Consider the following 42,505-nt stretch of genomic DNA (forward strand, 5'->3'; position numbering starts at 1 on the left):
CTCCGGAATCCTCTTCGGCATGATCATCATCTTCCTTCCAGACTCGAAAGGAAGCGGCATCAAACCGGGGACGGTTCATCCTGGCGACGTCGAGCCCACAGGGCAGAAGGCGCGCACCGCCATCCGCGAAAGCGCGGCGGCCCTCTACGATCGAGGGATGCCTGAACTCATCACCTACGATGACGCACTCGACGCAGGGGTCATCGACACGCGCGGACTCGACGACGTGAGGCGGCGCGAGGCGTACCTCGAGCGCGCCGAGCAGCTGATCGCGTGGGCGGAGCGACCCGAGGAATACGAGCTCGACGACGACGTCGCGGTCAGCCATCTGCTGTGCGTCGCCGCTGAGATGGCGGGGTTCGCCGGCGAGCTCGATCGGGGGATCGAGATCGCTCGACGCGCTGTCGAAAGCGCTGACTCCGATACTCCGTTCGCGGGGCATCCGACACTCATCGAGCTGCTCCTGAAGGCAGGAGAGGTGACCGAGGCTCACGCGCTCCTGGATCAGGTCCGCGCGGGAGTGCGGCACGAAGACGTCGACGTGCTCATGATGGAGCGGCTCGGAGAGTCACTCGAAGCGCACGGCGATCCCGGTCGAGCAGAGCGCTGGTACTCGATCGGTCTGCGCCTTCTCGAATCGCGGGATGCCGTCGATGGGCGTTCCTACGCGATGCTCGCGTCGCTGCGGCGCCGCGCAAGGGGAGCGCAGGGCAAGGGACAGGACGCATACGACGAGCTCGTGCCGGAGTTGCGCGCCGAGCAGGGATGGGGGCCGGACTTCACGGGCGCGTGATTTTCTCGATGGCATATATGCGGTGGCTCGAAAGCCAGGGCGTCCGTACCTACGCTTTTCCTGCGACCGTCAGCAAGCTGGAAGGATGCCAGAGCCGCACTCCGACGCGTCGTTGAAGGTGGGGCGCCGCATCGCCCAGCTGCGACACGCGGCGACCCTGAGCGCGAAGAAGCTGGCGGAGTGCGCAGACCTCGACCTCACCCATCTGCAGCGGATCGAGAAGGGCGCGGGCAACCCGACGCTCTACACCCTGCTCCAGATCGCCGTCGCGCTCGAGGTGGAGGTCGGAGAGCTCCTCGTCGACCTCGACGCGGAAGACCTTCCTCAGGGCCGGCGGCCCTACGGATACTCGCGCCGTGACGAGTTCCGGCGTCAGCCCCGAACGTGGGGCTGACCGACCGCGCGCGTCAGAGACAGAACCGCCACAGGTATTCGTCGTCCTCACCCGGACGGAACCAGGCGAGCGTCACGAGCGTCGACGCGAGGGCGCGCTCGCACAGGCAGAGCTCGCAGATCTCCTCCGGCAGCACGAGTCCCCAGTGCTCGCTGGATGGCGGCGTCACATCGTCGTGCACGAACGCCCGCACGAAGTCGGCCGGCTCGCGCGATGCATTGAGCACGCGCGGATGGGCGGGGTCCGCTCGGTCTACGCGCCAGGGCACGCGATACGGGGGATCGAACCGTCGTGAGGGGAGCGGCGTGAGCATGCCGTGACGCTACGAGCGGCCTCGGACGAGCACGCGCGAGGGACGGCGGGCTGTCCACAACCGAAGGCGGGCACGCCGTCGTATCGCTGGCTGTGCACGCGGCGTCGGCTACGGACGCTCGTCTCTCACGTCGCGCTCGTCGCTCGTGTCGACGTCCGCGGCCGGAGTGCCCGCGCCATCCGCATCGTCTCGCCGCCCGCGCGGCAGGGCACGTCCGACCGTATCGCGCCCGAGTCGCGCGACGCCGCGGCCGACGGCTCCGACGCCCGAGCCCATCGAGCCCGCCGCCGCGCGCAGCGAAGCGCCTGCCGTCTGGATCCCTCGCAGGGCCACGCTCTCGATCCGCTCCGCTCCAGGCTTGGGGGCGAGCCAGTCCGGAAGCCGCTCCGGGGCCGGGCCGAACGCCTTGCGCGACGCGGCGACGACGCGTCGACCGAGGAGGTGGTTGCCGACACCGCCCACGGCCGCGCCGACGCCGAACGGCAGCGCCTTGCCGACGACACTCGCGCCCCCGCGCACCGCGAACTGGTGGATGAACGCGGTCTTGAGACGGTCGACGATCGGCGCGAGAGCCGCGCGGGGGAGCGTCTTCGTGATGAGGTCGCCCCAGTGCGCCGACAGCGACGTGCCCTTGCCGACGACCTGCGCGGCGAGGTGCCGCACGAGATCGACGCCCTCCTCGCCCATCATCAGGGTGAGCACGAGCGCGCGGGCGCGATTCGGATCCTCGACGGCGAATCCGTGCAGCTCGGCGAGCGACTGGGCATAGAGGGCCGTCGCCTCGACGAATCCCACCGTCTCGACGCCCGACAGGGCGAGCGTGACGCCGGTGCCGACACCCGGGACGACGGCGGCGGCCCCGACGGCCGCCCCGCCCGACGTGACACCCAGGAGATAGCGGCGCTCGAGCATCCGCACGACCTGAGCGGGCGACGCCTCCGGATGCCGCAGCCGGATGGAGCGCAGGTGCGCGAGCACGAGGGGACGCTGCACGCCGAGCACCCGATCGAGCGCGCGGATCGCGAACGGATGCTCCTCCGAGCCGACGGGCGGAAGCCCGCCGCTCCAGGGCGCGTCGTCCGGAAGTGAGTGGATGCGGTGAACCTTGTCGGCCATCACGCCGATGCTACCCGGCCGCCCCCTGGCGACGGTCAGAGGAGTGCCGCGTTGGCCCGCTCGAGGTCCTCGGCGAAGTCCACCTCGACGGCGTACAGGTCGGACACGTCCATCGGGAGGAGGCGCAGCCCGTCCTCGGCGATCGCGAGCTCGAGGCCGCGCTCGAAGTAGTCCTGGTCGTCGACGCGCGACAGCTGGCGCATGAAGGCGCGCTTGTCCCGCTGCGAGATGTAGTTGATGCCCACGGCCTCGCCGATGCCGCCGACGACGGTCTTCGAGAGCTCGTCGATCCAGCCCTCGGGCGTGACCGTGTACTTGACCTCCTCGTCGCTCACCTTGGCGGTGTTGACGGTCACGAAGGACTGGTCGGCCTGGATGTTGCCGATCGCGCGGTCGAGGATGCGCGGGTCGAAGACGACGTCGCCGTTCATCCAGAGCACGCCGCCGCGGCCGGTCGCCGAGAGGGCGCGGAGGAGGCTCTTCGAGGTGTTGGTCTGGTCGTACCGCTCGTTGTAGACGTAGTTCGCGTCGGGGAAGCGCTCGACGATGTCCTCCGCGCGATAGCCGACCACGGTCGTGATGCGGGCGTCGTCGCCGAAGGCCGCGCGGATGTTCTCGTGCTGCTGCTGCATGATCGAGCGTCCGTCGCTGAGAACCGTGAGGGACTTGGGCAGGACGCGGCCGAGGCGCGATCCCATGCCTGCGGCGAGGATGACGGTCTGGATGGTCATGCGTGACTCCCCTTGATCGGTTCAGTCCGGGTTCATCGAAGATTCACGACGAACTGGCTCTTTCAGGGTAGCGAAGAGGCTGTGGATGAGCGAGAATGCGGTCCCCATCGGCGGCACTTTGCCAGGACTCCTCCGGGAGGTCGTGACCGGATCGTGATGACCGGGGGCTCCCGATGCGACTTGATACCGTGGGGCGGTGACCGAGGCAGAGATCCGCGAAACCGAGCCGGGGAGCCCTGCGCTGACGCTCCAGGGCGTGTCCAAGTCGTACGGCGGAACGCATGCCGTCGCCGGCATCGACCTCGAGGTCGCCGCAGGCATGTACTACGGCCTCCTGGGGCCGAACGGCGCGGGGAAGACGACGACGCTGTCGATGATCTCGGGCCTGCTGCGCCCCGACCGCGGCGAAATCCGGGTGTGCGGCGTCGATCTGCGCACGCACCCGCGCGACGCGAAGAAGCGGATGGGCGTGCTCCCCGACCGTCTGCGGACGTTCGATCGGCTCACGGGCCGGCAGCTGCTGTACTACACGGGCATGCTCCGGGGAATGAAGCCCGGGGTGGTCGCGGACCGCACGGCCGACCTCGCGGGCGCGCTCGACCTCGGCGACGCGCTCGGCCGCGTGGTCTCCGACTACTCGGCCGGCATGACGAAGAAGGTGATGCTCGCGGCCGCGATGATCCACTCGCCGCAGCTCCTCGTGCTCGACGAGCCCTTCGAGGCCGTCGACCCGGCGTCTGCGGCGAAGGTGCTCGAGATCCTCGACGCGTACGTCGCGAGCGGGGGCACCGTGCTCCTCTCGAGTCACGGCATGGATCTCATCGAGAAGGTGTGCACGCGCGTGGCGGTGCTCGTCGCCGGACAGGTGCTCGAGGAGGGCACGGTCGACGAGGTCAAGGGCGACCTCACCCTCGAGCAGCGCTTCGTCGAGCTCGCCGGCGGACTCGGCGAGGTGGAGGGGCTCGAGTGGCTGCACACGTTCTCCGACTGAGGGCCGCGCTTCTCGTCGGCGCATTCCGCGAGCCGGGCCGCACGATCCCTCGGGCGATCGGCTTCCTCGCGCTCGTCATCGGCACCGCCGTCACGGCCTCGCGCGCGCTCGCGCTGCCGTCGCTTCCCGACGGCGTCGCGGCGACCGCGCTCGTGCTCTCGGCGGCAGGGCTCGTGCTCTCCTTCGCGATCGCTCCCGCGCTGACGGCGACCGTCGACCCGCTGGATCCGCGCCGGTTCCGCACGCTGGGCGCTGCGCCCGACCCGCTGGCGGCCGTCCTGCTCCTCGCGTCGCTCGTGAGCGTGCCGACGTGGCTGCTGCTCGTCTACGAGGTCGTCGCGACGATCGTCTGGACACAGCTCGGCGCATCCGCCGGCAGCGCGATCGCGGGCGCAGTCCTCCATCTCCTTGGGTGCGTGCTCGTGGCGCGCGTCGTGATGGCGCTGCGTGCCGCTCTCGGCGGACAGGGACGGCCGGCCGACGCCGCGGGCGTGTTCGTCGTGGCGCTCGTCGTCGCGAGCGTGCCGGCGACGATCGCCTCCGCCGCGGTCTGGTCGCCCGGCGCCGCACGGGCCCTCGGCCGCGTCGCGGGGCTCATCGCGGCGCTCGTGCCGGGGACGGCGCTGCCCGCAGGCGAGGCCTCGGGCAGCGGGTCGGTCGGCCTGGCCGTCGCGATCGGGATCGTCGTCGTCGCCGCGCTCGCGGTCGCGTGGGTCGCGCTCGTCCGCCGCCTCCTCACGACGATCGAGCATCCCGTGGTGGCCCGCGGAGGTGCGGGACTCGGATGGTTCGCGCTGCTTCCTCGGACGGCGACCGGAGCGATCGCGGCGCGCAGCCTCGTGTACGGCCTGCGCGACAGCCGCTACCTCGCGAATCTCCTCGTCATCCCGGTCGCTGGCATCCTGCCGGTCATCCCGCTGCTCGTCGCGGGCGTCCCGATCGAGGTCGCCGCGCTGGTCCCGGTGCCGCTCATGGCTCTCTTCTACGGCTGGCTGCCGCACAACGACCTCGCGTACGACGCCTCCGCCGTATGGCTCCACATCGCGAGCGGCGTGCGCGGCGTCGCCGACCGGGCCGGCCGGCTCGCGCCGGTCGTGCTCATCTCGGTGCCCGTCCTCGCGGTCGCGACCGCCCTCTCCATCCTCGTGAGCGGACGCGGCGACGCCGTGCTGCCGGTCGTCGGGGTCACCGCAGCGCTCCTCCTGTCGGGCTTCGGGCTCTCGAGCATCGCGTCGGTCGTCGCGCCGTACGCCGTGGCGCGGCCCGGCGACGGACCGTTCCAGCAGCCGCAGCGCACCGACTCGACGGGCGCCTGGTCGCAGGCCCTCGTGCTGCTGGGCGCGCTCGCCGCGAGCGCGCCGACCGTCTGGCTCGCGTGGCTCGCGATCGCGGACCGCCAGGTCGAGTCGGTCGCCGTGCTCTGGACGGGACTCGGCTCCGGGGCCGCCGTCCTCCTCATCGGCATCGGGATCGGCGCCGCCGTGTTCGACGTGCGCGGCACCCGCATCATGGAGTTCGCGGGCGCGACCTGACGCCGGAGCCCGCCACGGGCATCCGCCGCGCGATTAGACTGCAGGTCATGAGCACCCCGCTTGACAGTCCCGACCAGGGCGGCACGGCACTCCTCGACCGCGAGCTCGAGGAGCTCCTCCGCGAGGAGACCATCGAGCCCGGAGACCACGAGCGCTTCTCGCACTACGTCAAGAAGGACAAGATCCTCGAGTCGGCGATCACCGGCAAGCCGGTGCGCGCGCTGTGCGGGAAGAAGTGGACTCCCGGGCGCGACCCCGAGAAGTTCCCCGTGTGCCCCACGTGCAAGGAGATCTACGAGTCCATGCAGAAGTGAGACGAGCCGCCGGCGCAGAGGCCGGCGGCTCTTCTCGTCTCAGCGGTCGCCGGCGTCGGCGAACACCGTGGGGATGGCGGGATCGGACTTGCTGAGCGCGAGGGCGCGCACGGGCAGCTCCTCCCGGACGGCGAGGTGATGCGCGCGCGCCGCCTGGACGCCCTCGGGACCCTCGTATGCCGCGTGGAACGCGCCGCGATCGACGAGCGTGACCTGGAGCATGCGCCCGCCCTCGACGTCGGCCGCCGTCGGCAGCTCCTCGAACCCGTCGGCGATCTCGACGTACTCGTCGCGCGCCACGCCGTCCTCGAGGCGGCGGAACGCCCGCTTCCGACCGCCCTGGGAGCCCTTGCCCTCCGCCTTCTTCGCGACCGCGACCCATCCGCCCGACGCGTCCTGACGCGCGACGAGCTTGTAGACCATCCCCGCGGTCGGATAGCCCGACCCCGTGACGACCGAGGTGCCGACGCCGTACGCGTCGACGGGCGATGCGGCGAGAGCGGCGATGGCGTACTCGTCGAGATCGCTCGTGACGGTGATCCGCGTCTCGGTGGCGCCGAGTGCGTCCAGCTGGGCGCGCACCTCGGCTGCGACGATCGGGAGGTCGCCCGAGTCGATCCGCACGCCGCCGAGCCCGGTGCCGGCGACCGCGACCGCGCGCTCCACGCCGCGGCGGATGTCGTAGGTGTCGACGAGCAGGGTCGTGCCGCTGCCGAGGGCCGCGATCTGCGAGCGGAAGGCGTCCTCCTCGGTGTCGTGGAGGAGCGTCCACGAGTGCGCGGCGGTGCCCATGGTCGGGATGCCCCACTGGCGGCCGGCCTCGAGATTGCTCGTCGCGCCGAAGCCGGCGATGTAGGCCGCGCGCGCGGCAGCGACCGCCGACTGCTCGGCCGCCCGGCGCGAGCCCATCTCGGCGAGGGGCCGGTCGCCGGCGGCGATGCTCATCCGCGCAGCGGCCGTCGCGACGGCCGCGTCGTGATTCATCACACTCAGAGCAAGCGTCTCGAGGATGACGGCGTCGGCGAACGAGCCCTCGATCGTGAGGATGGGGGAGCCGGGGAAGTAGAGCTCGCCCTCGCGGTAGCCCGTGATGGTCCCGCCGAAGCGGTAGCTCTCGAGGTACCGCACGGTCTCCGCGCTCACGACGTGCTCGTCCCGCAGGAAGCGCAGCTCGTCCTCGCCGAAGCGGAACTCGCGCAGGAGGGAGAGGAGGCGACCCGTGCCCGCCACGACGCCGAAGCGGCGCCCGCCCGAGAGGCGCCGGGCGAAGAGCTCGAAGACGCAGTGCCGGTCGGCGGTGCCGTCGCGCAGCGCGGCGTCGAGCATGGTCAGTTCGTAGCGGTCCGTCAACAGGGCCGTGGAGGCGCTCATGGCGGTCAGCCTACCGGCGTGCGCGAGCTGCTCCGGCCCGGCGGGTACGCTGGGACATCGTGAACAACGCGCCGATCGGGATCTTCGACTCGGGCGTCGGCGGCCTCACGGTGGCCCGTGCGATCGGCGACCAGCTGCCGCGCGAGTCGATGCTGTACATCGGCGACACGCTGCACTCGCCGTACGGGCCGAAGCCGATCGCCGACGTCCGCCGCTATGCGCTCGAGGTGCTCGACACCCTCGTCGACCAGGGCGTGAAGATGCTCGTGATCGCCTGCAACACGGCGTCCGCCGCGATGCTGCGCGATGCGCGCGAGCGGTACGACGTGCCCGTCGTCGAGGTCATCGGGCCGGCCGTGCGCACGGCCATCGCGGCGACCCGCAACGGCCGGATCGGCGTGATCGGCACGGAGGGGACGATCGGCTCCGGCGCGTATCAGGACATGCTCGGCGTGAACCCCGGGGTCGAGGTGTTTACCGCCGCCTGCCCGCGCTTCGTGGAGTTCGTGGAGGCCGGCGTGACCGATTCGCCCGAGCTGCTCGCGGCCGCCGAGGAGTACCTCGCGCCGCTGCGGCGTGCGGGCGTCGACACCCTCGTGCTCGGCTGCACGCACTACCCGTTCCTCAAGGGCGCGATCAGCTACCTCATGGGCGACGGCGTCTCGCTCGTGTCGAGCGACTCCGAGACCGCGAAGGACGTCTACCGCCAGCTCGTGTCGGGCGACCTCCTCGCCGACCCGTCGGCGACGCCCGTCCACACCTACGAGGCGACCGGAGCCGACACCGAGACGTTCACGGCGCTCGCCAACCGCCTGCTCGGCCGCGAGGTGCGCGATGTGCGCCTCGTGCGCACGGGCGCGATCGACCTCCCCCGATGAGAGAAGAGGACACCATGACCCAGCGCGCCGACGGCCGCACCCCCGACCAGCTGCGTCCCATCACGATCGAGCGGGGCTGGAGCAGCCAGGCCGAGGGATCGGCTCTCATCAGCTTCGGGGACACCAAGGTCCTGTGCACGGCCTCCTTCACGAACGGCGTGCCCCGGTGGCTCACCGGCCAGGGGCGCGGCTGGGTCACCGCCGAGTACGCGATGCTCCCGCGCGCCACGAACGAGCGGAACCAGCGCGAGAGCGTGAAGGGCAAGATCGGCGGGCGCACGCACGAGATCTCGCGCCTCATCGGCCGCGCGCTGCGCGCCGTGGTCGACACGAAGGCGCTCGGCGAGAACACGATCGTCATCGACTGCGACGTGCTCCAGGCCGACGGCGGCACCCGGACGGCCGCGATCACGGGCGCGTACGTCGCACTCGCGGACGCGATCGAGTGGGGGCGTGACAAGCGGTTCGTCGGGCAGAAGTCGCGCGTCCTGCTCGACTCGGTCGCGGCGGTCTCGGTCGGCATCATCGACGGCGTCCCCATGCTCGACCTCCCGTACGTCGAGGACTCGCGCGCCGAGACCGACATGAACGTCGTCGTCACCGGGCGCGGTCTGTTCGTCGAAGTGCAGGGCACGGCCGAGGGCGCGCCGTTCGACAAGCGCGAGCTCGACGCGCTTCTCGAGCTGGGCGTGAACGGGTGCGCTGAGCTGCGCCGCCACCAGCTCGCTGCCCTGGGGCAGGAGGCGTGAGCCGGCGCATCGTCCTCGCGACGCACAACGCCCACAAGGTCGCGGAGTTCCAGGGCATCGTCGCCAGCACGCGACCCGACTTCGAGGTCGTCTCCTATGACGGACCCGAGCCGGTCGAGGACGGCACGACCTTCGCCGAGAACGCGCTCATCAAGGCCCGCGCGGCGGCCGCCCACACGGGGCTCCCCGCGCTCGCCGACGACTCCGGCGTGTGCGTCGACGTGCTGGGCGGCTCGCCCGGCGTGTTCTCGGCGTACTGGGCCGCGCACGCGAAGGACGACGCGGCGAACCTCGCGCTCCTGCTGGATCAGATCTCCGACATCTCCGACCCGCACCGTGGCGCGCACTACACGTCGGTGATCGCCCTCGTCACCCCCGACGGCGGCGAGCACGTCGTCGAGGGCATCTGGCCCGGGCGCATCGCCCGCGAACCGCGCGGTGCGGGCGGCTTCGGGTACGACCCCGTGTTCGTGCCGGATGGCCAGGGCGCCGACGAGCGCACGGTCGCGGAGTGGACGGCCGACGAGAAGAACGCGGCGTCGCACCGGGCCCGTGCGTTCGCGCAGCTGGGGCCGCTTCTCGCGTCGCTCTGACGTAACGAGAATCATCCCCGTTCCCGACAGCGCGCAGAGCCCCCGAGCGGGCGTCCGACGCGCCTAGCCTGGAGTCATGCACGACCACGCACCGGGCATCCGCGGCGCCGACAGCCGTCGGCTGCTGACGATCTCGCTGACCCTCACGGGCGCGGTGTTCGTCGTGCAGGTCGTCGGAGCGATCATGACGGGATCGCTCGCGCTGCTCGCCGACGCCGTGCACATGCTCACCGACGCCGTGGCCCTCGTCGTCGCGCTCATCGCGAGCGCCGTGGCCGCGCGGCCCGCGGACGACCGGCGGACGTACGGATATCAGCGCGCCGAGGTGCTCGGGGCGCTCGTGAACGCCGTCATCCTCATCGTGCTCTGCGTCACGGTCGCGATCGAGGGCGTGCGGCGTCTCCTCTCGCCCGACGCCCACGAGGTGACCGGCGGATGGATGCTCGTCGTCGCCCTCGCGGGTCTCGTCGCGAACGGGGTGTCGCTGTGGCTGCTGAGCGCCGCGCAGCGGCACAGCATGAACGTGCGCGGCGCGTACCTCGAGGTGCTGGGCGACCTCGTCGGATCGGCGCTCGTGATCGTGGCTGCCGTCGTCATCCTTCTCACCGGATGGATGCCCGCCGACGCGCTCGCGTCGCTCGCGATCGCGGTGCTCATCGTGCCGCGCGCGATCTCGCTCCTGCGGGAGGTCGTCGGCGTGCTCGCGGAGTCGGCGCCGGCGGGGACGAGCGTCGCCGCCATCCGCGCGCACATCCTCGCGGCCCCCGGTGTCGCCGATGTGCACGACGTCCATGTGTGGCAGCTCACGCGCGGCGCGCCGGTCTTCACGGCGCACGTCGTCGTCGAGCAGTCGGTCATCGACGAGGGGCGCAGCGGCGCGGTCCTGAACGGGCTGCAGGAGTGCCTGGCCGAGCACTTCGACGTCGCGCACTCCACGTTCCAGCTGGAGCAGTCGGGCCACGTCGACCGCGACGACGCGCACTCCTGACCGTCAGCTCCAGCCCGCGACGAGCTCGGCGAACAGCTCGGCGACGTCGTCGTGGCGGGTGAGCCCCGCGCTCTGACCCGCCCACAGCGACAGCAGGTCTCCGCGGTCCTGCACGGCGGCCTCGGCCCGGAAGCGCCCGGTGAGCCAGTTCTGCGCCGGGAAGGGGGCGATCGCTCCCGCGTGCTCGATCTCGCGCACGGCGCGGTTCGGGATGCCGCGGGCGAGGCGCCCGCTCATCGCGCGCGTGAGCACGGTGTCGGCTCCCGATGCGATCGCCGCGCGGTGCGACGTGGGCGCGGCCGAGACCGATGTGCGGAGGAAGGCCGTGCCGACCTGGACGCCGTCGGCGCCGAGGGCGCGCGCGGCGGCCACGCCGCGACGATCGACGATGCCGCCCGCCGCGACGACGGGCACGTCGACCGCGTCGACGACCTGGGGGATGAGGGCGAGCCCGCCCACGAGGGACTCCTCGGGCGGCCGCAGCCACGACACCCGGTGGCCGCCCGCCTCGGCGCCGGTCGCGACGACCGCGTCGACACCGCCGTCGGCGAGGGCGCGCGCCTCGTCGACGGTCGTCGCGGTGCCGAAGATCCGGATGCCCGCGGCGCGCAGGCGCTCGACGTGCGCGGGCGACGGGACCCCGAAGACGACGCTCAGCACGTCGGGGCGGGCATCCACGACCGCGTCGAGCTGGTCCTCGAAGGGAGGGAGGAACGTCGACGGCTTCTCGGGGATCTCGATCCCGAGCTCGTCGAAGAATCCGCTCACGGCGGCGACCGCCGCCGTGAGATCGACGTCGTCGGGCGCGACCTCGTCGCCGCGCGGCAGCCACAGGTTCACCGCGACGGGGCGCGCCGTCGCCGCGCGCAGAGCAGCGATCGTGTCGCGGATCCGGTCGGGTGCGTAGCCGTACAGCCCGTACGAGCCGAGCCCGCCCGCGTCGCTCACCGCAGCGGTGAGCGCCACGGATGAGACGCCGCCGAACGGCGCGAGGACGACGGGGTGGTCGATGTCGAGCAGGTCTTCGAGGCGTCGGGTCACGGATGCTCCTCCAGATGGTCGATACGCTCGAACACGGGATCGACGCTACTCCCACCCGCACCACCCGAGGAGCTCCATGACGACCGTCCGTCATCTCGACATCCGCCCGTCCGTCCTCTACGTGGGGACGCCCGTGATGCTGATCGGCACGGTCAACCCCGACGGCACGCCGAATCTGGCGCCCGCGTCGTCGTACTGGGCGCTCGGGTGGATGCTCGTGCTGGGGCTCGAGAACGACGGCCAGACGCAGCAGAACGTGCGCGAGCGCCCCGAGCTGACCGTGAACTTCCCGTCGCCCGCGCTCTGGAACGCCGTCGAGGCGATCGCGGACACGACGGGGCGCGTCGACGTGCCGCCCGCGAAGGCGGCGCGCTACCGTCACGTCGCCGACAAGTTCGCCGCCGCCGGGCTGACCCCGCAGGCCTCGCAGCATGTCGCGCCGCCGCGCGTCGAGGAGTGCGCCCTGCAGCTCGAGGCGCGCGTCGCGCGGATCACCGACGGCCTCGGCGACTACGCGATCGTGGAGGCGGAGGTGCAGGCCGTGCACGCCGACCCGCGGATCGTCGCGCCCGGCACGGATCACATCGATCCACGGCTCTGGGAGCCGACCATCTACAGCTTCCGCCACTACTTCGGCATCGGCGGCGAGCACGGGCACCGGCCCACGAGCGATACCGCCGGGGCCGGTGCCTGACGCTCAGATGACGCCGAGGGCAAGCATCGCGTCGGCGACGTGCGTGAAGCCCGCGATGTTCGCGCCCGCGACGTAGTCGCCGGGGGCTCCGTACTCGTCAGCGGTCTCGAGGCACCGCGCGTGGATCGAGCTCATGATCTCGGACAGGCGCTGCTCGGTGTGCTCGAACGACCACGAGTCGCGTGAGGCGTTCTGCTGCATCTCGAGGGCGCTCGTCGCGACACCGCCCGCGTTCACGGCCTTGCCGGGGGCGAAGACGACGCCGCCCTCGCGCAGCACGCGGGTCGCCTCGGGGGTCGTGGGCATGTTCGCGCCCTCGGCCACGATGAGGCAGCCGTTCCGCACGAGCGCCGCGGCGGCATCGGCGTCGAGCTCGTTCTGGGTCGCGCAGGGCAGCGCGATGTCGCACGGCACATCCCAGATCGATCCGCCTGCCACGAAGTGGGCGCTGTCGCGGCGCGCGGCGTAGTCGGAGACCCGCCCGCGGTGGCCGTTCTTGATCTCCTTGAGCAGGTCGAGGTCGATGCCGGCCTCGTCGACGACGTAGCCGCTCGAGTCCGATGTGGCGACGACCTTCGCGCCGAGCGCCTGCGCCTTCTCGGTCGCGTAGATCGCGACGTTGCCCGAGCCCGAGACGACGACGCGGCGGCCCTCGAGGTCCATGCCGCGCGCCGCGAGCGCCTCCTTGACGAAGAAGACCGTGCCGTAGCCGGTCGACTCCGTGCGGACCTGCGACCCGCCCCAGGTGATGCCCTTGCCGGTCAGGACGCCCGACTCGTAGCGGTTCGTGATGCGCTTGTACTGGCCGAAGAGGTAGCCGATCTCGCGGCCGCCCACGCCGATGTCGCCCGCGGGGACGTCGGTGTGCTCGCCGATGTGACGGTAGAGCTCGGTCATGAACGACTGGCAGAAGCGCATGACCTCGGCGTCTGAGCGGCCCTTGGGGTCGAAGTCCGAGCCGCCCTTGCCGCCGCCGATCGGCATGCCGGTGAGCGCGTTCTTGAAGATCTGCTCGAAGCCGAGGAACTTGACGATCCCGAGGTAGACCGAGGGATGGAAGCGGATTCCGCCCTTGTACGGGCCCAGCGCCGAGTTGAACTCGACGCGGAAGCCGCGGTTCAGCTGCACGCGGCCGGCGTCGTCGACCCACGGCACGCGGAAGATGATCTGGCGTTCCGGCTCGCACAGCCGGCGGATGATCTCGGCGTCCGCGTACTCGGGCCGCTTGCCGAGCACGGGTCCAAGGCTCTCGAGAACCTCTCGGACCGCCTGGTGGAACTCGGCTTCGCCGGGATTGCGCCGGATCACCTCGTCGAATACGGGCGTCAGGGCGTCATGGAGTGCTGCCATCGTGTTGCTCCTCTCGCTGGCACACAAGCGCCCACGATAGCGGTTCCTCGGCACCCGTCGCGTCACGCCTCCGTGCGGACGTCGTCAGGGGCCTTGTCGGGGCGGAGCCCGCGCCAGCGCGCCTGCCGGAGGCTGCCGCTGCGCGTCCACTCCGCGAACTCGACCTCGCCCACGAGCCGCGGCTCCACCCAGGTGGCGTCGCCCGTGTCCTCACGGGGGACGTCCCGCAGCGGACACTCCCGGGTCTCGAGCGGGGCGAGCAGGTCGCGCAGGCGCCGCAGCTCCCGATCGGAGAAGCCCGTGCCGACCCTGCCGACGTACCTCAGTCCATCCGCATCGGGCACGCCGAGGAGGAGCGAGGCGAACGAGCCGGCCCTGCCGCCCCTACCGCGCCGGAACCCGCCGATGACGACCTCCTGCGTGTGCGTGAGCTTGACCTTGAGCCAGTCCTCGCTGCGCGTGCCTGGCCGGTAGGGCGACGCGCGCCGCTTCGCGACGATGCCCTCGAGGGCGTGCTCGCGCGCGACGTCAAGGGCGATGTCGACGTCGTCGAAGACCGGCGGCACGATCACCGACGGACCGGCCGTCGCCGCCGTCTCCTCGAGCAGGTGCCGGCGCTCCTCCAGCGGCAGCGGCGTGAGGTCGCGGCCGTCGAGCCGCAGGATGTCGAAGAGGTACAGGAGCACGGGCGCCCGCGCGCTCTCGCGGGCGACGTCGTCGGCGCGCTCGAGGTGCATGCGGTTCTGAAGGAGCGAGAAGCTCGGCCGACCCTGCTCGTCGAGCGCGACGATCTCGCCGTCGACGAGCGCGTCCCACGCGTCGAGGTGCGTGCGGGCCGCTCCCGACAGCTCGGGGTAGCGCTGCGTGATCTCGGCGCCCGAGCGCGCGAAGAGCCGCAGGGCGCCCGAGCGCCACTCGCCGAGCGCGCGCACGCCGTCCCACTTGAACTCGACCCACGGCGGCGACGAGAGCGTCCGGGCGAGCCCCGGCGTGCCGTGCACCGCGAGCATGGGCGCCGGCCGCGCGGGCGGCGCCTCGTCGCGCGCGGGCTCCGCGGCCGCCCCCGGCTGCCGCTTCGTGCGGTGGAGGAGCCACGACGACTTCTCGCCGGATCCCTGGGTGCGGATGAGCGCGATCCGCACCTCGTGGAGCGGGCCGTCCTCGCGTCCGCGGAGCGTCACGATGACCTCGTCGTCGCGCCACTTCTCCGTCTCGTACGTGCCTTCGTCCCAGATAGTCATCGTGCCGGCGCCGTACTCTCCCTTCGGGATCGTGCCGTGGAAGTCGATGTACGCGAGCGGATGGTCCTCGGTCTGCACCGCGAGGCGGTTGCGGTCGGGGGTGTCGGGAATGCCCTTCGGCACGGCCCAGCAGGCGAGGACGCCGGCGCGCTCGAGCCGGAGGTCCCAGTGGAGCCGGCTCGCGTGGTGCTCGTGCACGACGAAGCGCGGGAGATCCCCGTCGTCGGGCTCGGGATGGGGCGTCTCGGGGACCGGCTCCGGCGTGCGCCCCGCCGTGCGCTTGGCGATGTAGGAGTTGAGAGGGCCGGTCGCGGCCGCGGGCGGGTCGATCCCGGCGAGCGGGTCGCCGATCGCGTCGGCGCGCGCGAGCACCTCGTCGAGCTCGAGGTGCCGCAGGTCGGGGTCGTCGAGCTCGTCCCACGTGCGCGGCGCGGCGACCCAGGGCCGCGCGCGTCCGCGCAGCGAGTAGGGCGCGACGGTCGTCTTCTTGCCGTTGTTCTGGCTCCAGTCGACGAACACGCGGCCCGCGCGCAGGTCCTTGCGCATCGCGCTGACCGCGAGGTCGGGATGGTCCGCCTCGAGTGCGCGCGCGAGCTCGCGGGCCAGCGCCGACGCGTCATCGGAGGGGAGCGGGCGGGGGAGCGCGGCGTAGAGGTGGATGCCCTTGCTGCCGCTCGTGACCGGCTGGGGCTCGAGTCCCATCCCCTGCAGGATCCCGCGCGCGAGCCGCGCGACCTCGGCGCACTCCGCGAGCCCCGCACCGGGCCCGGGGTCGAGGTCGAGCACGAGCCGGTCCGCCGGCCCTGGCGATCCATCCGGCGCGAACCGCCACTGCGGCACGTGGAGCTCGAGGCTCGCGACCTGCGCGAGGTAGACGAGTGTCGCGACCTCGTCGACGAGCGGGTAGTCCTTCGGCCCCGAGCTGTGCTGGATGGCCCTGCGCGGCACCCAGGACGGCGCCCCCGGCTCGAGCGCCTTCGCGAAGAACGCCTCCTCGGGCGCCTCCGTCGTCCCGACGCCCTCGACCCAGCGCTTGCGCGTCACGGGTCGCCCGGCGACGTGCGGCAGGAGAAGCGGCGCGATGCGCGTGTAGTACGCGATCACGTCGGCCTTCGTCGTGCCCGTCTCGGGATACATGACGCGCTCGAGGTGCGACACCCGCAGGCGGCGCCCGGCGACCTCGACGGTCTGCTGCTGGGGCACGGGCATGGTTCAGGCTATGCGCGCGGGGCCGATCCGCGTCAACCCCTGGCGGCCGGGGCGTGGGAGCGCTTCACTGGTGCCATGAGATCGATCTGGAAGGGCGCGCTGACGTTCGGCCTCGTCAACGTGCCGGTCAAGGTCTACGCGGCCACGGAGGACCACGACGTGTCGCTCCACCAGGTCCACGCGGCGGATGGCGGCCGCATCCGGTACCAGCGCAAGTGCGAGGTGTGCGGCGAGGTCGTCGCGTACCGCGACATCGACAAGGCGTTCGACGACGGCGAGCGCACGGTCGTGCTCACCGACGACGATCTGAAGTCGCTTCCCTCCGAGCGCAGCCGCGAGATCGAGGTGGTCGAGTTCGTGCCCACCGAGCAGGTCGACCCGATCACCTTCGACCGCGCGTACTACCTTGAGCCCGACTCGGCGTCGCCCAAGTCGTACGGCCTCCTGCGCGAGACCCTCGAGAGGACGGACCGGACGGCGATCGTGCGCTTCTCGCTGCGGCAGAAGACGCGGCTCGCGGCGCTGCGCGTGCGCGACGGGGTGCTCATGCTGCAGACGCTGCTGTGGGCCGACGAGGTGCGGCAGGCGTCGTTCCCCGCCCTCGAGGACCCCATCAAGGTCAGCGAGAAGGAGCTCGAGCTCGCCGAGAGCCTCGTGGAGAGCTACTCGTCCGACTTCGACCCGGAGGAGTACGTCGACGAGTACCAGAAGGAGCTCCGCACCCTCATCGAGGCGAAGCTCGAGAAGGGCGACGCGGTCGACACCGAGGCGACCTTCGGCGCCGAGGAGGAGAAGGGCGGCGAGGTCATCGACCTCATGGAGGCGCTGCGGGCGAGCGTCGAGCGATCGCGCGCCGCGCGCGGCGGCAAGAAGGAGGCCGAGGAGGCGGAGCCCGAGAAGGAGGCCAAGCCGCGCAAGCGGTCGAAGAAGGCCTCCTGACCGGATCAGAAGTCGGGCTTGCCGTCTCCGTCGATGTCGGGCGCGCGCTCGAACACCTCGGCGTCGAGCACGAGGTCTTCGGCCGGCGCCGCTTCCGCGGCCTTGCGCGCGCGGCGGCGCTCCTGCAGGTAGTGCCAGAGCACGATGAGCGCGGTGCCGCCCACGGCAGCGAGCAGGATCACGTCGATGTACTCCGTGACGATGTCGCGGACCCACGGGATGTACGCGATCACGTAGCCGAACATCGTGAGGCCGAAGCCCCACAGGAGCGCGCCGATGAGGTTGTAGAGCGAGTATCGCTTCCACGGCATATGACCGATGCCCGCCGCGACCGGCGCGAAGGTGCGGACGATCGGGACGAAGCGCGCGAGCACCACCGTGATGCCGCCGAAGCGCTCGAAGAAGGCGTTGGTCCGCTCGACGTTGTGGCGGCTGAAGACGCCGGAGTCCTTGCGCTCGAACACCGCGGGCCCGCCCTTGTGCCCGATGAGGTACCCGACCTCGCCGCCGACGAACGCGGCGAGCGCGATGAGGCCGCTCACGACCCAGATGTTGACGCCGAAGACGTCGACCGTGTGGGTGAGGAGCCCCGAGATGAGCAGGAGCGTGTCGCCGGGGAGAAGGAAGCCGACGAGCAGGCCGGTCTCGGAGAACACGATGAGGCAGACGACGAGCAGCGCCCACGGCCCTGCCGCGTCGATGATCGCCTGCGGGTCGAGCCACGGGATGAGAGCGATGTGGTGCACGATGCTCCGGATGTCGGTGGGAGGGGTGCGACGCGGGACCGCGTCTCGTGCGGAAGGTGGGACTTGAACCCACACGCCCGGAGGCACAGGAACCTAAATCCTGCGTGTCTGCCAGTTTCACCACTCCCGCGAGTCCGATCAGTCTACGGCGCGGGAGGGAGCGCGACCATGAACGCCGATCACGCCTTCATGCCGGCAGATCCCATCACCCGCTCGACGGCGATCTCGAGGACAACCCGGCGCGGGTTCTCGCGTGGCTGACGGTAGCGCTCCGTGTAGAGGCGCACGGCCTCCGCGATCGCCTCGGGCTCATCCCGCACGCGCGCGGGGCCCTCGAAGCTGATCCAGCGGGCGCCGTCGACGCTGCTCACGGTCGCGCGCCCTGCACGCGCGGCGTTGACGAACTTCTGCGTGCCGCGTGTGCCGATGATCCGCACGACGCCGTCCCGGTAGGTCATGCCCACCGGGACGGCGTGGATGCGGCCATCGCGGCCGATCGTGGACAGGGTGGCGAGGTGGCGCTCGGAGACGAACGCGAGACCGGCTTCGGAGATCACCTCACCAGCGTGCCAGAGCGATCAGGCGCGGAAGCCCGCGCGGTCGACCTTGCGGTGGTAGCGCATGCCCGCGAGCCCGCCGAGCACCGCTCCGCCGAGGCTCACCAGGAGCGCGCCCACCGCGGTGATGATGCCCACCGTCGTGAGCTCGCCCTCGTTGAAGGGGAGCCGGGGGAACGTGTTGACGTCGGCGAGGATGTTCCACTGCGCACCCGCGACCGCCGTGACGATCGCGACGACGATCGCGATGACGACGGCCCACAGCCAGACCGCGAGGCCCTGCTTCGCGCCGCTGAACCGCGCCATCCGCCCCGCGACGTACCCGCCCGCGTAGTACGACACGAGCAGGATCACGAGCACAGCGACGGCGCCCGCGATGCCGATCGTGTCGGCGTTCTGGGCCGCCTCATCGGCGGTCACCTGCTCGCCGAGGCCGAGAGCCGCCCCTGCTCCCGCGACGAGGGCGGTCAGCAGCGCCGTCATGCCCATCGCGCACAGCCATCCGAAGAAGGCCGAGCCGAACTTGAAGCCGCCGAACTCCTCCTTCTCGCGCGCCACGACCTCCTCGCGGTCGGCGCGGACGGCCGTGGTGTCGGCGCGGGACGCTGTCGTGTCGTCGCGGACGTCGCGCACGTCGTACGCGCGCGTGGGCTCGTCGCTGCCGTGGCCGGCATCGCCGTCGCCGGCGAGATAGTCCGCGTGCTCCGGGGCGCGCCGGTCGCGGCGCGATTCCGATGAGTTCTCGGGAGTGCTCATGATGCGGTCCTTTCGAGCTCGTCCGTGGTCTCCCCAGTAAGGCATCGGCGCGGCCGCGCACACAGGGCATTGCGCGAACGGCGTCGGCACGATAGCGGACCGCGGCTGCGCTGTGGATAACTTTCGAGGCCGTCTCGGCGATTCGGCCAGGATGGCCGCGTGGGTCCCCTCATGAGCGCGGTCGCGGAGCGAGTCAGGGATCGGCTGCGTGCCGACCAGACCGATCCCTCGCGTGCACCCGAGGCGGTGCTGCGCATCGCGCAGGCGGAGGTGCGCCGGCACAACGACTTCGCCCTCGCCCGCGGTCTCGCGATCGTCGACGACGAGCAGGCGGCCGTGCGCGAGGTGCTCGCCGCCGTGACCGGATACGGCCCCCTGCAGGAGCATCTCGACGACCCGACGGTCGAGGAGCTCTGGATCAACGCCCCCGATCGGATCTTCGTGGCCAGGGACGGCGTGACCGAGCTCCTCCCGCTCGCGCTCACCGACGCGGCCGTCCGCGACCTCGTCGAGCGGATGCTCCACGCGACAGGGCGGCGCATCGACCTCTCGCAGCCGTTCGTCGACGCCGCCCTCCCGGACGGCTCGCGCCTGCACGTCGTCCTCGGCGGGATCGCGCGGAGGAACTGGGCCGTGAACATCCGCAAGTTCCTCCCGCACGTGCGGAGCCTTGACCGCCTCGTGGAGATCGGATCGCTCGCGGCCGAGGCGGCCGACCTCCTGCGCGACGCCATGAGGCAGGGGCGCAGCGTGCTCGTCTCCGGAGCGACGCACGCGGGCAAGACGACCCTCCTGGGTGCCCTCGTCGCCGCGTGTCCGCCTGCGCACCGCATCGTCACGGTCGAGGAGACCTTCGAGCTGGGCGTGGACGCGCCCGACCTCGTCGCGCTGCAGGGTCGGCAGCCGAGCCTCGAGGGCACGGGCGAGATCACCCTCCGGCGCCTCGTCAAGGAGGCCCTGCGAATGCGGCCCGACCGGATCGTCATCGGGGAGGTGCGCGACGCAGAGGCGCTGGACCTCCTGCTCGCGCTGAACACGGGCATCCCTGGCGCCGCGACGATCCACGCGAACTCGGCGGTCGACGCCCTCGCCAAGCTCGCTGCGCTCCCGCTGCTCGCGGGCCGCAACATCGGTCGCGAGTTCGTCGTCCCGGCGATCGCGACGAGCGTGGACCTCGTCGTGCACTGTCAGCGGGCCGAGGACGGGCGGCGCCGCGTCCAGGAGATCATCGCTCCCACGGGGCGCGTCATCGACGACGCTCCCGAGACGCGCACCCTCTACCGGACGGGGGAGCGATGGCGCTGATCCTCGTCCTCGGAGCCGCGCTCGCCGCGGGACTCCTGCTGGCCCTGTCACCATGGCTCTGGCCGCCGCGGGAGCGCGCAGCGCGCGAGCGCCCGTCGGCCCTCGCGGCCCTGCTCGAGTCCGCGGGCTTCTCCCATGTCGCCCCGCGCGTGGTCGTCGCGGCGTGCGCAGGCGCGGCGCTCGTCGCGGCGTCCGTCGCGTGGCTCGTGACGACCGTGGGGGTGCTCGCGCTCCTCGCGGGTCTTGCGGGAGCCGCGTGGCCGCTCCTGTGGCTGCGCTCGCGCGCCGCGCGACTCGTCCGCGCCCGCCGTGCGCTCTGGCCCGACGTCTGCGACCTGCTCATCGCCTCGGTCCGCGCGGGGATGTCGCTGCCCGACGCGGTCTCATCGCTCGCGCGATCCGCGCCTGCTGCCCTCCGCGCGGCGTTCGCGGGCTTCGAACGCGATATGGCGGCGTCGGGGCACTTCGACTCGAGCGCCGATCGGCTGAAGTCCGCACTCGCGGATCCGATGGCCGACCGCATCGTGGAGACCCTGCGCATGGCGCGGCAGGTCGGCGGCACCGAGCTCACCCCCGTGCTGCGGGCGCTCGCCGCGTCGGTGCGCGCGGACGCCGCCCTGCGCTCCGAGGTGGAGTCCCGGCAGTCGTGGACGCGCGGGGCCGCGGTCCTCGGCGTCCTCGCGCCGTGGGTGATCGTCGCCCTGCTCGCCATGCGGCCCGAGGGGGCGGAGGCGTACTCGAGCCCCGAGGGCGTGGCCCTCCTGCTCGCGGGAGCGGCCGTGTCGATCGTGGCGTTCCGGGTCATGCTCCGGATCGGCCGGCTGCCCGAGCCCCGGCGGTGGTTCGCATGAGCTGGGCGACCGACGCGGCGCTCTCGCTCCTCCTGGGCGGGTGCCTCGGTCTCGGCATCTGGTCACTCCTGATGCTCGCTCCGCGCTGGAGCGCGCCGAGCCTCGCACGGCGCATCGCGCCGTACCTGCGCGACATCACCGATCCGGCGGGGACGACGGCGTGGTCGGCCGTCGCCGACCCGGGTGCGGCGATCGCGGGTGGGGCCAGAGCCCTGTGGGCGGCGGCGCAGCGTCGGCTGACGGCCCTGCTCGGGGGTGCGGACGGGATCGCGCGCCGACTCGCGCAAGCGGGCCGCCCGGTCGACGTCGCCGCGTTCCGCGGCCGCCAGCTGGCCGCGACCCTGATCGGGCTCGTCGCTGGCGGACTCGTCGTCGCCGTGCTCGCCGTCGGCGGCACGCTCTCCGGCCCGACGCTGGTGCTGCCGGTCGCGGGCGCCGCCGTCGGGGCTGTCGGCGCGGACCTCGCCCTCACCGGGCGCGCGAAGGCGCGGATGGCGCGGATCGGCGAGGAGCTCCCCACCGTGCTCGAGTTCCTCGCGCTCTGCCTCGCAGCGGGGGAGGGCATCTACGACAGCGTCGGCCGCGTCGCGCGCCTGGGGTCGGGCGAGCTCACGGCCGAGCTGCGCGCGGTCGTCCTCGACGTGCGCACGGGCTCGGCCCTGCCCGATGCGCTTCTCGCGATGGCGCGGCGCCTCCAGGTGCCCGCGCTCAGCCGCTCCGTCGAGCACATCGTCGCGGCGCTCGACCGCGGCTCCCCGCTCGCCCAGGCGCTCCAGGCGCAGGCGGCGGACGCGCGCGAGGAGGCCAAGCGCGCGCTCATCGAGCAGGCCGGCCGCAAGGAGATCCTCATGCTCCTCCCGCTCGTGTTCGGCCTGCTGCCCCTCAGCGTCCTCTTCGCCGTCTTCCCGGGCATCGTCATGCTCCGCCTCGGGATCGGCTGACCCCTCGAGAAAGGAAACGACATGAGCAGAATCGACGAGCTCGCCATCCGCCTCCGCACCGCGTGGGGCGACACCCTGCAGGACCTCGCCGAGGACGAACGCGGCGACGTGCCGGGGTGGGTGCTGATCACGCTGATGTCCGCCGGCCTGGTCGTGCTCATCTGGGCCCTCGCCGGGCCTGCGCTCGAGGGGCTGTTCCAGCGGGCGATCAGCAGCGTCGACGGGATCTGACCGTGCTCGGCCCGAGCCTCCGCGACGAGCGCGGCTCGAGCTCGGTCGAGTTCGTCCTCGTGGGCGCCCTGCTCACGGCCCTCACCCTCGCCGTCCTGCAGCTGGGGCTCGCGGTGTACGTCCGCAACGTCCTGCACGATGCGGCCGTCGAGGGCGCGTACCACGCCGCGCTCGCCGACGTGGGGCCCGAAGGCGGGGCCGAGCGGACCCGGCTCGTGATCGCACGCGCGATCGGATCGGCCTACGCGCAGGACGTGAGCGCCGCGGTGTCGGGCGGCGACATCCGGGTCACGGTCCGCTCCGCGACGCCCGTCGTCGGGCTGATCGGCGTGCCAGGGACGCTGGAGGTGACGGCGCGTGCGCCGGTCGAGTCGATGGGCTGACGCGGCGCTGGACGACGAGCGGGGGTCGGCCGCGCTCGAGTTCCTCGTGGGCGGGATCGTGCTGCTCGTCCCGCTGGCCTACCTGGTCGTCGCGCTCGGCGTCGTCCAGGAGCACGCCCTGGGCGTCGAGGCGACGGCACGGCATGCGGCGCACACGCTCGCGCGGACCGGCGGGATCGACGACACGTTCGCGGCGCTGCCCGAGGTGCTCTCGTCGGTGCCGCCCGAGTACGGCATCGCGCCCGACGCCCTCGAGGTCTCCGTGACGTGCGTGCCCGCCCATGTCGGGTGCCCCGAGGCCGGCTCCACGGTCGTCGTGACGATCGGCGCGAGGGTCCCGCTGCCGCTCGTGCCGCCCGTCCTCGGGCTCGATCGCCTCACGAGCATCCCCGTCGAGTCGACATCCGTGCAGAAGGTCTCGCGCTTCTGGGGCGGCACGTGAGCGCCCGGGGCCTCCTGCGCGACGAGAGCGGGAGCATCCTCCCGCTCACGATCGGGTACGCCGTCCTCGCGCTCGCGCTCATCATCGTGTGCGCGAACGCGACGTCGCTGTATCTCGCGCAGAAGTCCCTCGACGCGGTCGCGGATGCGGCGGCGCTCGCGGGCGCGGACGGCTTCACGCTGTCGCTCGAGGGCGATGCTCCTCTCGCGCGACTCGACGACGGCGCCGTGCGCGCGCAGGCCGAGGCGATCGTGGCGGCCGCGCCCGGCGATCAGACCCTCGTGGCGGCGGGGACGCCCGACGGCCTCTCGGCGCGGGTGACCGTCGCGACGATGTGGCACGCGCCGCTGCTCAGCGCGCTCGTCCCGGCCGGAGTCGCGCTCGAGGCGACCGCGACGAGTCGCACGGCGCTGCGCTGAATCAGTCGCGCCGTGGGGCGTAGCGGGGCACGTAGCGCACGAACGCCGCGGCGCCGACGAGGCCCACCACGCCGACGAGACCGGTCGCGACCGAGAGCGACGCGGCGGCCGTCACGGCTGACACGATGAGCGGCGTGAGCGCCGCGCCGCCGTCGGTCAGCGTGCGCCACGCGCCGAGGAACGGCGCAGGGTCGCGCTCGGGGGCCACGTCGGCTCCGAGCGTGAGCAGGATGCCCGACGACAGGCCGTTGCCCACGCCGATCACGAGGGCGAGGACCCCGAACCACAGCACCGCGCTGTCGAGGTCGTGGGTGAACGCGAGCGCGCCGAAGCCCGCGCCCATGAGCAGGAGCGCGGGCACCGCCGCCCAGAGGCGGCCGAACCGGTCCATGACCTGCCCGCTCACGTAGAAGAGGGAGAACTCGACCGCTCCCGCGACGCCGACGACGAGGGCGAGGGTCTGCGAGTCCAGGCCGATCGAGACGCCCCACAGCGGCAGCACGGCCTGACGAGCCGAGCGCACGGCCGCGAGCGACGCGGCAGCGGCTCCCAGCCGGGCGAGCACCCCGCGATGGCGGTGCATGGTCCGCAGCACGCCGATCCGCTCGGTCGCCGGGATGGAGCCGGTCACCGGCTCGCCCGTGTCCTCCTCGTCGAGATCGGCGCGCGCGTCGGCACGCTCGCGCGCGGCGAGACGATCGGCGATGAGCGCCTTCTCCTCGGGATCGGGCCCGAAGGCGACGAGCGCCGCGACGCCGAGCAGGCAGACCGCGAAGAACCACACCGAGGCGATCTCGTCGCCGAACAGGGCGAGCAGGCCCGCCGAGACGAACGGCCCCGTGAATCCGCCGAGGCGGAACGAGCCGCCGACGAGGGCGAGCGCGCGGGCGCGGTGCGCGTACGGCACGCGCGTCGTCATGAATGTGTGGCGGGCCACCGCGAACGACGACGCGCAGAACCCGATGAGCAGCACCGAGAGCCCCAGCAGGGCGATGTGCGGCGCGAGGAGCATCCCCGCGATGCCCACGAGCGACGCGAGCGACGCGATGAGCATCGTGCGCCTCTCCCCGGCCTTCGACACGAGCCAGCCGGCGGGGATGTTGCCGGCGAGCTGACCCACGACGATCGCGGCCGACACGAGCGCGGCGACCGCGAGATCGGCGCCCAGGTCGGCGGCCAGCGCCGGGAGGAGCGGGAGGATGGCTCCCTGGCCGAGCGAGTAGAGGGCCGTCGGCCCGTAGATCATGGGCGCATACCGCCGGATCGGATCGAACGGGGCGTCGGCAGTCGAGGGCATCGGCTTCCACGTTACGCCGAGCAGGATAGGCTGGAGCGTCATGCTTGAGTTCGATCCTTCCGCCGAGATCCAGGCGCTGCGCTCCACGTTCGCGAACATCCGAGAGGTGGTCGACGTCGACAGCGTGCGCGCGGACATCGCGCGTCTCGAGAAGGAGGCGTCGGAGCCCGGCCTGTGGGACGACACCGCGAACGCCCAGCGCGTCACGAGCGCGCTGAGCCACCGCCAGTCCGAGCTCGCGCGCATCGAGGCGGTCGAGCGTCGCCTCGACGACCTCGAGGTGCTCGTCGAGCTCGCCAACGAGATGGGCGACGAGGACTCCGTCGAGGAGGCGCGCAAGGAGATCACCGACCTCGAGCGCGTCATCGGCGACCTCGAGGTGAAGACCCTGCTCGACGGGGAGTACGACGAGCGCGCCGCGGTCGTGACCATCCGCTCGGGTGCAGGCGGCGACGACGCCACCGACTTCGCCGAGATGCTCATGCGCATGTACCTGCGCTGGGCCGAGCGTCACAAGTACCCCGTCAAGGTGATGGACACGTCGTACGCCGAGGGCGCCGGGATCAAGTCGGCCACGTTCGAGGTCGATGCGCCGTACGCCTACGGCATCCTCTCGGTCGAGGCCGGCACGCACCGCCTCGCGCGCATCAGCCCGTTCGGCTCCGCCGACAAGCGCCAGACGAGCTTCGCCGCGGTCGAGGTCATCCCCGTCATGGAGGAGGCCGTCGAGGTCGAGATCCCGGAGAACGACATCCGCGTCGACGTCTTCCGCTCGTCGGGCCCCGGCGGCCAGTCGGTCAACACGACCGACTCCGCCGTCCGCATCACGCACATCCCCACGGGAATCGTCGTGTCGATGCAGAACGAGAAGTCGCAGATCCAGAACCGCGCGGCGGCCATGCGCGTGCTCCAGACCCGACTGCTGCTGCTGCAGCGCGAGGAGGAGGCCGCCAAGAAGAAGGAGCTCGCCGGAACGATCACGGCGAGCTGGGGCGACCAGATGCGCTCGTACTTCCTCTACGGACAGCAGCTCGTGAAGGATCTGCGCACGGGCTTCGAGGTCGGCAACCCCGCGACCGTCTTCGACGGCGACATCGACGGCCTCATCAACGCGGGCATCCGCTGGCGCAAGCGCAAGATCGAAGACTGATCGCCGCGGGCTGACGCCCGCGCCCGGGTGGTCTCCGCGCGTTCACACGCCGCGCGCACGACGGTCGCCGTCCGTTCACCGCGGGCGGCGACGCTCATCGCGTGACGCGCTCTCGTGCCCTCCGCCGGAACCGCTCCCTCGCTCTCCTCGCGCTCGCCGCGGCCCTCGTTCCCGCGTGCGCGACGCCCGCGCCATCCGGCGCCGTCGCCGCGCCGACCGACGGCGACATCGTCATCGACGAGGTCGGCGCCGGGACGCCGGACGACCCCGCCGCGAGCTTCTTCGAGCTGCGCAATCTGTCGCCGCACGCGATCGACCTGAGCGGATGGCGCGTGCACCGCTGCACGGGCGACGGCACGCGCCTCGCGGAGGCCGACCACGAGGTCGACCTCGCGGGCGTCGTCCTCGCGCCCGGCGAGCGGATCACGGTCGGGACGGGCGTCGACGCCGACGTCGCGATGCGCGGGCCCTTCTCGAGCGAGGGGTACGGGCTCGTGCTCGAGGATGCGCGGCGGCGAGCCGTCGACGCCTTCGCGGCGTATCCGTCCGAGCCGTGGCCGACGCAGAGCGAGTGCAGCGCGGCCGGCAACGTCCCGGATGCGCTCGGGGCCGCGCTCGACGAGAGCTGGCAGCGGGTCGGGCGCACGGGCGACCTGGCCGCCGACTTCGTGCGCACCCGCGCGACGCCGCGTGAGGCCGCCGCGCCCGCCGTCGAGCCGGCCGAGCCGCGGGCGCTCATCTCGGAGGTCGCGAGCGCGGGCCCCGGCGGCCGTGACGACGACCTCGTCGAGCTGCGCGCCGTCGCCGACGTCGACCTCTCGGACTGGGCGCTCTACCGCTGCACGCGCACGGGCGCGCTCACTTCGGAGACGCTGCAGGCGCGGTTCGCGGATGGGACGGAGCTGCGGGAGGGCGAGCGCCTGGTCGTGGGCGGGCCGGGACTCCGCGGCGACGTCGACGTGCGGACGACGACCTCGCTCGCCGACACCGTGTCGGGCGTCCTCCTCGTCGATGCCGAGGGCGCACGGGTGGACGGCGTGAGCGTCTCGAACCACGCCGACACGGCCTGCCAGACGGGCGACGCGAAGCTGCCGTCGGTCCTCGACCACCTGCGCGGCGAGAGCTGGCAGCGGCACGAGGAGACGGGGGAGTTCCTCATCGCCCCGCGCACGCCGGGTCGCGAGAACGCGACGGCCGACGACCGCCTCGAGATCGCCTTCGCGTACGGCGACCCCGGCGTCGCGCTGAGCGAGGTCGCGACCGACCCGGAGCTGCCGAGCGCCGAGCGGCACAATCTCGTCGAGCTCGCGAACTACGGCGACGCCGTCGTCGACCTGAGCGGATGGCGCATCCGCGCGTGCGCGCCGGACGGCTTCCGCGAGCGGACGCCGCTCATCGAGGTGCCGGCCGGCGTCCGGCTCGCGCCCGGGCAGACCTGGCTCGCGGCGCTCGAGGGCACCCGCGCCGCGCAGGGCGCCGACGCGGTGTACGCGACGGCCCTCGGCTACCAGGGATCGGGCGTGTGGATCGAGGACGCTGCCGGAGAGCGCGTCGACAGCGTCGGCATCTTCCACCGCAACGAGCAGGACGCGTCGAACGACGTCGTGAGCCCGTGCACGAAGGGGCTCGCCCTGTCGACCTTCGGAGTCGACCGCCTGGCCGGCGAGACCTGGCAGCGCGTGGGCTTCACGGGCGACGATGCGAACGACTTCCGAGGCGGGCCGTCGAGCCCGGGCGCGCTCGACCTCCACGACGAGACGCCCGTCGGAGAGCTCACGGCCGAGGCTGCGCTCCGGATCGCCGCGGCCACGCCGGCCGATGGCGCACGGGCCGCTCGCGCGGTCGCGGCAGCGGCGGATGAGCCGCAGGCCGTCGACGGCATCGATCCGGTCGTCGCCCGCGCCTTCACCGGAGCGAGCGAGGGCGGGGCCCTCACGGCCGAGGCGGCGGCGGGGGAGCGGCCCGCCGCGCTCGAGACGGCGCGGCTCGCGGCGAGCGACGACGGATGGGCGCACCCCTACGTGCGGTTCGAGCTCGCGCGAGCTGCCGACGGGACGGCCACCTGGTCGGGCGAGGTCGCCGGTCCGGCCCCCGCGCGGCTCTCGGCATGGGCCGACGGGCGCTGGCACGCGATCGACGAGGAGGCCGCCGCTGACGACGGCACGGTGACGCTCTCCGGCACGCTGCCCGAAGGGACCACCGGCCTGCTCGTGCAGGTCGTGCCGAGCGGCCCCGCCATCGCGGACGCCGCCGACGGTCTCGCCGCTCCCGGCACCTACGACTTCGCCGTGAGCCACCTCACCGACACGCAGTACCTCAGCGAGGCCCACCCGGAGGTGTACCGCGAGCAGACGGCGTGGATCGCGGCGAACGCCGGGCCGCGCGACATCGCGTTCGCCGTCCACACCGGCGACCTCGTCCAGAACTGGGTCGACCCCGACCAGGGCGAGGAGCGTGCGCGTCGCGAGTTCGCCGTCGCGTCGGCAGCCCAGGGCGAGCTCGACGCGGCGGGCGTCCCGAACAGCGTCCTCCCGGGAAACCACGACAACAAGCGCGGAGCGACGAACGATCTCTTCAACGAGCACTTCGGCCCGCGCCGCTACGCCGATGCCCCCTGGTACGGAGGGTCCATCGCCCCCGATGACGGCAGCGCGAACTGGACCTCCTTCACCCGCGAGGGCGCGGAGTTCATCGTGCTGTCTCTGCCCTACGCGTACGCCGAGCGCGAGCTCGCGTGGGCGGAGCGCGTGATCGCGGAGCATCCGCGCGCGAACATCATCGTCGCGACGCACGAGCATCTGCTCCCTGAGGACGCGAGCGGCTCGGCCGAGCGGGCGACCGAGAACAGGTGGGTCTCGCGCGCCGACGAGCTGTGGGAGCGCATCGTCGCCCCGCACCGCAGCGTCGTCCTCGTGCTGTCTGGCCACTATCACGGGCTCGCCCGCATCGAGACGGATGACGCGGGCGGCATCCCCGGCCACGACGTGGTGGAGATCTTGGGCGACTACCAGGAGTTCCGCACCGAGACGGGGATGCGCGCGACCGGCTTCCAGCGGCTCCTCCAGGTGTCGCTCGCGACCGGAGAGATCGCCGTCGACACGATCTCGGTGACCCTCGGGGAGCACGCGAGCGCGCCGTTCGACTACCCGCAGGCGGTGGCCGACGACGGCCGCGAGACCACGCTCGCCGCGGATCGGCCGTGGCGGATCGTCGAGGCCGGCGTCCAGGGGCGCTACGACGTCGCCGACGACGACTTCCGCGTCTCCGTCGGCCTGCAGTACCCGAAGGGGCTCGCCACGAGCGGCCTCCGCATCGCGGAGCCGTGAGCCGATAGCCTGGGCTCATGCCGTCCCGCGACGATGACGCCCTCCGCTGGGAGGGCGACGACGACCCCACGCTCGACGCGCGCTCCGAGACCGCGGCCGAGCCCGGCGAGAAGGCCGCGCCGGACGCACCCGGCGAGAAGGATGACCCGTCTGTCCTGCCGGCGGGATGGCGCGCCGTCGGGAAGGGGCGGGACGCCGTCACGACGGCGGACGCCGGTGACGAGGCCGCCCCGCTCGGGAACGTCGCGCTCGTCTCGCTCGGCGTGATCGGCGGCGTCTACCTCCTGTGGACGATCGGATGGTTCCTCGGAGCGACGCGCCTGCGCGAGCGCATCGAGCAGAGCACGAACGCGGTGGCGGACTTCATGTTCCAGGGCAGCATGTGGCTCGCGATCGCGTCGCCCCTCCTGTGGTTCGCGGTGACCTGGCTCGGCACGCGCCGCGCGCCGCTCTGGCGGCGCTTCGCGTGGCTCGCCGCGGGAATCGTGCTGCTCGTGCCGTGGCCGTTCGTGATGGTGGGGGTGGTCGGACAGTGACCTCGACGACGCAGGAGCGCAGGACGCCGGGATGGCTCGTCGCGGTCGTCGCCGGGGCGTTCGCCCTCCTCTACGCCTATGCCGTGTGGAGCGCGATCACCTACCTCGTGACGCTCGTGCAGACCACCTCGGCGCAGGGCATCTCGCTGTCGGCCGTCGCCTGGGTCGTGCTGCTGCTCGCGGTTCTCGTGCCGATCGCGGCGTTCGCGATCGCCTTCGGCCTGGGCCGCACACGGGGGATCGGATGGCTGGCCGTCGCGCTGCTCGCCGGTCTCGCGGTCACGGCCGTGTTCTGGCTCGACATGCAGGCCTTCACGTCGAACCCGTCGAACCTCTTCTGACCGGCCCCCGCGTCGCCGGATGACGCGCCCGGCGAGAGCAGGGCGCGCGGCTCCGATAGAGTGGTCGCCGTCGCGCCCCCACGGCGTGTGGCGCGTCGAACCCGCTCCCGCGCGCCCGCGCCCATCCGCATCGAAGGATCCATCCGTGCCGAAGCCCGTCGTGCTCATCGCCGAAGAACTCTCTCCCGCAACGATCGAGGCGCTCGGCCCCGACTTCGACATCCGCAATGTGGACGGCACCGACCGCCCCGCGCTCTTCGACGCGCTCGCGGACGCCGACGCCATCCTCATCCGCTCGGCCACGAAGGTCGACGAGGAGGCCCTGGGCCACGCGAAGAAGCTCAAGGTCGTCGCCCGCGCCGGCGTCGGCCTCGACAACGTCGACATCAAGGCCGCCACGACCGCCGGCGTCATGGTCGTGAACGCGCCGACGTCGAACATCATCTCGGCCGCCGAGCTCACGTGCGGTCACATCCTCAGCCTCGCCCGCCACATCCCGGCGGCGCGCGCCTCGCTGGGCGCCGGGGAGTGGAAGCGCAGCAAGTACACGGGCGTCGAGCTCTTCGAGAAGACGCTGGGCGTCGTCGGCCTCGGCCGGATCGGCGCCCTCGTCGCCGCGCGGATGCAGGGCTTCGGGATGCGCGTCGTCGCATACGACCCGTACGTCACGAGCGCGCGCGCCCAGCAGCTGGGCGTCGAGCTGCTCAGCCTCGACGAGCTCGTCGCGCAGGCCGACTTCCTCACGATCCACATGCCGAAGACGCCCGAGACGACGGGCATGATCGGCGCCGAGCAGCTCAAGGCGATGAAGCCGACGTCGTACGTCGTGAACGTCGCGCGCGGCGGCCTCATCGACGAGGACGCGCTGTACGACGCGCTCGTCAACGGCGAGATCGCGGGCGCCGGCCTCGACGTCTTCACGAGCGAGCCGCCGACCGACACGAAGCTCACGGCCCTGCCGAACGTCGTCGTCACGCCGCACCTCGGGGCGTCGACGTCGGAGGCGCAGGAGAAGGCCGGCATCTCGGTCGCGAAGTCGGTCAAGCTCGCGCTCGAGGGCGACCTCGTGCCCGACGCCGTCAACGTCGCCGGCGGCGTCATCGACCCGTTCGTGCGCCCCGGGATCGCGCTCGTCGAGAAGCTCGGCCAGGTCTTCAGCGGTCTCGCCACGTCGGCGCTCACGAGCCTCGACATCGAGGTGCGCGGCGAGCTCGCCGACTACGACGTGAGCGTCTACCGCCTCGCCGCGCTCAAGGGCATCCTGTCGAACGTCGTGAGCGAGAACGTCTCGTACGTGAACGCCCCCGTCTTCGCCGAGCAGCGCGGCATCGAGACGCGCCTCATCGTGGAGAAGGAGAGCCCCGAGTACCGCAACCTCACGACGCTGCGCGGTGCGCTGTCGGACGGCACGGTGCTCACGGTCGCGGGGACGCTCGCGGGCACGCGGATGGTGCAGAAGATCGTCGGCATCAACGGCCACGAGATCGAGGTGCCGATCGAGAAGCACCACATCGTCATGCTCTACACCGACCGCCCCGGCATCGTCGCGGTCTACGGCCAGAAGTTCGGCGAGGCCGGCATCAACATCGCGGGCATGCAGATCGCGCGCCGCTCGGCCGGCGGCCAGGCCCTGTCGGTGCTCACGGTCGACTCGCGCGTCCCCGAGGACCTGCTCGCCGAGGTCGGCGAGGCGATCGAGGCGTCGGTCATCCGGCAGATCGAGATCGCCGAGGCCTGACCCCGGCGCACCGAACGCCCCCGCCCATCGGGCGGGGGCGTTCGCGCGTGCTCAGGCGCGCGTCGCCCCCTCGACGAGGCGGATGAGCGCCTCCAGCGCCTCGCCGGTGGGGACCGGGCTCGGAACGTCGTTGAGCAGAGCGGAGTTCACGTACAGGCCGTCGCTCAGCAGGAGCACGAGCTCGAGGGCGGCCTCGTCGCGCACGTGCGGGCGGATGGCGTCTGCCCACGCATCCCGGAGCTCGGCGAGGGCGCCGCGCGCGAGGGCGTTGCCGCCGTGCGCGAGGCGGCCGACCGCCGAGATCGCACGGTCGAACGGCCCGCCGACGTGCGCGGAGGTCGCGATGTAGTACCAGATCGGGCCCTCGGGTGCGTCGTGCAGGGCCGCCATGTCGTCGGCCGCGAGCAGCCGGAGCCGGTCGACGAGGCCCGCATCGAGCGCGTCGCGCGAGCCGAAGTGGTAGAGCAGACCGCCCTTGGACACGCCCGCTCGGCGCGCGACCGCCTCGAGGGTCGCCGCCCTCTCGCCCTCCTCGAGGAGGATGCTCTCGAAGGCGTCGAGGACCTTCTCTCTGGCGCGGGGCGGGCGGCTCATGCAGACGAGCCTCTCACACGGCGCGCGCTGCCCAGGGCGTGCACAGCCATGGCAGTTACTGTACCATCTGGACGGTACAGTAATTGAGACAGGCGGATGAGATGACGACCGGCACGACGACCCAGCCCACGACGACGCAGCGCGCCGGATGGCGGGCATGGGCCGCGCTCGCGGTCCTCATGCTCCCCGTGCTCCTCGTGTCGATCGACAACACGATCCTCAACTTCGCGCTGCCCGCCATCGCGAAGGAGCTCGAGCCCACGAGCGCCGAGCAGCTCTGGATCATCGACGCGTACTCGCTCGTGCTGGCGGGGCTCCTCGTGACGATGGGATCGCTCGGCGACCGGTTCGGGCGCCGCCTGCTGCTCCTCACCGGCGCGATCGGGTTCACGGTCGTCTCCGTCCTCGCGGCCTTCGCACCGACAGCCGGATGGCTCATCGCGGCGCGCGCCGTCATGGGCCTGTTCGGCGCGACCCTCATGCCGTCGACCATGTCGCTCCTGCGCTCGCTGTTCCCCGAGCGCAACCAGCGGCGCATCGCCGTTGCCGTGTGGGCCGGCATGTTCTCCGCGGGCGGGGCTCTCGGCCCGATCGTCGGCGGCTTCCTCATCGAGCACTTCCCGTGGCAGAGCGTGTTCCTGCTCGCGGTGCCCATGCTCGTCCTCATGCTCGTGCTCGCCCCGCTCTTCGTGAGCGAGAGCCGCGATCCGAACCCCGGCCGGATCGACCTCCCGAGCATCCTGCTCTCGATGCTCGCGCTCGCGCCCCTCGCCTACGGCATCAAGGAGATCGCCGTGCACGGTCTCGCCGGCGGCGCTCCCGTCGTCATCGGCGTCCTGTTCGGATGGCTCTTCGTGCGCCGGCAGCTGCGGATGGCGCAGCCGATGCTCGACATGTCGCTGTTCGCGCGGGCCGGGTTCAGCGGCTCGATGCTCGTGAACCTCTTCAGCGTCATCGCGATGGTGGGCTTCCTCTACTTCGTGTCGCAGCACCTGCAGATGATCGTCGGCCTGAGCCCGATGATCGCGGGCCTCGCGCTCCTGCCCGGCGCCCTCACCTCGATCGCCGGCGGCTTCATCGTCACGCCGATCGCGCGGCGTGTGCGCGCGTCGATCGTCATCCCGTCGGCGCTCCTGCTCTCGCTCGCGGCGTACCTCATCGTGGCGCTCGTCGGCGCACACGACGTCGGGATGCTCGTGCTCGGGTTCGCGCTCCTCGGCGCGGGGATCGGCGCGGCCGAGACCGTGTCGGGGGAGCTCATCCTCGCGAACGCTCCCGCGGAGAAGGCGGGCGCCGCGAGCGCCGTCTCGGAGACCGCGTACGAGCTCGGCGCCGTGCTCGGCACATCCATCCTCGGCGGCATCCTCACGTGGTGGTACCGCTCGACCCTCGTCGTGCCGGAGGGGATCCCCGCGGAGCTCGCGCTGCATGCCGAGGAGACGCTCGCCGGAGCGATGAACGCCGCGGACTCCGTCGGGGGAGCGGCGGGAGAGGCGCTCCGGTCCGCGGCGGCGACCGCGTTCGACGGCGGCGTGACGATCACGTCGCTCATCGGCGCGGGGCTCGTCGTGCTCGCGATGGCGATCGCGGCGACTACCCTGGGAGGACGCCGGGAGCACGCGTCGCACTGACCGGAGCCCCGGCGGATGCCGAGACATCCGAAGGAGAGCAATGCCCCGCGTCGTGAAACTGGCCGTCATCCCCGGTGACGGGATCGGCCCCGAGGTCATCGCCGAGGCCGAGAAGGTGCTCGACGCCGTCACCGCGGGCGGCGACGTCGTCTTCGAGAAGACCCGCTTCTCGCTCGGAGCGGGCCGCTACCTCGAGACCGGCGACACGCTCACCGACGACGACCTCGACGCCATCAGGGCGCACGACGCGATCCTCCTCGGCGCGGTGGGCGGCACGCCCGGCGACCCGCGGCTCGCGGGCGCGAACATCGAGCGCGGGCTGCTCCTGAAGCTCCGCTTCGCGCTGGACCACTACGTGAACCTCCGCCCGTCCAAGCTCTACCCCGGGCAGGACGGCCCGCTCGCCGAGCCCGGCGACATCGACTTCGTCGTCGTGCGCGAGGGCACAGAGGGTCCGTACGTCGGCAACGGCGGCTCGATCCGCCAGGGGACCCCGCACGAGGTCGCGAACGAGACGAGCGTGAACACCGCGTTCGGCGTCGAGCGCGTCGTGCGCTACGCGTTCGCGCTCGCCGAGCGCCGCAGCCGTCGCCTCACGCTCGTGCACAAGACGAACGTGCTCGTCAACGCGGGCCGCCTGTGGCAGCGCATCGTCGACGAGGTCGCGCGGGAGCACCCGGACGTGGCCGTAGACTATCTGCACGTCGACGCCGCGACGATCTTCCTGGTCACGAACCCGGGTCGCTTCGACGTCATCGTCACCGACAACCTCTTCGGCGACATCCTCACAGACCTGGCCGGCGCCGTCACCGGTGGCATCGGACTCGCAGCCTCGGGCAACATCAACCCCGACGGCGACTTCCCCTCGATGTTCGAGCCCGTGCACGGCTCGGCCCCCGACATCGCGGGCACCCAGCAGGCCGACCCCACCGCGGCGATCGGCTCCATCGCCCTCCTGCTCGACCACCTCGGCCTGCAGGACGCGGCCGATCGCGTGTCGCGCGCGATCGAGGACGACATCGCCGCCCGCACGGGCGAGAAGCGCTCGACCGCCGAGATCGGCGACGCGATCGCGTCTCGCCTGAAGGCCTGACACCCACCGACGCGCAGACAGGAATCCGCACATGACGACCACCGACACCACGCTCCCGTCTCTCGACTTCGCGGTCACGAAGAACCTCGCCGCCGTCTCGCCTGCCCAGCGCGCCGAGCTGCTCGAGAACCCGGGCTTCGGCACGATCTTCACCGACCACATGGTCGACATCTGCTGGTCGGTCAAGGGCGGCTGGCACCGTCCGCGCGTGCAGCCCTTCGGTCCGATCAGCCTGTCGCCCGCCGCCGCCGTGCTCCACTACGCGCAGGAGATCTTCGAGGGCCTCAAGGCCTACCGCCACGCCGACGGCGGGATCTACACGTTCCGGCCCGATCAGAACGCGCGCCGCATGCAGCGCAGCGCGCGCCGCCTCGCGATGCCCGAGCTTCCGGAGGAGTACTTCCTCCAGTCTCTGCGCGAGCTCATCGCGGTCGACGGCGCCTGGGTGCCCGAGAAGGCCGACCAGACGCTCTACCTGCGCCCGTTCATGTTCGCGAAGGAGGCGTTCCTCGGCGTCCGCCCCGCGCACAAGTACACGTACTGCCTCATCGCGAGCCCCGCCGGCTCGTACTTCACGGGAGGTGTGAAGCCGGTCAGCATCTGGCTGAGCGAGAACTACGCGCGCGCCGCGAAGGGCGGCACGGGCGCCGCGAAGACCGGCGGCAACTACGCCTCGAGCCTCCTTCCTCAGGCCGAGGCGTACGAGAAGGGGTGCGACCAGGTGGTCTTCCTCGACGCCGACGGGAACGTCGAGGAGCTCGGCGGCATGAACATCGTCTTCGTGAAGAAGGACGGCACGCTCGTCACGCCGGCGTCGGACAGCATCCTCGACGGCATCACCCGCAACTCGCTCCTCGAGCTCGCGGCCGATCGCGGCCTCGCGGTCGAGCGCCGCGCGGTCTCGCTCGGGGAGTGGCGCGACGGCGTCGCGTCGGGCGACATCACCGAGGTGTTCGCGTGCGGCACTGCAGCGGTGGTCACGCCGATCGGCGCGCTCAAGGGCGAGGGCTTCGAGGACGCCCAGCCGCTCGGCGAGCTCGGCCTCTCGCTGCGCGAGGAGCTCACCGACATCCAGTACGGGCGCCGCGAGGACACGAAGGGGTGGCTGTACCGCCTCGACGCCTGAGCGCCCGCTCGCCGCGACGCCCGCCCGGGATGCCCGGGCGGGCGTCGCGCATCACCGTCCGTTCACCTGCGGGCGGCACCCTGTCGGGATGATGCGCCGCGCCGGGTTCCGTCGAGACATCCAGGGGCTCAGGGCCATCGCCGTGCTGGCCGTCGTGGCGCAGCACGCGGGCGCGACCTGGGCGCCGGGCGGGTTCATCGGCGTCGACGTGTTCTTCGTCGTGTCGGGCTTCCTCATCACCAGCCTCCTCGTGCGCGAGCTGGCGGAGACCGGCCGCATCGACCTGCCGGCGTTCACGGCGCGCCGGGCGCGCCGCATCCTCCCCGCGGCGCTCGTCGTGGTCGTGCTCACGGTCGTCGGCGCGTACGGGATCGTCTCGCCCCTCCGGCGGGAGACGCTCCTCGCCGACGCGGTCGCCTCGGCCCTGTTCGTGCCGAACTACGCGTTCGCCGTGCGCGACGCGGACTACTTCGGCGACGAGACGCCGTCGCTCTTCCAGCACTACTGGTCGCTCGGCGTCGAGGAGCAGTGGTACCTCGTCTGCCCCGCTCTGCTGCTCGCCGCGTGGGCCGTCGGCCGCCGACTCGGGGGCCGGCGCGGTGCGCGCGGGGCGGTCGCCGTCGCGCTCGGGATCGTCCTCGCCGGATCCCTCGCCGCGGTCGTCGCCCTCACGCCCGTGTCGCAGCCGTGGGCGTTCTTCGCGCTCTGGACGCGCATGTGGGAGTTCGCCGTCGGCGCGCTCATCGCGCTCGTGCCCGCCGCCGCTGTCGCGCGCATCCCCGGACTCGTGCGCGCCGCGCTCGGCTGGGCGGGCCTCGCCGGCATCCTCGCGGCGATCGCGCTCATCGGAGAGTCCTCCGCGTTCCCGGGCGTGCTCGTGCTGCTGCCGGTCCTCTCGACCGGCGCGGTCATCCTCGCGGGGATCGGGCAGGACGCGCCCCCGCGGGGGAGCGCGGGTGCCGTGATCGGCAGCCGGCCGTTCGTCTTCGTCGGCGAGATCTCGTTCTCGCTCTATCTCGTGCACTGGCCGCTGATCGTGGCCGGCGCGCTGCTGGCGCCCGGCCTTCCCTGGCTTCCCGCGGCGCTCGGCGTCGCGAGCATCCCCGTCGCGTGGGCCCTGTTCCGGCTCGTGGAGCAGCCGACGCGCCGCGCGCGGGTGCTCGTCGATGCACGGCCGCGCCGGACGCTCCTCTCGGCGGCGGGCGCGACGGCGGCCGTCGCGCTGGCCGCAGGGACCGCGCTGGCCGTGGCGCCCGAGCCCGCGCTCGCGACGCAGACGCGGGTCGCCCACGCCGAGCCGGCCGTCCCTCCGGAGGTCACGCCCGTCGTCCCGGCCAACCTCGAGCCGGGGCTCGCGGACGCTCCCGACGACGAGTCGGAGGTGTACGACGACGGATGCAACCTCGGCTATCAGGGGGAGCGCCCGCGCCCGTGCTCCTTCGGCGAAGGGGACGAGCGGATGGTCCTCTGGGGCGACTCGCACGCCGCGCACTGGGTCCCGGGGGTGCTCCGCGCCGCGGAGGAGCGGGGGATGGCGCTCACGACGCACACCAAGAGCCGCTGCTCGTCGGCGCTGGCGCGCCACGTGCTCGACGGCAGCGCGTTCGGTGCATGCGACCGCTGGCGCAGCGCGGTGCTCGACGAGCTCAGGGAGGACCCGCCGGAGGTCCTCGTGCTCGCCAACTACGCCGACGAGGAGGTGCCGGGCGGCGTCGACGCGGGGCAGGCGTGGCGAGACGGGCTCCGCGAGGTCGTCGACGCGCTGCCCGAGACGCGCGTGCTCCTCCTCGCCGACACGCCGGATCTCGGCACGAGCCCGCTCGACTGCCTCGCGATGAACCTCGAGCACGCGGCCGTGTGCGCAGTTCCCGAGTCGGAGGCCGTCCGCGGGGCGGGACGCGACGCGGTGAGGGAGGTCGCCCGCGAGACGCGCGCGGAGGAGATCGACCTCCTGCCGTACTTCTGCGCGCCCATCGACGGCGCCGCCTCCGAGGAGCCCGCCTGCGCGCCCATCCTCGGCGGGCTGCTCGTCTACCGCGACTCGCACCACCTCACCGCGACCTTCGCGGAGGCGATGGGCGGCGCCCTGGCCGAGGCGATCGACTCCGCGGTGGACGGTCGTGGCTAGGCTGGCAGGGTGAAGATCGCGCGGTTCAGCCACAACGACGCCATCACCTACGGGATCGTCGACGGGTCGGAGCTCGTCGTGCTCGCGGGAGACCCGCTGTTCGCGGGGTTCGAGACCACGGGAGCGCGCGTTCCGGTCACGGACGTCGCGCTGCTCGCGCCGGTCATCCCGCGCTCGAAGGTCGTCGCGGTCGGGCGCAACTACCGCGATCACGCCGCCGAGCTCGGCAACGACGTCCCCGCCGAGCCGCTGCTGTTCCTCAAGCCGAACACCTCGGTGATCGGGCCCGGCGACGCGATCGTCCGGCCGCCGCAGAGCTCCGACACGCAGTACGAGGGCGAGCTCGCCATCGTGATCGGGCGCATCGCGAAGAACGTGCGAGCGGATGACGCCCTCGATGTCGTGTTCGGATACACCATCGCGAACGACGTCACGGCGCGCGACCTGCAGCGCAGCGACGGGCAGTGGGCGCGCGCCAAGGGCTTCGACACGTTCTGCCCGATCGGGCCCGCGATCGAGACCGAGTTCGACCTCGCGCAGGGCTCCCTCACGACCCGCCTCAACGGCGAGGTCGTGCAGGAGGCCCCGCTGTCGGACATGATCTTCGACGTGCCGACGATCATCGCGCACGTGTCGGCGGCGTTCACGCTCCTCCCGGGCGACGTCATCCTCACCGGCACGCCGGCCGGAGTCGGCCCCTTCCAGGCCGGCGACACGGTCGAGGTCGAGATCCCGGGCATCGGGCTGCTGCGCAACACCGTGCGCGACGCGTGACATGACCGCCGTCACGGCTCCCGAGGAGGTCGCGCGGATCCAGGGCCGCGTCGTCCGCGTGCTGGCGCTCGGCCAGGTCCTCGGCGGCGTCGCCTTCGGCGCCACCGTCTCGCTCGGGGCCCTCCTCGCCGCCGAAATCTCCGGTCAGGAGTCGCTGTCGGGGTTCGCGACCGCGTCCGTCACCCTCGGGGCCGCGCTCTGCGCCATCCCGCTCGCTCGACTCGCCGCCGCGCGCGGCCGCCGCACGGCGCTGACCCTCGGCAACCTCTTCGCACTCGTCGGCATCGCGATCGTCGTGACGGCGGCGGCCCTGCGCGTCTTCCCGCTCCTCCTCGCGGGGGTCGTGCTCATCGGCGCGGGCAACGCGGGCAATCTGCAGTCCCGGTTCGCGGCGACCGACCTCGCCGCGGGCGAGCGCCGCGGACGCGACCTCGGCACGGTCGTCTGGGCGACGACGGTCGGCGGCGTGCTCGGGCCGCTGCTGCTGACTCCGGGAGAGGCGCTCGGCCGGCTGGTCGGCATGCCGCCGCTCACCGGCGCGTACCTCTTCTCCATCGTCGCGCAGGCGGCCGCGCTCATCCTCTACCTCGTCGCACTGCGCCCTGATCCGCTTCTGCTCGGCCAGCGGATCTCACGCGACGCCGCGGGAGGCGCGGCGCCGCCGGTGGACGCGGACCGCCCCCTCGCGGCGCGCTATGCGATGTTCGCCGTGGCCGCGTCGCATGTCGTCATGGCGTCGGTCATGGCGATGACGCCCGTGCACCTCCAGCATCTCGCGCACGCCGGGCATGGCGGGGCCGCGGGCGCGAACGAGGCCGTGACCCTCCTCGTCGGCACGACGATCGCGCTCCACGTCCTCGGCATGTACGGGCTGTCGCCCGTGTTCGGCTGGCTGGCCGACCGCTGGGGCCGCGTCGCCGTCGTCCTGCTGGGGCAGGGGGTCCTCGCGTGCGCGCTGCTGCTGGCGACCTTCGGGTCCGACGTGCAGGGCATCGTGATCGTCGCGCTGTTCCTGCTCGGGCTCGGCTGGAGCGCGGCCACGGTGGCGGGCGCGGCGCTCCTCACCGAGAGCACGCCGGTCGACCTCCGCCCGCGGCGGCAGGGGATCGGCGACACGCTGATGACCTCGTCCGCGGCAGTCGGCGCTGTTCTCGCGGGCGTCGTCCTCGGGCAGTGGGGCTACGGGGCGCTCGCGCTCGTCGCCCTCGTGCTCGTCGCGCTCACGACCGTGCTGTCGCCCCTCGCGCGGCGCTGAGCCCTCACAGGCCACCGGGCGTCGCGAACTAGACTGGACGGGATGTCTGCTCCCGATCCCCGCACCACGACCGCCACCGGCGCCGACGTGCGCGTGCGCTTCTGCCCGTCGCCCACCGGCCTCCCTCACGTCGGCCTCGTCCGCACGGCCCTGTTCAACTGGGCCTACGCCCGCCACCACGGCGGCAAGCTCGTCTTCCGCATCGAGGACACCGACGCGGCCCGCGACAGCGAGGAGAGCTATCAGCAGCTCCTCGACGCGCTGCGCTGGCTGCGCATCGACTGGGACGAGGGCGTCGAGACCGGAGGCCCGCACGCGCCGTACCGGCAGTCGCAGCGGCACGACATCTACCGCGAGGTGCTCGACAAGCTCATCTCCGCGGGGCTCGTCTACGAGAGCTTCTCGACCGCCGAGGAGATCGACGCCCGCAACGAGGCCGCCGGCCGCGCCAAGCAGCTCGGCTACGACAACCACGACCGCGACCTCACGGAGGAGCAGAAGGCCGCCTTCCGCGCCGAGGGCCGCCAGCCCGCGCTGCGCCTGCGCGTTCCCGACGAGGACCTCACGTACGTCGACCTCATCCGCGGCGAGGTGACCTTCCCGGCCGGCTCGTTCCCCGACTTCGTCATCGTGCGCCCGAACGGCGTCCCGCTGTACACGTTCGTGAACCCCGTCGACGACGCGCTGATGGGGATCACCCACGTGCTGCGCGGCGAGGACCTCATGCCGTCGACGGCCCGTCAGCTCTCGCTCTACCGCGCGCTCATCGACGCGGGCGTCACGACCTTCATCCCGCGCTTCGGGCACATGCCGCTCGTCCTGGGCGACGGCACGAAGAAGCTCTCGAAGCGCGACCCCCGCGCCGACCTGTTCCTGCAGCGCGAGAAGGGCATGATCCCGGAGGGGCTGCTCAACTACCTCGCGCTGCTCGGCTGGTCCATCGGCCCCGACCGCGACGTGTTCTCGCTCGAGGAGTTCGTCGCCGCGTTCGACATCGAGGACGTCAACCCGAACCCCGCGCGCTTCGACCAGAAGAAGGCCGAGTCGATCAACGGCGACCACATCCGGATGCTCGCGCCCGACGACTTCGCCGAGCGGATCGTGCCGTATCTCGCGCAGGCGGGCCTCGTCGACGCGACCCCGACCGACGACCAGCGCGCGCTGCTCGCGAAGGCCGCACCGCTCATCCAGGAGCGCCTTCCGCTTCTGGGCGACGCCCCCGGCCTCCTCGGCTTCCTCTTCTCGGACGAGGTCGCGTACGACGACGATGCGCTCGCGGGGCTTCCCGAGAACGCGGGCGTCGTGCTCACGGCGTGCGTCGGGGCCCTCGAGGTCGTGCCGGAGGCGGAGTTCACGGCGCAGGGCATCCAGGACGCGCTGAGCGGCGCGCTCGTCGAGAATCTCGGACTCAAGCCGCGTGTCGCGTACGGCCCGCCGCGCGTCGCGATCACCGGGCGCCGGGTCTCGCCGCCGCTGTTCGAGTCGATGGAGCTGCTCGGCAAGGCCGAGTCGATCCGGCGCCTGAGCGCCCTCGTCCAGAAGCTCGGCTGAGCGGACGCGGGGGGGGGGGGGGGGGGGGGGGGGGGGGGGGGGGGGGGGGGGGGGGGGGGGGGGGGGGGGGGGGGGGGGGGGACCCCCCTCCCCCCCC

At 72.5% G+C, this 42,505-nt stretch carries 42 protein-coding genes and 1 tRNA gene; 30 read left to right on the forward strand and 13 right to left on the reverse strand.

Annotated elements, in window-relative coordinates; translation table 11 throughout:
* Nucleotides 1-157: 157 nt before the first annotated feature.
* Entirely contained in the window at nt 158-793 is a 636-nt protein-coding gene (locus ACWXWW_RS15960) for a hypothetical protein (RefSeq protein ID WP_455970827.1), read from the forward strand.
* Between the two features lie 85 nt (nt 794-878).
* On the forward strand, nt 879-1,187 hold the full coding sequence (locus tag ACWXWW_RS15965; RefSeq protein WP_271171613.1) for a helix-turn-helix domain-containing protein: 309 nt from the start codon (nt 879-881) through the stop codon (nt 1,185-1,187).
* A 13-nt stretch (nt 1,188-1,200) separates the two neighbouring features.
* Here the strand turns inward: ACWXWW_RS15965 and ACWXWW_RS15970 are convergent, their stop codons facing one another.
* The 3 genes from ACWXWW_RS15970 to ACWXWW_RS15980 all read right to left on the reverse strand — a co-directional run bounded on the left by ACWXWW_RS15970 (nt 1,201) and on the right by ACWXWW_RS15980 (nt 3,347).
* Nucleotides 1,201-1,500: a hypothetical protein gene (locus ACWXWW_RS15970; RefSeq protein WP_324011576.1), complete on the reverse strand. Its 300-nt coding sequence runs from the start codon at nt 1,498-1,500 to the stop codon at nt 1,201-1,203.
* A 108-nt stretch (nt 1,501-1,608) separates the two neighbouring features.
* On the reverse strand, nt 1,609-2,616 hold the full coding sequence (locus tag ACWXWW_RS15975; protein WP_455970828.1) for a hypothetical protein: 1,008 nt from the start codon (nt 2,614-2,616) through the stop codon (nt 1,609-1,611).
* A gap of 35 nt (nt 2,617-2,651) precedes the next feature.
* Nucleotides 2,652-3,347 (reverse strand): phosphocholine cytidylyltransferase family protein, encoded by a 696-nt coding sequence (locus ACWXWW_RS15980; protein WP_324011572.1) that lies wholly within the window; start codon nt 3,345-3,347, stop codon nt 2,652-2,654.
* Between the two features lie 196 nt (nt 3,348-3,543).
* Between ACWXWW_RS15980 and ACWXWW_RS15985 the strand changes: the two genes are divergently transcribed.
* The 3 genes from ACWXWW_RS15985 to ACWXWW_RS15995 are packed head-to-tail and all read left to right on the forward strand — an operon-like array spanning nt 3,544 to nt 6,184.
* Entirely contained in the window at nt 3,544-4,338 is a 795-nt protein-coding gene (locus tag ACWXWW_RS15985) for an ABC transporter ATP-binding protein (protein WP_455970830.1), read from the forward strand.
* On the forward strand, nt 4,314-5,870 hold the full coding sequence (locus ACWXWW_RS15990) for a hypothetical protein (RefSeq protein ID WP_271171618.1): 1,557 nt from the start codon (nt 4,314-4,316) through the stop codon (nt 5,868-5,870). Before ACWXWW_RS15985 ends, ACWXWW_RS15990 begins: the two co-directional genes overlap by 25 nt.
* Before the next feature lie 47 nt (nt 5,871-5,917).
* Nucleotides 5,918-6,184, forward strand: coding sequence for a DUF3039 domain-containing protein (locus ACWXWW_RS15995; protein ID WP_271171619.1), 267 nt, complete (start codon nt 5,918-5,920; stop codon nt 6,182-6,184).
* Between the two features lie 39 nt (nt 6,185-6,223).
* Here ACWXWW_RS15995 and ACWXWW_RS16000 read toward each other — a convergent pair whose 3' ends face one another.
* Nucleotides 6,224-7,555 (reverse strand): nicotinate phosphoribosyltransferase, encoded by a 1,332-nt coding sequence (locus ACWXWW_RS16000; protein ID WP_282977513.1) that lies wholly within the window; start codon nt 7,553-7,555, stop codon nt 6,224-6,226.
* Nucleotides 7,556-7,614: 59 nt separating this feature from the next.
* Between ACWXWW_RS16000 and murI the strand changes: the two genes are divergently transcribed.
* The 4 genes from murI to ACWXWW_RS16020 all read left to right on the forward strand — a co-directional run bounded on the left by murI (nt 7,615) and on the right by ACWXWW_RS16020 (nt 10,763).
* Nucleotides 7,615-8,433, forward strand: coding sequence for a glutamate racemase (gene murI / locus ACWXWW_RS16005; RefSeq protein ID WP_271171621.1), 819 nt, complete (start codon nt 7,615-7,617; stop codon nt 8,431-8,433).
* A 14-nt stretch (nt 8,434-8,447) separates the two neighbouring features.
* On the forward strand, nt 8,448-9,182 hold the full coding sequence (gene rph, locus ACWXWW_RS16010) for a ribonuclease PH (protein ID WP_271171622.1): 735 nt from the start codon (nt 8,448-8,450) through the stop codon (nt 9,180-9,182).
* Nucleotides 9,179-9,775 (forward strand): RdgB/HAM1 family non-canonical purine NTP pyrophosphatase, encoded by a 597-nt coding sequence (rdgB, locus tag ACWXWW_RS16015; protein ID WP_455970832.1) that lies wholly within the window; start codon nt 9,179-9,181, stop codon nt 9,773-9,775. Before rph ends, rdgB begins: the two co-directional genes overlap by 4 nt.
* A gap of 76 nt (nt 9,776-9,851) precedes the next feature.
* Entirely contained in the window at nt 9,852-10,763 is a 912-nt protein-coding gene (locus tag ACWXWW_RS16020; protein WP_282977517.1) for a cation diffusion facilitator family transporter, read from the forward strand.
* Between the two features lie 3 nt (nt 10,764-10,766).
* On the opposite strand, the gene ACWXWW_RS16025 is transcribed toward ACWXWW_RS16020, so the two are convergent.
* The gene (locus ACWXWW_RS16025; protein WP_455970833.1) at nt 10,767-11,804 is read right to left on the reverse strand and encodes an NAD(P)H-dependent flavin oxidoreductase; all 1,038 of its coding nucleotides are present in this window, start codon (nt 11,802-11,804) and stop codon (nt 10,767-10,769) included.
* 76 nt (nt 11,805-11,880) lie between these two features.
* Between ACWXWW_RS16025 and ACWXWW_RS16030 the strand changes: the two genes are divergently transcribed.
* The gene (locus ACWXWW_RS16030; RefSeq protein ID WP_455970835.1) at nt 11,881-12,498 is read left to right on the forward strand and encodes a flavin reductase family protein; all 618 of its coding nucleotides are present in this window, start codon (nt 11,881-11,883) and stop codon (nt 12,496-12,498) included.
* Nucleotides 12,499-12,501: 3 nt separating this feature from the next.
* On the opposite strand, the gene gdhA is transcribed toward ACWXWW_RS16030, so the two are convergent.
* Both gdhA and ACWXWW_RS16040 read right to left on the reverse strand, forming a co-directional pair.
* Entirely contained in the window at nt 12,502-13,848 is a 1,347-nt protein-coding gene (gene gdhA / locus ACWXWW_RS16035) for an NADP-specific glutamate dehydrogenase (protein ID WP_271171628.1), read from the reverse strand.
* Nucleotides 13,849-13,910: 62 nt separating this feature from the next.
* The gene (locus tag ACWXWW_RS16040) at nt 13,911-16,298 is read right to left on the reverse strand and encodes an ATP-dependent DNA ligase (RefSeq protein ID WP_455970837.1); all 2,388 of its coding nucleotides are present in this window, start codon (nt 16,296-16,298) and stop codon (nt 13,911-13,913) included.
* Between the two features lie 75 nt (nt 16,299-16,373).
* On the opposite strand from ACWXWW_RS16040, the gene ku reads away from it, so the two are divergent.
* Nucleotides 16,374-17,237 (forward strand): non-homologous end joining protein Ku, encoded by an 864-nt coding sequence (gene ku / locus ACWXWW_RS16045; protein ID WP_271171630.1) that lies wholly within the window; start codon nt 16,374-16,376, stop codon nt 17,235-17,237.
* A 5-nt stretch (nt 17,238-17,242) separates the two neighbouring features.
* Here ku and ACWXWW_RS16050 read toward each other — a convergent pair whose 3' ends face one another.
* The 4 genes from ACWXWW_RS16050 to ACWXWW_RS16065 all read right to left on the reverse strand — a co-directional run bounded on the left by ACWXWW_RS16050 (nt 17,243) and on the right by ACWXWW_RS16065 (nt 19,296).
* Nucleotides 17,243-17,983, reverse strand: coding sequence for a DedA family protein (locus ACWXWW_RS16050; RefSeq protein ID WP_455970839.1), 741 nt, complete (start codon nt 17,981-17,983; stop codon nt 17,243-17,245).
* A gap of 48 nt (nt 17,984-18,031) precedes the next feature.
* A tRNA-Leu gene (locus tag ACWXWW_RS16055) sits at nt 18,032-18,113 on the reverse strand.
* Nucleotides 18,114-18,162: 49 nt separating this feature from the next.
* The gene (locus tag ACWXWW_RS16060) at nt 18,163-18,540 is read right to left on the reverse strand and encodes a PPOX class F420-dependent oxidoreductase (RefSeq protein WP_455970841.1); all 378 of its coding nucleotides are present in this window, start codon (nt 18,538-18,540) and stop codon (nt 18,163-18,165) included.
* A 21-nt stretch (nt 18,541-18,561) separates the two neighbouring features.
* On the reverse strand, nt 18,562-19,296 hold the full coding sequence (locus tag ACWXWW_RS16065) for a hypothetical protein (RefSeq protein ID WP_324011548.1): 735 nt from the start codon (nt 19,294-19,296) through the stop codon (nt 18,562-18,564).
* 171 nt (nt 19,297-19,467) lie between these two features.
* On the opposite strand from ACWXWW_RS16065, the gene ACWXWW_RS16070 reads away from it, so the two are divergent.
* Genes ACWXWW_RS16070 through ACWXWW_RS16100 form a run of 7 tightly spaced genes read left to right on the forward strand, consistent with a single transcriptional unit; the run spans nt 19,468 to nt 23,868 of the window.
* Entirely contained in the window at nt 19,468-20,601 is a 1,134-nt protein-coding gene (locus tag ACWXWW_RS16070; RefSeq protein ID WP_455970860.1) for a CpaF family protein, read from the forward strand.
* On the forward strand, nt 20,592-21,452 hold the full coding sequence (locus tag ACWXWW_RS16075; RefSeq protein ID WP_455970843.1) for a type II secretion system F family protein: 861 nt from the start codon (nt 20,592-20,594) through the stop codon (nt 21,450-21,452). Before ACWXWW_RS16070 ends, ACWXWW_RS16075 begins: the two co-directional genes overlap by 10 nt.
* Nucleotides 21,449-22,393: a type II secretion system F family protein gene (locus ACWXWW_RS16080; protein ID WP_455970845.1), complete on the forward strand. Its 945-nt coding sequence runs from the start codon at nt 21,449-21,451 to the stop codon at nt 22,391-22,393. Before ACWXWW_RS16075 ends, ACWXWW_RS16080 begins: the two co-directional genes overlap by 4 nt.
* A gap of 21 nt (nt 22,394-22,414) precedes the next feature.
* Nucleotides 22,415-22,624 carry a hypothetical protein gene (locus tag ACWXWW_RS16085; RefSeq protein WP_271171636.1) on the forward strand — a complete coding sequence of 70 codons (210 nt, stop codon included), beginning with the start codon at nt 22,415-22,417 and terminating at the stop codon, nt 22,622-22,624.
* 2 nt (nt 22,625-22,626) lie between these two features.
* A complete protein-coding gene (locus ACWXWW_RS16090; RefSeq protein ID WP_282977531.1) occupies nt 22,627-23,007 on the forward strand; it encodes a TadE/TadG family type IV pilus assembly protein in 381 nt (126 codons plus the stop codon).
* Complete coding sequence (locus ACWXWW_RS16095) at nt 22,982-23,449, forward strand: TadE family protein (RefSeq protein WP_282977533.1); 468 nt, start codon at nt 22,982-22,984, stop codon at nt 23,447-23,449. The genes ACWXWW_RS16090 and ACWXWW_RS16095 overlap by 26 nt, the downstream gene beginning before the upstream one ends.
* Complete coding sequence (locus ACWXWW_RS16100) at nt 23,446-23,868, forward strand: pilus assembly protein TadG-related protein (protein ID WP_421075719.1); 423 nt, start codon at nt 23,446-23,448, stop codon at nt 23,866-23,868. Before ACWXWW_RS16095 ends, ACWXWW_RS16100 begins: the two co-directional genes overlap by 4 nt.
* Nucleotide 23,869: 1 nt before the next feature.
* Here the strand turns inward: ACWXWW_RS16100 and ACWXWW_RS16105 are convergent, their stop codons facing one another.
* Entirely contained in the window at nt 23,870-25,165 is a 1,296-nt protein-coding gene (locus ACWXWW_RS16105) for an MFS transporter (RefSeq protein WP_324014885.1), read from the reverse strand.
* 40 nt (nt 25,166-25,205) lie between these two features.
* Here ACWXWW_RS16105 and prfB point away from each other — a divergent pair, with 40 nt between their 5' ends.
* The 5 genes from prfB (at nt 25,206) to serA (ending at nt 32,256) form a co-directional block, all read left to right on the forward strand.
* Nucleotides 25,206-26,315 (forward strand): peptide chain release factor 2, encoded by a 1,110-nt coding sequence (gene prfB, locus ACWXWW_RS16110; RefSeq protein WP_271171640.1) that lies wholly within the window; start codon nt 25,206-25,208, stop codon nt 26,313-26,315.
* 101 nt (nt 26,316-26,416) lie between these two features.
* On the forward strand, nt 26,417-29,641 hold the full coding sequence (locus ACWXWW_RS16115; protein WP_455970848.1) for a metallophosphoesterase: 3,225 nt from the start codon (nt 26,417-26,419) through the stop codon (nt 29,639-29,641).
* A gap of 17 nt (nt 29,642-29,658) precedes the next feature.
* On the forward strand, nt 29,659-30,177 hold the full coding sequence (locus ACWXWW_RS16120; protein ID WP_421075717.1) for a DNA polymerase III subunit gamma/tau: 519 nt from the start codon (nt 29,659-29,661) through the stop codon (nt 30,175-30,177).
* Nucleotides 30,174-30,518 (forward strand): hypothetical protein, encoded by a 345-nt coding sequence (locus tag ACWXWW_RS16125; RefSeq protein WP_421075716.1) that lies wholly within the window; start codon nt 30,174-30,176, stop codon nt 30,516-30,518. Before ACWXWW_RS16120 ends, ACWXWW_RS16125 begins: the two co-directional genes overlap by 4 nt.
* A 145-nt stretch (nt 30,519-30,663) precedes the next feature.
* Nucleotides 30,664-32,256: a phosphoglycerate dehydrogenase gene (gene serA / locus ACWXWW_RS16130; protein ID WP_324011533.1), complete on the forward strand. Its 1,593-nt coding sequence runs from the start codon at nt 30,664-30,666 to the stop codon at nt 32,254-32,256.
* A 51-nt stretch (nt 32,257-32,307) separates the two neighbouring features.
* On the opposite strand, the gene ACWXWW_RS16135 is transcribed toward serA, so the two are convergent.
* Nucleotides 32,308-32,850 (reverse strand): TetR/AcrR family transcriptional regulator, encoded by a 543-nt coding sequence (locus ACWXWW_RS16135; protein WP_271171645.1) that lies wholly within the window; start codon nt 32,848-32,850, stop codon nt 32,308-32,310.
* A gap of 101 nt (nt 32,851-32,951) precedes the next feature.
* On the opposite strand from ACWXWW_RS16135, the gene ACWXWW_RS16140 reads away from it, so the two are divergent.
* The 7 genes from ACWXWW_RS16140 (at nt 32,952) to gltX (ending at nt 42,408) form a co-directional block, all read left to right on the forward strand.
* Entirely contained in the window at nt 32,952-34,481 is a 1,530-nt protein-coding gene (locus ACWXWW_RS16140; RefSeq protein WP_271171646.1) for an MFS transporter, read from the forward strand.
* Nucleotides 34,482-34,521: 40 nt separating this feature from the next.
* Nucleotides 34,522-35,574, forward strand: a complete 1,053-nt coding sequence (locus ACWXWW_RS16145; protein WP_455970850.1) for a 3-isopropylmalate dehydrogenase — start codon at nt 34,522-34,524, stop codon at nt 35,572-35,574.
* 31 nt (nt 35,575-35,605) lie between these two features.
* Nucleotides 35,606-36,700 carry a branched-chain amino acid aminotransferase gene (locus ACWXWW_RS16150; RefSeq protein WP_324011528.1) on the forward strand — a complete coding sequence of 365 codons (1,095 nt, stop codon included), beginning with the start codon at nt 35,606-35,608 and terminating at the stop codon, nt 36,698-36,700.
* A gap of 88 nt (nt 36,701-36,788) precedes the next feature.
* Complete coding sequence (locus ACWXWW_RS16155; RefSeq protein WP_455970852.1) at nt 36,789-38,828, forward strand: acyltransferase family protein; 2,040 nt, start codon at nt 36,789-36,791, stop codon at nt 38,826-38,828.
* 9 nt (nt 38,829-38,837) lie between these two features.
* On the forward strand, nt 38,838-39,602 hold the full coding sequence (locus tag ACWXWW_RS16160; RefSeq protein WP_455970854.1) for a fumarylacetoacetate hydrolase family protein: 765 nt from the start codon (nt 38,838-38,840) through the stop codon (nt 39,600-39,602).
* Nucleotide 39,603: 1 nt separating this feature from the next.
* A complete protein-coding gene (locus tag ACWXWW_RS16165; protein ID WP_455970856.1) occupies nt 39,604-40,857 on the forward strand; it encodes an MFS transporter in 1,254 nt (417 codons plus the stop codon).
* A gap of 42 nt (nt 40,858-40,899) precedes the next feature.
* Nucleotides 40,900-42,408 (forward strand): glutamate--tRNA ligase, encoded by a 1,509-nt coding sequence (gene gltX / locus ACWXWW_RS16170; protein ID WP_455970858.1) that lies wholly within the window; start codon nt 40,900-40,902, stop codon nt 42,406-42,408.
* Nucleotides 42,409-42,505: the final 97 nt, after the last annotated feature.

Source organism: Microbacterium sp. KNMS, from assembly GCF_053851835.1.

Bases quoted from the DNA above. Each gene is read 5' to 3' on its own strand.
- ACWXWW_RS15960 (WP_455970827.1), top strand. From the start codon at position 158: ATGCCTGAACTCATCACCTACGATGACGCACTCGACGCAGGGGTCATC.
- ACWXWW_RS15965 (WP_271171613.1), top strand. From the start codon at position 879: ATGCCAGAGCCGCACTCCGACGCGTCGTTGAAGGTGGGGCGCCGCATC.
- ACWXWW_RS15970 (WP_324011576.1), bottom strand. From the start codon at position 1,500: ATGCTCACGCCGCTCCCCTCACGACGGTTCGATCCCCCGTATCGCGTG.
- ACWXWW_RS15975 (WP_455970828.1), bottom strand. From the start codon at position 2,616: ATGGCCGACAAGGTTCACCGCATCCACTCACTTCCGGACGACGCGCCC.
- ACWXWW_RS15980 (WP_324011572.1), bottom strand. From the start codon at position 3,347: ATGACCATCCAGACCGTCATCCTCGCCGCAGGCATGGGATCGCGCCTC.
- ACWXWW_RS15995 (WP_271171619.1), top strand. From the start codon at position 5,918: ATGAGCACCCCGCTTGACAGTCCCGACCAGGGCGGCACGGCACTCCTC.
- ACWXWW_RS16000 (WP_282977513.1), bottom strand. From the start codon at position 7,555: ATGAGCGCCTCCACGGCCCTGTTGACGGACCGCTACGAACTGACCATG.
- rph (WP_271171622.1), top strand. From the start codon at position 8,448: ATGACCCAGCGCGCCGACGGCCGCACCCCCGACCAGCTGCGTCCCATC.
- ACWXWW_RS16020 (WP_282977517.1), top strand. From the start codon at position 9,852: ATGCACGACCACGCACCGGGCATCCGCGGCGCCGACAGCCGTCGGCTG.
- ACWXWW_RS16030 (WP_455970835.1), top strand. From the start codon at position 11,881: ATGACGACCGTCCGTCATCTCGACATCCGCCCGTCCGTCCTCTACGTG.
- gdhA (WP_271171628.1), bottom strand. From the start codon at position 13,848: ATGGCAGCACTCCATGACGCCCTGACGCCCGTATTCGACGAGGTGATC.
- ACWXWW_RS16040 (WP_455970837.1), bottom strand. From the start codon at position 16,298: ATGCCCGTGCCCCAGCAGCAGACCGTCGAGGTCGCCGGGCGCCGCCTG.
- ku (WP_271171630.1), top strand. From the start codon at position 16,374: ATGAGATCGATCTGGAAGGGCGCGCTGACGTTCGGCCTCGTCAACGTG.
- ACWXWW_RS16065 (WP_324011548.1), bottom strand. From the start codon at position 19,296: ATGAGCACTCCCGAGAACTCATCGGAATCGCGCCGCGACCGGCGCGCC.
- ACWXWW_RS16070 (WP_455970860.1), top strand. From the start codon at position 19,468: ATGAGCGCGGTCGCGGAGCGAGTCAGGGATCGGCTGCGTGCCGACCAG.
- ACWXWW_RS16075 (WP_455970843.1), top strand. From the start codon at position 20,592: ATGGCGCTGATCCTCGTCCTCGGAGCCGCGCTCGCCGCGGGACTCCTG.
- ACWXWW_RS16080 (WP_455970845.1), top strand. From the start codon at position 21,449: ATGAGCTGGGCGACCGACGCGGCGCTCTCGCTCCTCCTGGGCGGGTGC.
- ACWXWW_RS16085 (WP_271171636.1), top strand. From the start codon at position 22,415: ATGAGCAGAATCGACGAGCTCGCCATCCGCCTCCGCACCGCGTGGGGC.
- ACWXWW_RS16105 (WP_324014885.1), bottom strand. From the start codon at position 25,165: ATGCCCTCGACTGCCGACGCCCCGTTCGATCCGATCCGGCGGTATGCG.
- prfB (WP_271171640.1), top strand. From the start codon at position 25,206: ATGCTTGAGTTCGATCCTTCCGCCGAGATCCAGGCGCTGCGCTCCACG.
- ACWXWW_RS16120 (WP_421075717.1), top strand. From the start codon at position 29,659: ATGCCGTCCCGCGACGATGACGCCCTCCGCTGGGAGGGCGACGACGAC.
- ACWXWW_RS16135 (WP_271171645.1), bottom strand. From the start codon at position 32,850: ATGAGCCGCCCGCCCCGCGCCAGAGAGAAGGTCCTCGACGCCTTCGAG.
- ACWXWW_RS16140 (WP_271171646.1), top strand. From the start codon at position 32,952: ATGACGACCGGCACGACGACCCAGCCCACGACGACGCAGCGCGCCGGA.
- ACWXWW_RS16145 (WP_455970850.1), top strand. From the start codon at position 34,522: ATGCCCCGCGTCGTGAAACTGGCCGTCATCCCCGGTGACGGGATCGGC.
- ACWXWW_RS16150 (WP_324011528.1), top strand. From the start codon at position 35,606: ATGACGACCACCGACACCACGCTCCCGTCTCTCGACTTCGCGGTCACG.
- ACWXWW_RS16155 (WP_455970852.1), top strand. From the start codon at position 36,789: ATGATGCGCCGCGCCGGGTTCCGTCGAGACATCCAGGGGCTCAGGGCC.
- ACWXWW_RS16165 (WP_455970856.1), top strand. From the start codon at position 39,604: ATGACCGCCGTCACGGCTCCCGAGGAGGTCGCGCGGATCCAGGGCCGC.
- gltX (WP_455970858.1), top strand. From the start codon at position 40,900: ATGTCTGCTCCCGATCCCCGCACCACGACCGCCACCGGCGCCGACGTG.